This is a genomic window from Flavobacterium sp. (assembly GCF_029945805.1).
In the GTDB taxonomy this organism is placed as follows: domain Bacteria; phylum Bacteroidota; class Bacteroidia; order Flavobacteriales; family Flavobacteriaceae; genus Flavobacterium.
Genome location: NZ_JAQSDH010000044.1, coordinates 57,672 through 114,944, shown reverse-complemented (window position 1 = coordinate 114,944; position 57,273 = coordinate 57,672). Strand labels below are relative to the sequence as shown.

At 34.2% G+C, this 57,273-nt stretch carries 59 protein-coding genes and 1 other RNA gene (2 of these 60 running past the window's edge); 26 read left to right on the top strand and 34 right to left on the bottom strand.

Annotated elements, in window-relative coordinates:
* Nucleotides 1–650, bottom strand: partial view of an NAD(P)/FAD-dependent oxidoreductase gene (locus PSU83_RS12195; RefSeq protein WP_300589763.1) — the 5' portion only. Its footprint begins 595 nt before the window's first position; 650 of the gene's 1,245 nt are visible here — the first part of the coding sequence; the start codon lies at nt 648–650; its stop codon lies beyond the left edge, outside the window.
* A 357-nt stretch (nt 651–1,007) separates the two neighbouring features.
* Between PSU83_RS12195 and dnaK the strand changes: the two genes are divergently transcribed.
* Nucleotides 1,008–2,894 carry a molecular chaperone DnaK gene (dnaK, locus tag PSU83_RS12190; protein WP_300589762.1) on the top strand — a complete coding sequence of 629 codons (1,887 nt, stop codon included), beginning with the start codon at nt 1,008–1,010 and terminating at the stop codon, nt 2,892–2,894.
* 92 nt (nt 2,895–2,986) lie between these two features.
* On the opposite strand, the gene PSU83_RS12185 is transcribed toward dnaK, so the two are convergent.
* Nucleotides 2,987–3,877 carry a Brp/Blh family beta-carotene 15,15'-dioxygenase gene (locus PSU83_RS12185; RefSeq protein WP_300589760.1) on the bottom strand — a complete coding sequence of 297 codons (891 nt, stop codon included), beginning with the start codon at nt 3,875–3,877 and terminating at the stop codon, nt 2,987–2,989.
* A gap of 132 nt (nt 3,878–4,009) precedes the next feature.
* Here PSU83_RS12185 and PSU83_RS12180 point away from each other — a divergent pair, with 132 nt between their 5' ends.
* Both PSU83_RS12180 and PSU83_RS12175 read left to right on the top strand, forming a co-directional pair.
* Complete coding sequence (locus PSU83_RS12180; protein WP_300589759.1) at nt 4,010–4,738, top strand: bacteriorhodopsin-like; 729 nt, start codon at nt 4,010–4,012, stop codon at nt 4,736–4,738.
* Nucleotides 4,739–4,860: 122 nt separating this feature from the next.
* The gene (locus PSU83_RS12175) at nt 4,861–5,442 is read left to right on the top strand and encodes a hypothetical protein (protein WP_300589757.1); all 582 of its coding nucleotides are present in this window, start codon (nt 4,861–4,863) and stop codon (nt 5,440–5,442) included.
* Between the two features lie 57 nt (nt 5,443–5,499).
* Here the strand turns inward: PSU83_RS12175 and PSU83_RS12170 are convergent, their stop codons facing one another.
* Nucleotides 5,500–6,549, bottom strand: a complete 1,050-nt coding sequence (locus PSU83_RS12170; RefSeq protein WP_300589756.1) for a glutaminyl-peptide cyclotransferase — start codon at nt 6,547–6,549, stop codon at nt 5,500–5,502.
* Nucleotides 6,550–6,634: 85 nt separating this feature from the next.
* Here PSU83_RS12170 and ffs point away from each other — a divergent pair.
* From ffs to fsa, 4 genes are all read left to right on the top strand, one after another.
* Nucleotides 6,635–6,732, top strand: an RNA gene (gene ffs / locus PSU83_RS12165) — signal recognition particle sRNA small type.
* Between the two features lie 50 nt (nt 6,733–6,782).
* On the top strand, nt 6,783–7,781 hold the full coding sequence (locus PSU83_RS12160) for an enolase C-terminal domain-like protein (protein WP_300589755.1): 999 nt from the start codon (nt 6,783–6,785) through the stop codon (nt 7,779–7,781).
* 100 nt (nt 7,782–7,881) lie between these two features.
* On the top strand, nt 7,882–8,685 hold the full coding sequence (locus PSU83_RS12155) for an SDR family oxidoreductase (protein ID WP_300589754.1): 804 nt from the start codon (nt 7,882–7,884) through the stop codon (nt 8,683–8,685).
* 302 nt (nt 8,686–8,987) lie between these two features.
* A complete protein-coding gene (gene fsa, locus PSU83_RS12150) occupies nt 8,988–9,644 on the top strand; it encodes a fructose-6-phosphate aldolase (RefSeq protein ID WP_300589753.1) in 657 nt (218 codons plus the stop codon).
* A 129-nt stretch (nt 9,645–9,773) separates the two neighbouring features.
* Here fsa and PSU83_RS12145 read toward each other — a convergent pair whose 3' ends face one another.
* Nucleotides 9,774–11,183 (bottom strand): thioredoxin-like domain-containing protein, encoded by a 1,410-nt coding sequence (locus tag PSU83_RS12145; RefSeq protein ID WP_300589751.1) that lies wholly within the window; start codon nt 11,181–11,183, stop codon nt 9,774–9,776.
* A gap of 148 nt (nt 11,184–11,331) precedes the next feature.
* Between PSU83_RS12145 and PSU83_RS12140 the strand changes: the two genes are divergently transcribed.
* Nucleotides 11,332–12,951 carry an ATP-binding cassette domain-containing protein gene (locus PSU83_RS12140; protein ID WP_300589823.1) on the top strand — a complete coding sequence of 540 codons (1,620 nt, stop codon included), beginning with the start codon at nt 11,332–11,334 and terminating at the stop codon, nt 12,949–12,951.
* A 33-nt stretch (nt 12,952–12,984) separates the two neighbouring features.
* Here PSU83_RS12140 and PSU83_RS12135 read toward each other — a convergent pair whose 3' ends face one another.
* From PSU83_RS12135 to PSU83_RS12110, 6 genes are all read right to left on the bottom strand, one after another.
* Nucleotides 12,985–14,358 (bottom strand): ATP-binding protein, encoded by a 1,374-nt coding sequence (locus tag PSU83_RS12135; protein ID WP_300589750.1) that lies wholly within the window; start codon nt 14,356–14,358, stop codon nt 12,985–12,987.
* Between the two features lie 95 nt (nt 14,359–14,453).
* Nucleotides 14,454–15,086 (bottom strand): class I SAM-dependent methyltransferase, encoded by a 633-nt coding sequence (locus tag PSU83_RS12130; RefSeq protein ID WP_300589749.1) that lies wholly within the window; start codon nt 15,084–15,086, stop codon nt 14,454–14,456.
* Nucleotides 15,087–15,159: 73 nt separating this feature from the next.
* Nucleotides 15,160–16,128, bottom strand: a complete 969-nt coding sequence (locus tag PSU83_RS12125; RefSeq protein WP_300589748.1) for a DUF2268 domain-containing putative Zn-dependent protease — start codon at nt 16,126–16,128, stop codon at nt 15,160–15,162.
* A 173-nt stretch (nt 16,129–16,301) separates the two neighbouring features.
* Nucleotides 16,302–16,649: a two-component regulator propeller domain-containing protein gene (locus tag PSU83_RS12120; protein WP_300589747.1), complete on the bottom strand. Its 348-nt coding sequence runs from the start codon at nt 16,647–16,649 to the stop codon at nt 16,302–16,304.
* Between the two features lie 126 nt (nt 16,650–16,775).
* Nucleotides 16,776–17,384, bottom strand: a complete 609-nt coding sequence (locus PSU83_RS12115) for a two-component regulator propeller domain-containing protein (RefSeq protein ID WP_300589746.1) — start codon at nt 17,382–17,384, stop codon at nt 16,776–16,778.
* A gap of 243 nt (nt 17,385–17,627) precedes the next feature.
* Nucleotides 17,628–19,046, bottom strand: coding sequence for a hypothetical protein (locus PSU83_RS12110; RefSeq protein WP_300589745.1), 1,419 nt, complete (start codon nt 19,044–19,046; stop codon nt 17,628–17,630).
* A gap of 131 nt (nt 19,047–19,177) precedes the next feature.
* On the opposite strand from PSU83_RS12110, the gene PSU83_RS12105 reads away from it, so the two are divergent.
* From PSU83_RS12105 to PSU83_RS12095, 3 genes are all read left to right on the top strand, one after another.
* Nucleotides 19,178–19,714 (top strand): helix-turn-helix transcriptional regulator, encoded by a 537-nt coding sequence (locus tag PSU83_RS12105; RefSeq protein ID WP_300589744.1) that lies wholly within the window; start codon nt 19,178–19,180, stop codon nt 19,712–19,714.
* A gap of 95 nt (nt 19,715–19,809) precedes the next feature.
* Nucleotides 19,810–20,343: a bifunctional pyr operon transcriptional regulator/uracil phosphoribosyltransferase PyrR gene (gene pyrR, locus PSU83_RS12100; protein WP_300589743.1), complete on the top strand. Its 534-nt coding sequence runs from the start codon at nt 19,810–19,812 to the stop codon at nt 20,341–20,343.
* A gap of 52 nt (nt 20,344–20,395) precedes the next feature.
* Nucleotides 20,396–21,322, top strand: a complete 927-nt coding sequence (locus PSU83_RS12095) for an aspartate carbamoyltransferase catalytic subunit (protein ID WP_300589742.1) — start codon at nt 20,396–20,398, stop codon at nt 21,320–21,322.
* A 36-nt stretch (nt 21,323–21,358) separates the two neighbouring features.
* Here PSU83_RS12095 and PSU83_RS12090 read toward each other — a convergent pair whose 3' ends face one another.
* The 5 genes from PSU83_RS12090 to PSU83_RS12070 all read right to left on the bottom strand — a co-directional run bounded on the left by PSU83_RS12090 (nt 21,359) and on the right by PSU83_RS12070 (nt 29,574).
* On the bottom strand, nt 21,359–23,623 hold the full coding sequence (locus PSU83_RS12090) for a DUF349 domain-containing protein (protein WP_300589741.1): 2,265 nt from the start codon (nt 23,621–23,623) through the stop codon (nt 21,359–21,361).
* 180 nt (nt 23,624–23,803) lie between these two features.
* On the bottom strand, nt 23,804–24,904 hold the full coding sequence (locus tag PSU83_RS12085) for an endonuclease (protein WP_300589739.1): 1,101 nt from the start codon (nt 24,902–24,904) through the stop codon (nt 23,804–23,806).
* 1 nt (nt 24,905) lies between these two features.
* Nucleotides 24,906–26,126, bottom strand: a complete 1,221-nt coding sequence (locus PSU83_RS12080) for a methyltransferase domain-containing protein (protein ID WP_300589738.1) — start codon at nt 26,124–26,126, stop codon at nt 24,906–24,908.
* Between the two features lie 149 nt (nt 26,127–26,275).
* On the bottom strand, nt 26,276–28,240 hold the full coding sequence (locus PSU83_RS12075; protein ID WP_300589737.1) for a KUP/HAK/KT family potassium transporter: 1,965 nt from the start codon (nt 28,238–28,240) through the stop codon (nt 26,276–26,278).
* 149 nt (nt 28,241–28,389) lie between these two features.
* Nucleotides 28,390–29,574 (bottom strand): hypothetical protein, encoded by a 1,185-nt coding sequence (locus PSU83_RS12070; RefSeq protein WP_300589736.1) that lies wholly within the window; start codon nt 29,572–29,574, stop codon nt 28,390–28,392.
* 137 nt (nt 29,575–29,711) lie between these two features.
* Here PSU83_RS12070 and PSU83_RS12065 point away from each other — a divergent pair, with 137 nt between their 5' ends.
* The gene (locus PSU83_RS12065; protein ID WP_300589734.1) at nt 29,712–30,764 is read left to right on the top strand and encodes an oxidoreductase; all 1,053 of its coding nucleotides are present in this window, start codon (nt 29,712–29,714) and stop codon (nt 30,762–30,764) included.
* 23 nt (nt 30,765–30,787) lie between these two features.
* Here PSU83_RS12065 and PSU83_RS12060 read toward each other — a convergent pair whose 3' ends face one another.
* Genes PSU83_RS12060 through PSU83_RS12045 form a run of 4 tightly spaced genes read right to left on the bottom strand, consistent with a single transcriptional unit; the run spans nt 30,788 to nt 33,411 of the window.
* A complete protein-coding gene (locus tag PSU83_RS12060) occupies nt 30,788–31,249 on the bottom strand; it encodes a sensor of ECF-type sigma factor (RefSeq protein ID WP_300589733.1) in 462 nt (153 codons plus the stop codon).
* Between the two features lie 4 nt (nt 31,250–31,253).
* The gene (locus PSU83_RS12055; RefSeq protein ID WP_300589732.1) at nt 31,254–31,673 is read right to left on the bottom strand and encodes a hypothetical protein; all 420 of its coding nucleotides are present in this window, start codon (nt 31,671–31,673) and stop codon (nt 31,254–31,256) included.
* Nucleotides 31,674–31,698: 25 nt separating this feature from the next.
* Entirely contained in the window at nt 31,699–32,241 is a 543-nt protein-coding gene (locus tag PSU83_RS12050; RefSeq protein WP_300589731.1) for a sigma-70 family RNA polymerase sigma factor, read from the bottom strand.
* Between the two features lie 57 nt (nt 32,242–32,298).
* A complete protein-coding gene (locus PSU83_RS12045) occupies nt 32,299–33,411 on the bottom strand; it encodes an SRPBCC family protein (RefSeq protein ID WP_300589730.1) in 1,113 nt (370 codons plus the stop codon).
* A gap of 84 nt (nt 33,412–33,495) precedes the next feature.
* On the opposite strand from PSU83_RS12045, the gene PSU83_RS12040 reads away from it, so the two are divergent.
* On the top strand, nt 33,496–35,103 hold the full coding sequence (locus PSU83_RS12040; RefSeq protein ID WP_300589729.1) for a class I SAM-dependent methyltransferase: 1,608 nt from the start codon (nt 33,496–33,498) through the stop codon (nt 35,101–35,103).
* Between the two features lie 65 nt (nt 35,104–35,168).
* Here the strand turns inward: PSU83_RS12040 and PSU83_RS12035 are convergent, their stop codons facing one another.
* Nucleotides 35,169–35,357, bottom strand: a complete 189-nt coding sequence (locus tag PSU83_RS12035; RefSeq protein ID WP_300589728.1) for a hypothetical protein — start codon at nt 35,355–35,357, stop codon at nt 35,169–35,171.
* A 78-nt stretch (nt 35,358–35,435) separates the two neighbouring features.
* On the opposite strand from PSU83_RS12035, the gene PSU83_RS12030 reads away from it, so the two are divergent.
* A complete protein-coding gene (locus PSU83_RS12030) occupies nt 35,436–35,819 on the top strand; it encodes a nucleoside triphosphate pyrophosphohydrolase family protein (protein ID WP_300589727.1) in 384 nt (127 codons plus the stop codon).
* A gap of 124 nt (nt 35,820–35,943) precedes the next feature.
* Here the strand turns inward: PSU83_RS12030 and PSU83_RS12025 are convergent, their stop codons facing one another.
* The 4 genes from PSU83_RS12025 to PSU83_RS12010 form a co-directional block, all read right to left on the bottom strand.
* A complete protein-coding gene (locus tag PSU83_RS12025; RefSeq protein WP_300589726.1) occupies nt 35,944–36,102 on the bottom strand; it encodes a hypothetical protein in 159 nt (52 codons plus the stop codon).
* A gap of 115 nt (nt 36,103–36,217) precedes the next feature.
* Nucleotides 36,218–36,886: a DUF3667 domain-containing protein gene (locus PSU83_RS12020; RefSeq protein WP_300589725.1), complete on the bottom strand. Its 669-nt coding sequence runs from the start codon at nt 36,884–36,886 to the stop codon at nt 36,218–36,220.
* A gap of 250 nt (nt 36,887–37,136) precedes the next feature.
* A complete protein-coding gene (locus PSU83_RS12015; protein ID WP_300589723.1) occupies nt 37,137–38,021 on the bottom strand; it encodes a clan AA aspartic protease in 885 nt (294 codons plus the stop codon).
* A gap of 169 nt (nt 38,022–38,190) precedes the next feature.
* Nucleotides 38,191–38,754: a hypothetical protein gene (locus tag PSU83_RS12010; RefSeq protein ID WP_300589722.1), complete on the bottom strand. Its 564-nt coding sequence runs from the start codon at nt 38,752–38,754 to the stop codon at nt 38,191–38,193.
* A gap of 596 nt (nt 38,755–39,350) precedes the next feature.
* Here PSU83_RS12010 and PSU83_RS12005 point away from each other — a divergent pair.
* Entirely contained in the window at nt 39,351–39,506 is a 156-nt protein-coding gene (locus PSU83_RS12005; RefSeq protein ID WP_300589720.1) for a hypothetical protein, read from the top strand.
* A gap of 242 nt (nt 39,507–39,748) precedes the next feature.
* On the opposite strand, the gene PSU83_RS12000 is transcribed toward PSU83_RS12005, so the two are convergent.
* Complete coding sequence (locus PSU83_RS12000) at nt 39,749–40,816, bottom strand: branched-chain amino acid aminotransferase (RefSeq protein WP_300589718.1); 1,068 nt, start codon at nt 40,814–40,816, stop codon at nt 39,749–39,751.
* 279 nt (nt 40,817–41,095) lie between these two features.
* On the opposite strand from PSU83_RS12000, the gene PSU83_RS11995 reads away from it, so the two are divergent.
* The 6 genes from PSU83_RS11995 to PSU83_RS11970 all read left to right on the top strand — a co-directional run bounded on the left by PSU83_RS11995 (nt 41,096) and on the right by PSU83_RS11970 (nt 43,711).
* Nucleotides 41,096–41,587, top strand: a complete 492-nt coding sequence (locus PSU83_RS11995; protein WP_300589717.1) for a DUF4920 domain-containing protein — start codon at nt 41,096–41,098, stop codon at nt 41,585–41,587.
* 3 nt (nt 41,588–41,590) lie between these two features.
* Nucleotides 41,591–42,061, top strand: coding sequence for a hypothetical protein (locus tag PSU83_RS11990; RefSeq protein ID WP_300589716.1), 471 nt, complete (start codon nt 41,591–41,593; stop codon nt 42,059–42,061).
* A 2-nt stretch (nt 42,062–42,063) separates the two neighbouring features.
* Entirely contained in the window at nt 42,064–42,726 is a 663-nt protein-coding gene (gene mnmD / locus PSU83_RS11985; RefSeq protein ID WP_300589714.1) for a tRNA (5-methylaminomethyl-2-thiouridine)(34)-methyltransferase MnmD, read from the top strand.
* Between the two features lie 121 nt (nt 42,727–42,847).
* The gene (locus tag PSU83_RS11980; RefSeq protein ID WP_300589713.1) at nt 42,848–43,045 is read left to right on the top strand and encodes a hypothetical protein; all 198 of its coding nucleotides are present in this window, start codon (nt 42,848–42,850) and stop codon (nt 43,043–43,045) included.
* A gap of 106 nt (nt 43,046–43,151) precedes the next feature.
* Nucleotides 43,152–43,367: a hypothetical protein gene (locus tag PSU83_RS11975; RefSeq protein ID WP_300589712.1), complete on the top strand. Its 216-nt coding sequence runs from the start codon at nt 43,152–43,154 to the stop codon at nt 43,365–43,367.
* Between the two features lie 149 nt (nt 43,368–43,516).
* Nucleotides 43,517–43,711, top strand: a complete 195-nt coding sequence (locus PSU83_RS11970; RefSeq protein ID WP_300589710.1) for a hypothetical protein — start codon at nt 43,517–43,519, stop codon at nt 43,709–43,711.
* A gap of 36 nt (nt 43,712–43,747) precedes the next feature.
* Here the strand turns inward: PSU83_RS11970 and PSU83_RS11965 are convergent, their stop codons facing one another.
* The gene (locus tag PSU83_RS11965; protein ID WP_300589709.1) at nt 43,748–44,692 is read right to left on the bottom strand and encodes a LysR substrate-binding domain-containing protein; all 945 of its coding nucleotides are present in this window, start codon (nt 44,690–44,692) and stop codon (nt 43,748–43,750) included.
* Between the two features lie 186 nt (nt 44,693–44,878).
* Between PSU83_RS11965 and PSU83_RS11960 the strand changes: the two genes are divergently transcribed.
* From PSU83_RS11960 to can, 3 genes are all read left to right on the top strand, one after another.
* Nucleotides 44,879–45,166: a hypothetical protein gene (locus PSU83_RS11960; protein ID WP_300589708.1), complete on the top strand. Its 288-nt coding sequence runs from the start codon at nt 44,879–44,881 to the stop codon at nt 45,164–45,166.
* A gap of 72 nt (nt 45,167–45,238) precedes the next feature.
* Nucleotides 45,239–46,894: a SulP family inorganic anion transporter gene (locus PSU83_RS11955; protein ID WP_300589707.1), complete on the top strand. Its 1,656-nt coding sequence runs from the start codon at nt 45,239–45,241 to the stop codon at nt 46,892–46,894.
* Between the two features lie 68 nt (nt 46,895–46,962).
* Complete coding sequence (gene can / locus PSU83_RS11950) at nt 46,963–47,598, top strand: carbonate dehydratase (protein ID WP_300589706.1); 636 nt, start codon at nt 46,963–46,965, stop codon at nt 47,596–47,598.
* Between the two features lie 33 nt (nt 47,599–47,631).
* Here the strand turns inward: can and PSU83_RS11945 are convergent, their stop codons facing one another.
* The 8 genes from PSU83_RS11945 to PSU83_RS11910 form a co-directional block, all read right to left on the bottom strand.
* Entirely contained in the window at nt 47,632–48,840 is a 1,209-nt protein-coding gene (locus PSU83_RS11945; protein ID WP_300589704.1) for an LETM1-related biofilm-associated protein, read from the bottom strand.
* Nucleotides 48,841–49,041: 201 nt separating this feature from the next.
* The gene (locus PSU83_RS11940; RefSeq protein WP_300589703.1) at nt 49,042–49,575 is read right to left on the bottom strand and encodes a superoxide dismutase family protein; all 534 of its coding nucleotides are present in this window, start codon (nt 49,573–49,575) and stop codon (nt 49,042–49,044) included.
* Nucleotides 49,576–49,745: 170 nt separating this feature from the next.
* Nucleotides 49,746–50,270 carry a hypothetical protein gene (locus tag PSU83_RS11935; protein WP_300589701.1) on the bottom strand — a complete coding sequence of 175 codons (525 nt, stop codon included), beginning with the start codon at nt 50,268–50,270 and terminating at the stop codon, nt 49,746–49,748.
* A 349-nt stretch (nt 50,271–50,619) separates the two neighbouring features.
* Nucleotides 50,620–53,223: an ATP-dependent chaperone ClpB gene (gene clpB / locus PSU83_RS11930; protein WP_300589700.1), complete on the bottom strand. Its 2,604-nt coding sequence runs from the start codon at nt 53,221–53,223 to the stop codon at nt 50,620–50,622.
* Nucleotides 53,224–53,522: 299 nt separating this feature from the next.
* Nucleotides 53,523–53,978 carry a hypothetical protein gene (locus PSU83_RS11925; protein WP_300589699.1) on the bottom strand — a complete coding sequence of 152 codons (456 nt, stop codon included), beginning with the start codon at nt 53,976–53,978 and terminating at the stop codon, nt 53,523–53,525.
* A gap of 14 nt (nt 53,979–53,992) precedes the next feature.
* Complete coding sequence (locus PSU83_RS11920) at nt 53,993–54,448, bottom strand: META domain-containing protein (protein WP_300589698.1); 456 nt, start codon at nt 54,446–54,448, stop codon at nt 53,993–53,995.
* An 11-nt stretch (nt 54,449–54,459) separates the two neighbouring features.
* On the bottom strand, nt 54,460–55,422 hold the full coding sequence (locus PSU83_RS11915) for a YitT family protein (RefSeq protein ID WP_300589697.1): 963 nt from the start codon (nt 55,420–55,422) through the stop codon (nt 54,460–54,462).
* 2 nt (nt 55,423–55,424) lie between these two features.
* Nucleotides 55,425–55,901 carry a hypothetical protein gene (locus PSU83_RS11910; protein ID WP_300589696.1) on the bottom strand — a complete coding sequence of 159 codons (477 nt, stop codon included), beginning with the start codon at nt 55,899–55,901 and terminating at the stop codon, nt 55,425–55,427.
* 208 nt (nt 55,902–56,109) lie between these two features.
* Here PSU83_RS11910 and yaaA point away from each other — a divergent pair, with 208 nt between their 5' ends.
* A complete protein-coding gene (gene yaaA, locus PSU83_RS11905) occupies nt 56,110–56,868 on the top strand; it encodes a peroxide stress protein YaaA (RefSeq protein WP_300589695.1) in 759 nt (252 codons plus the stop codon).
* A gap of 147 nt (nt 56,869–57,015) precedes the next feature.
* Nucleotides 57,016–57,273, top strand: the 5' portion of a protein-coding gene (locus tag PSU83_RS11900) for a hypothetical protein (RefSeq protein WP_300589693.1). Its footprint extends 216 nt past the window's final position; only the first 258 of its 474 coding nucleotides appear in the window; it begins with the start codon at nt 57,016–57,018; the stop codon falls past the right edge of the window.

Below are 57,273 nucleotides of genomic sequence, written 5' to 3'. Positions count from 1 at the left end.
ATAGAATTTTCTGGAAGCATTGCTACCAATTGTTTCGGAATTTCTTCCATTCCTAATTCGGGTAGCGCTGCATCGCCTTCGGAAAACATTTTCATGACAAAATCAAACATATTGCTTGAAGTTTTCAACTCATTTTCTAGAAATATTCCGGAAAAGAAGGGTTTGTAGAAACGGTCAATCATTTTTGTACTGAAGCCGTATTTTTTGAGTTGCAAAATCGTCTCGGTTTCTGTTTGTTTGAAGATATTTGAAACAGTAATTTTGACTAATTTATTTTTTAAGAAAAAGGTATTCATCTTATCTTTTAGCGTTCCAACGGGTGCAAATACTGTCGAAAATAAAGCAGATGGTCGTCTGAAAGGATCTGCAATTTCAAATTGTCCGTTTTCATAAAGTACGGTTGCGCCAGGTAAAAATCGCTTTAAATTTAGTTTCTCATAATCCAATACTGCTTTTGCTTCGGGATATTCGGTTAACAAAACCTGGAACCCTTTGTCTAATCTAAATCCGTCAATCAGATCCGTTTTGATGCGACCACCGGCACGATCAGAGGCTTCTAAAATTTGAACTTTAAATCCTTTTTTGTGGAGATAAACGGCGGCAGTAAGACCTGAAATTCCTGCGCCTATTATTGTGATGGTTGGTTTCATGAGATTTATTTAAAACAAAATTACATCTTTTATTTTGTTGTAACGACTATTTTTAAAAGGTCCAAAGTAGTATAGTATGTGACTGCTTAAGAAAACCCTAGCCCAGATTGCAGCGGAAATCCTTTTTTTTTCGTTTTTTGGAACGAGACAAAAAGATTGGAGTGTAAAGCTGGAAACAGCTCCTAAAAAAATAATTAGTACTTTCTACTTAGAATTTTGCACTTAAAATGTCATCTTGTCATATTTATTTGCTCAAAACTGACAATTTATTCTTCTTGGCCGCTTGGCACAATAGTTGACTTTGGACAAGCAAGTTTGAAAAATAAACACACAAATAAAAATATAAATTAAACAAAAATGGGAAAAATAATTGGAATTGACTTAGGTACAACCAACTCATGTGTATCCGTAATGGAAGGACAAGAAGCTGTAGTAATACCTAACTCAGAAGGGAAAAGAACAACACCATCTATCATTGCTTTCGTTGAAGGTGGTGAGATTAAAGTGGGTGATCCTGCAAAAAGACAAGCGGTAACGAATCCAACAAAAACGGTTGGTTCTATCAAGCGTTTTATGGGACACACTTTTGCTGAAACTACTGGTGAAGCAAAAAAAATGCCTTACAGTGTTGTAAAAGGTGATAACAATACGCCACGTGTGGATATTGATGGTCGTTTATACACTCCACAAGAATTGTCAGCTATGACACTTCAAAAAATGAAAAAAACGGCTGAAGACTATTTAGGTCAAACCGTTACAGAAGCAGTTATCACTGTTCCTGCTTATTTTAACGATGCACAACGTCAAGCTACAAAAGAAGCTGGAGAAATTGCTGGTTTGAAAGTAATGAGAATTATCAATGAGCCAACTGCTGCTGCATTAGCTTATGGATTAGATAAAAAAGGTGTTGACCAAAAAATTGCTGTTTATGATTTAGGTGGTGGTACTTTTGATATCTCTATCCTTGAATTAGGAGATGGAGTTTTTGAAGTATTGTCTACAAATGGAGATACGCACTTAGGTGGAGATGACTTTGACCAAACCATTATTGATTGGTTGGCAGACGAATTCAAATCGGAAGAAGGAATTGACTTGAGATTAGATCCAATGTCATTACAAAGAATTAAAGAAGCTGCTGAAAAAGCGAAAATCGAATTGTCCTCTTCTGCTGAAACAGAAATCAATTTGCCTTACGTTACTGCTACCGCTTCTGGACCAAAACACTTAGTTAAAAAATTAACTAGAGCTAAATTTGAGCAATTATCTGATTCTTTAGTAAAACGTTCAATGGAACCAGTTGCTAAAGCGTTGAAAGATGCTGGTTTATCTACATCGGATATTGATGAAGTTATTTTAGTTGGTGGTTCTACAAGAATGCCAAGAATTGCTGACGAAGTTGAAAAGTTCTTTGGTAAAAAAGCATCAAAAGGAGTTAATCCTGATGAGGTTGTAGCTATCGGAGCTGCTATTCAAGGTGGAGTTTTATCTGGAGATGTGAAAGATGTATTGTTACTAGACGTTACACCTTTATCTTTAGGTATCGAAACTATGGGTAACGTTATGACTAAATTAATCGAGTCTAACACAACTATTCCAACTAAGAAATCTCAAGTATTCTCTACAGCTGCAGACAACCAACCAAGTGTTGAAATTCACGTATTGCAAGGAGAAAGAACGATGTCTGCAGATAATAAAACTATCGGACGTTTTCACTTAGAAGGTCTTCCACCAGCACCAAGAGGAGTTCCACAAATTGAAGTAACTTTTGATATTGATGCTAATGGTATCATCAAAGTTTCTGCAACTGATAAAGGAACCGGTAAATCTCATGATATTCGTATTGAAGCTTCATCTGGTTTAACAGCAGAAGAAATCGAAAGAATGAAAAAAGATGCTGAAATGAATGCTGACGCTGATAAAGTAGCAAGAGAAAGAGCTGAGAAATTAAACGAGGCTGACAGTACAATTTTCCAAACTGAAACTCAATTGAAAGAGTTGGGAGATAAATTAGCTGATGATCACAAAGCAAAAATCGAAATGAGTTTGACTGAATTAAGAATGGCACACCAATCACAAGATTTAGATGCAATTCAAAAAGGTCTTGACAATGTAAATGCAGCTTGGAAAACAGCTACAGAAGCAATGTATGCTCAAGGAGAAGCTGGTCAAGCACAAGATGCTGCGCCACAAGCTGAAAATTCTGGAGATAATACGCAAGATGTTGAATTCGAAGAAGTAAAATAAGCAGAGAACCAATTTTATATAATAAAATTACATGAATCGCTTATTCCGATGCAAATCGGAAAAAATTAAATAAGAACAAACCGGGTAAGCAATTATCCGGTTTTTTTAGTAAACATTTTTAAAATAACCCAAGCATGGGGAAAAGTTATTGCCGCCAGAAAAGAAAAGAACAAAGCGTCAAAAATGGTTTCATCCTTTACTATTAAGTACAAGATAACAATTCCGAGAAGAGATGTTATCCAATATATAAAAGCAGATTTGAAATATAATTTAAAATTCTGGAAACTATACTTTCCGTACAAGAATTTTATTTGATCTTGTAACGATGGAATACTATGCCAAAAGATAAAGTAGAGTGCAAATCCCCAGATTAAACTTCCTACCTTAAAAAGAATTGTAAAAACTACTAGATAAAGTAATTCTTCAATCATACTGTTTTTAAATTTTACAGATTTAAAAATGAAGTAAACAAAGAACATAATTAAAGTACAACCAAAAAAAAGTACTAAATAAGCGATTTTTATAAAATCAATATTTATACGTATGATCGAGAAAACTATTTCCTCTACTTCTTTTATGTGAAATACAAATAGCAACAATAAAATGAAAATGCCATAATTAAATTGAAAAAGGGGTTTAATCCATTTTACTGTATCATTTTCTAATTCTTGCCAATGTTGTTCGCCAAAATGATAACCACTAACTAAAATAAATAAAAGTAAGGCCAACCACGGAATTATGATAAAAAGTAGTGCGGAGGCACTAACAACAACAATATATGATGTTATCAATTTTTTGAATGAAATTGACCTTTTGGATACATCTATTTTTTTTAAAAGTACTAAATCGTTTGCGCCATGCAGTATTCCAAAGGAGAAAATTAGTATAAAACCTAGAATAATTTGAAAATTTTGTGCAAAAAACGAGGTTATCCAAAGGCCTGAAAAGCTTGCTACTATTGATAAATTGGAATTTTTAGACATTTACTTTAAGTTTTGTTTAAAAATACTGAAAAAAAAATAAAGAAATTGTTTTTTATTTTGTTCAATCTTTTCTATATTTGATTAAACAAAAATAGTTTTTAACTCAATTTTTTATAACCAACACTTTTAATTATGACAAATTTTATGTTTATTTCTGCTTCAGTTTCCAAAATGCTACCAGATGATTACACTGGGTTCACCTTTTTTGTAGGATGTATGGCTATGATGGCCGCATCAGCATTTTTCTTTTTATCATTAAACCAATTTGATAAAAAATGGCGCACATCAGTTTTAGTTTCAGGGCTAATCACGTTCATTGCTGCAGTCCACTATTTCTACATGAAAGAATACTGGGGCGAGTTTCAAGAATCGCCAACGTTTTTTAGATATGTAGATTGGATTTTAACAGTGCCATTAATGTGTTTAGAATTTTATTTAATCTTAAAAGTTGCAGGTGCAAAAACTGGATTACTGTGGAAAATGATTTTTTATTCTGTGGTAATGCTAGTAACAGGTTATTTAGGAGAAACTGTTTACAAAGACCAAGCTCAAATTTGGGGTCTTATTTCTGGAATTGCGTATTTTGCAATTGCATATGAAATTTGGTTAGGAAGTGCGGCAAAATTAGCTAAAGCAGCTGGTGGTCCTGTTTTAGAAGCGCACAAAATTTTATGTTGGTTTGTATTAGTAGGATGGGCAATTTATCCTTTAGGATACATGCTCGGAACTGATGGTTGGTATACTTCTATGCTAGGAAAAGGAAGCGTAGACGTTGCTTACAACATTGCAGATGCGATTAACAAAATCGGTTTTGGTCTTGTAATTTATAATTTAGCAGTGAAATCACAAGTTAAAGAGTAGTGCACTTGTATCAATGATTTAATAAGTAAACCGGGTAAGCAATTATCCGGTTTTTTTTATTTAATGAGTTTGGAAAATAATATTTTGTACATTGGTAACCTAATTAAAAAAGATAATCTGCTATGAATAAAATAATTTTGTCAGTTTGTGTTGCTTTGTTAAGTTTCAATGGCTACAGCCAAAAAAAGAAATCTTCACCGCAAAAAGCGAGCACAACTATTTCAGCATTTCCTAAATTAGACAATCTTACTACCGAAGTGAAAAATGGAAACTTCCAAATTTCGATCAGTGAAAAAGGGAAAACCAATGACATTTTGGTCGTAAAAGCGGTTGATGCTTCATTCAAACCGACCGATTGCAAGTTGAGTTCCTTTATGGCCAATGGAGTTAAATTGTACTTACTGACTTGGACCGATCTTACGAAAGTCGTTACGGGGAAAAAATCGGAAGATAAAACAACAGTTTATACTGTTATTTATGAACTTACATCGAAAAAACAAGTGTTCTCAAATTACCAATTGACGAATCATATCATTGAGCAAGTAATGTTGGGTAATACCGCCGCTTCCGAAACGCAAGAGAAATACAGACGTGAAGGTTTTGAGTTCAAACTAAATCCCGATGGTTCTGTTACACAAAAGAACAAAACACAGCAAAACATTATGGTTTATGATGCAACCAAAATGGAATTCAAAAAGAAATAATGAAAAAAGCCTTTAATTTTAGTTGAGTGGCTTTTTTTATAATACTAATTTCAAAAATTACTCGGTAACTTTTATTTCAAAAGTTTTGTCCCAGTTTTTTCCCGTTACAAAAATGGTATTTGTCTTTTTGTTGTAAGCAATTCCGTTAAGAACATCAGCTTTTGGATTCTTAATTTGTGCTTTTAAAGCTGTCAAATCTAAAACAGCTTCAACGGCTCCAGTTTGTGGATTTATAACTGCAATAGCATCTTTTTGCCAGATATTACCATAAATTTTTCCGTTAATCCATTCGAGTTCGTTGATGCTTTGAATTTTACTGCTATTAGTATAGACATTGATGTAATTCGTCATTTTTTGTGTTTCGGGATCCATGGTCCAAATTTTCTCCGTTCCATCCGATTGATAAATGTTTTTTCCATCATTCGTCATTCCCCAACCTTCAATCTTTTTATCAAATTGAAACGTTTTTATCTTTTTCAAGGTATTGGCATCGTAAATAAAGCCAGTTGCATTTTGCCAGGTTAATTGGTAGATTTTATTGTTCAAAACGGTGATTCCTTCTCCAAAATATTGTTGGTCTAAATCCACTTTTTTATAGGCTTTACCTGTTTTGTAATCAATTTTGGCGAAATATGATTTTCCATTTTGTCCCGTGCTTTCCATCAACGTGTCGCGATAGAACTCAAAACCTTCGGTAAAGGCATTGATATCGTGATTGTACGTATTTACAATAGTATATTTTAAGGGCTTAATCGTAATTCCTGAAGCGACTTCGATTCGGGTTCTAGTAGAAATAGTATCACTTTCAAAATAAACTAATGCCTTTAGGTTTTGGTATCCTAATTTTTTTCCATTTAAATCTAAAGTGAATTTTCCATTTCCCTTTACAGAGGAAACTCTTTTGTCATCTACAAAATAAGCAACGCTGTCAATCGTTTTATTTTTTGTATTAACTAGTGTAAAATCTACTTTATCTGTTGCTTGATATAATGATTTTAACGCATTGTTATCAAAGCTGAAATAGTTTTCTTTTTCTCTTTGACTGTCGCCACAACTAGCGATAATTAAGGCTAATAAAATGGTAATTAACGGATTATAAACTTTCATTTTTTGGAATTAAAATTTCTACCACAAATATATTTATATTGCTCTAAAATCCTTGCAAAAAAACAAAAAGATTGTATATTTGCACCGGCAAGTCCTACACGACCAGCTCCTGCAAAATCCTCCAGGATGGGAACATAGCAAAGGTATGTGGTTGAGCGGTGCGATGTAGGTCGCTTGCCATTTTTTTCAAAAAAAGCGTCCCGAAATTCTCGGGATTTTTTATTTTTACACCAATGGTTTTAGCATGGCAAATAGTACGATTTCAACTCAAAGAAACCTTTGCCATCGCTTATGGAAATTACACACACAGAGAAGCCTTAGTAGTATCGCTTGAAAAGAATGGAAGCAAAGGTTACGGCGAATGTACAGCTATAGATTATTACAATATAAGTCTTACTGATTTTGAAGTTATTTTAACCAAAATAAAATCTAAAATTGAAAGTCAGAACATACTTTATCCGACTGATTTTTACGATTTCCTTTTGCAATTTGATTTACCAAGTTTCCTGCGTTCAGCTTTAGATTGCGCATATTGGGATCTATTTGGCAAAATCGAAAAGAAAAGTTTTTTGCAACTAAATGCCATCGATTATGCTAAACTTCCGGATTCTTCTATTACAATAAGTGTTGATATCGTTGAAAGTCAAATAAAGAAAATTCAAAAATCGAATTGGTCCAAATTTAAAGTGAAATGCAATCATTTTGATGAAAAAGCTATTACAAGATTATTAGAATTAGAGGTAACTTTGGCTTTAGATTCTAACGGAAGTTTCACTAAAGAGCATTGCCTTTGGCTCGAAAATAATGAAGCGATTTCTAAATTTTCGTATATTGAACAACCCATGAAACCAGATGCTACCAATTATGAAATCTTACATGCTACAAAATTTGCAAATTGGATGGCAGATGAAGATTGTCAGGATAGTTCAGTACTAAACGATTTACAACACCATTACAGAAGTATCAACATAAAACTTGTAAAATGTGGGGGATTGACTCCTGCTTTAGCAATGATTTCCGCTGCCAAAGCACTAAATTATAAAATTATGATTGGCTGTATGACCGAATCGTCCATCGGAATTTCCGCTGCTGCAGTTTTGGCTCCGTATTGCGATTACGCCGATTTAGATGGTGCAAATCTTATTGCAAATGATATTGCTAAAGGGAGCGAAATCGTATTTGGTAAAATTTGTCTGAGCGAAAAACCGGGTTTAGGAATACAATTAAACTAAGTATCTTTAACCCAAAATAAACTGATAGATAATAGACGAATAGATGATAGATATTTTATCGGATATTAAGTATTGTCTATCCTCTTTTATCTAAAAAAAAATGAGCAAAGTAGTAGTAATTACAGGCGGTTCATCCGGAATTGGGAAAGCCATCGGAGAGTTTTTATTCCACAAAGGTTTTACGGTTTACGGAACCAGTCGAAATCCTGAAAAAATCACCAATTCTGTATTTCCATTAATCGCTTTGGATGTTCGAAATGCAGAAAGTATTCAACTTGCGGTTGCCAAAGTAATATCAATTTCTAGTCGAATTGATGTTGTGATTAATAATGCAGGTGTTGGAATTACGGGACCCATTGAAGAAATTCCAACCAGCGAAATGCGCAATAATTTCGAGACTAATTTCTTTGGACCTATTGAAGTGATTAAGGCCGTTTTGCCTCAAATGCGAGAACAAAAATCGGGTTTGATTATCAATATTACTTCTATCGCAGGTTATATGGGATTGCCGTATCGTGGAATTTATTCTGCGTCTAAAGGTGCGTTGGAACTTATAACCGAGGCCATAAGTATGGAAGTGAAAAGTTTTGGAATCAATATTACAAATGTCGCTCCAGGTGATTTTGCTACCAACATTGCTTCCGGAAGATTTCATGCTCCGTTGATTGTGGGTTCAGCTTATGAAATCCCATACGGAAATACGTTGAGTCAAATGGATGAACATGTCGATAGTGGAAACAATCCAGACGAAATGGCACTAGCAATTTATGAGATTATCAACAGTAAAAGTCCAAAACTACACTATAAAGTGGGTGCGTTTATGCAGAAATTTTCTATTGTTTTAAAACGAATTTTACCAGACAGAATCTACGAAAAGATGCTGATGAATCATTATAAACTGTAAATGTCAATGACAATTACAATGTCAATGAAAATATTCAATATATCAGTTTAATTTTTCCATTGGTATTGACTTTTGAAATAGCTATTGATTTTTGAAATTGACATTGCTATTGATTTTTGACATTGCTATTGCTATTGATTTTTGACATTGCTATTGATTTTTGAAATTGCTATTGATTTTTGAAATTGAATATGTAACTTTGTACACGATTGCGTTAAGGATAGGAGCAAGTGCCATGCACTGCGGATAGCCTGACCCGTTAGGGGAACGCCCACAACAGAAACAACACTTAATTATATATTATGAAATTTTTTATTGACACTGCCAATCTAAAAGAAATCAAAGAAGCTCAGGAATTAGGCGTTCTTGATGGCGTTACTACAAACCCTTCGTTGATGGCAAAAGAAGGAATTACAGGAAAAAACAACATCCTGAAACATTATGTTGACATTTGCAACATAGTAGATGGCGATGTCAGTGCTGAAGTAAACGCTGTTGATTATGATGGAATGATAAAGGAAGGCGAGGAGTTGGCTGATTTACATGAACAAATCGTGGTAAAATTACCAATGACAAAAGAAGGAATCAGAGCTTGTAAATATTTTTCAGATAAAGGCGTTAAAACAAATGTTACTTTAGTATTCTCTGCGGGTCAAGCTTTATTGGCGGCAAAAGCGGGTGCAACTTATGTTTCTCCATTTTTAGGAAGATTAGACGATTGTTCTACGGATGGCTTGGGATTGATTCAAGAAATTCGCGAGATTTATGATAATTATGCTTTTGAAACTCAAATCTTAGCCGCTTCTATACGTCACACTATGCACGTGGTGAACTGTGCCAAAATTGGTGCTGATGTGATGACGGGTCCGTTATCATCAATATTAGGTTTACTGAAACATCCATTAACAGACATTGGTTTGGCTCAATTTATAGCTGATTACGAAAAAGGAAATAAGTAAAATAGTATTCAGCGATTAGTCTCGAAGTTTCGGGATTAGTGAACAGTTTAATAATAAATACAAAAAATCCCGATACTTAAATAGCATCGGGATTTTTTATATCTAAGAAGTCTAAAAAGTCTAAGAAGTCTACTTCAAGTTATCCTCAAATTGTGAATCGAAAATATTGGCAAAAGCATTTTTAATCAAGCCTTTGTGATCCATAATTATAGTTCGATGAATTTTATTAATTGCCCATTTGTTTTTAATGTTTTCAAAATCGGAACAGTGTAGTTCTGTTATGCCATCGAACTTATAAGATGATAAAACTTTTTTCCAATCTTCTGCACTGTCATTGATATTTACAGCCACAAAATTATATTGCGGAAACTTTGTTTTTAATGCCATAACTTTTCTGTGAACCGATTCGAAATGCGCCTTAGCATTTACAGTCCAAAAGAAAAAAACCGTATTGGGTTTGCATACACTTGAAGATGTGATTTTAGTACCACTTATATCGTTCAAAATTACTTCTGGTAAAGGCTGGCCAACTTCGAGCATCTTTATCGCATTGCAAATCGTCGTGATCTCGTTCTTTTTACTTTTGTCTGTAGAAAGTTTATTATAGGTTTCTAAGAATTTATTGTTGTTTGCCATATTCTGATCTTCAAGCAAGTATGTAAAAGCAATATTATTCAAAATGTTGTTTTTTAACTTATCATTTTTGATCAGCGTATCCGCAATATTCATTTTATTAATGTTGGTTTTCAAGGCCAAATCTTTTTCAGTAAAGTGATTGTGATAATTTATCGTCCCCATATTGTTGAGCATGTTAGACAAATACATCACATAAGGCGCATAATTTGAAAGTTCAGCATTATTAAAATTGATGTTCTTTCTATAATCATAGTAGTCTCCGGGTAACTTTTCTATCAAATCTACTCCAGTTCTGATTTTATGAACCAACGGATATAATTCTTTTTTCGAATAGTAATTGAAATCTAATGATGCCTTGGCAAAAACATCAAAGTCATCGCTCCATTTAATTTCTCCTTTTTTACGATTATAAAATGCAGTTGATTTTGAATAAGTAGAATCGATTTCCTTCGAAAAATCTTCAAAATTGTCATCAAAAAACTCAAACATTTTGTTTCGATCCTTTTCGTTTTTTAAATACAATTCCATCAGGAAATTATTTTTTTCATCGCCACGACCACAATAAAATACTGAACCATCAAAATCTTTTGAGTTGACACGCACCATAATACTGTCGTTTTTATCAAAATAAATATATTGATATTCGGGTTCATGTCTAAAACTGTAAAGTCCTGGTGTTAAGGAATCAAACTGTACGAAAAAACGATTATTCTTGTCTAGTTTTAAAGTATCTAGCACCTCATTTTCTTTACAGAAAAGAACATAACGGGTATTTGGATTTACCACTTCACCACCAAAATAGGCGACATATTCATAACCTTTAAATTCATTTTTACATGAACTAAAAAGCGCGAGCATCGGAATTAGTAGACTTAAAATTTTTATAGTGGTAATCTTGTGCATAATTTGAGACTAATAAACAAAAATAGCCTGATACTTTTGATTTCTCTGTTAATCATTAGTTAAATATCAATGTAAAAAAGGGACGATTATCACCTAAACAATGAACACTTTTGACTACTTTTGCACCAAATTTAATAATTCGGAATACATGTTAACTGTAAATAATTTATCGGTTCAGTTTGGTAAAAGAATCTTGTTTGATGAAGTAAATACAAGCTTTACACAAGGCAATTGCTATGGTATTATTGGTGCGAATGGAGCAGGAAAATCGACTTTTCTTAAAATTCTTGCCGGAGATATTGACCCAACATCGGGAAGAGTTTTTCTTGAACCTGGCAAACGCATGTCGGTTTTAAGTCAGGATCACAACAAGTTTGACGAACATACGGTTCTAGAAACAGTTATGATGGGGAACAAAGTTTTGTTTGCCGTTAAAACGGAAATGGATGCATTATATGCAGACTATAAAGACGAAAATGCCAATAGAATAGGAGAATTACAAGTTGAGTTTGAAGAAATGAACGGTTGGAATGCGGAATCGGATGCGGGTTCGATGTTATCCAACTTGGGAATTGGTGCTGACATGCATTATACCTTAATGGCCGACGTAGAAGGAAAACTTAAAGTTCGTGTACTTTTGGCACAAGCGCTTTTCGGAAATCCGGATGTTTTGGTTATGGATGAGCCTACGAATGATCTGGATTTTGAAACCATCTCTTGGTTAGAAAACTTCTTGGCTAATTATGAAAATACTGTAATTGTAGTATCACATGACCGTCACTTTTTAGATTCAGTGTGTACCCATATTTCAGATATCGATTTCTCTAAAATTAATCATTATTCCGGAAACTATACTTTTTGGTACGAGTCTAGTCAATTAGCAGCCCGTCAAAAAGCACAACAAAATAAAAAAGCTGAAGAAAAGAAAGCGGAGTTAGAAGAATTTATTCGTCGTTTTAGTGCCAACGTAGCCAAATCTAAACAAGCTACTTCGCGAAAAAAAATGATTGAGAAATTAAACTTAGACGAAATCAGACCTTCAAGCAGAAGATATCCTGCGATTATATTCGATACAGAAAGAGAAGCTGGAGACCAGATTCTTCACGTGGAAGGATTAGCTGCTTCTGTAGATGGTGAAATATTGTTTAAGAATGTCGATTTAAACATGGCGAAAGGCGATAAAGTAGTGATTTTTTCTAAAGATTCGCGAGCTACAACCGCTTTCTACGAAATACTAAACGGTAATCAAAAAGCGGATGCTGGAACATTTGATTGGGGAATTACTACCAATCAATCGTATTTGCCCAATGACAACAGCCAATTTTTTACTGATGGCGATTTGAACCTTGTGGATTGGTTGCGTCAGTGGGTAAAAACTGAAGAAGAACGTGATGAAGTATACGTTCGTGGTTTCCTTGGAAAAATGATTTTCTCTGGCGAAGAAGCTTTGAAAAAATGTACGGTATTATCGGGTGGTGAAAAAGTGCGTTGCATGTTATCTCGAATGATGATGATTCGTGCCAACGTTTTAATGCTTGACGAACCAACCAACCACTTAGATTTGGAGTCGATTACTGCTTTTAATAATTCATTAAAAAACTTTAAAGGTTCGGTATTGTTTACGACACATGACCACGAATTTGCACAAACTGTGGCTAACAGAGTTTTAGAAATAACACCAAACGGCGTAATTGATCGCTACATGACTTTTGATGAATACCTTGATGACGAAAAAGTTCAGGAATTACGAAAGAAAATGTATATCTAATATAAACTCCCAAGTGAACCCTTGGGAGTTTTTTTATATTGATTGTTGAGCGGGAATGTAAATATCAAAAACAGCGCCTTCATTTGGTTTGCAATTTGCTGTGATGATTCCGTTATGATTATTCACTATCTTTTTTACAATGGTTAAACCAATGCCGGTTCCTTCATAATGGCTCTTTTGATGTAAGCGTTGGAATATTTCAAAAATTTTATCCTTGAACTGTGGATCAAATCCAATTCCATTATCGCTAAAACGGATGTGATGATGGTCTGATTTTAAGAGTGATTTTTTTGCATCAACAGTAGTATGCTTTACAAAATTGCTTTCAATTTTAATATGAGGTTTAACATTTTGATCACAAAACTTCAAAGAATTACCAATAAGATTTTGAATTAATTGCTTGAACTGAAAGGGTATAATAGATACATTTGAATTAACATTCACTTCAACAACAGCCTGTTTTTCCTCAATCTCTTCCTTGAGAGATGCTATCGATTCCATTACAATTTTATGCAAATTTTTGTTCTCGAAGTTCCTCTTGTTGGGTGTGGTTCTAGAGTAGGCAAGTAAGTCATTAATAAGAGTTTGCATGTGTTGTGCTGAAACATTGGTGCGTTCCACATAATATTTTCCTTTTTCAGAAAGATTATCATATTCAGTACTGAGAATTCTACTTGTAAAGGATTGTATTTTACGCAAAGGTTCCTGCAAATCATGACTGGAAATGAAGTTAAAAGACTCGAGTTCTTTGTTTAAAATAAGTAATTCTGCCGCACGATTTTCTTTTTCGTGATTTTGATAAGCCAATTCTTTATTAGCGATTACTAATTCGGCTGCGCGATTTTCTTTTTCAATGACCTGAAATGCCAACTCTTTGTTAGCAATTATCAATTCGGCTGCACGATTTTCTTTTTCATTATTTTGATAAGCCAATTCTTTATTGGCAATGACCAATTCGGCTGCACGTTGCTCTTTCTCATTATTTTGATAAGCCAATTCTTTATTAGCAATAATGAGTTCGGCTGCGCGTTTTTCTTTTTCGTTATTTTGATACGCCAGTTCTTTGTTGGCAATAATCAGTTCTGCTGCTCTATTTTCTTTTTCTTGATTTTGAAAAGCAAGTTCTGTATTGGCGACAACTAATTCTGCCGCTCTTTTCTCTTTTTCAGTGAGTTGAAGCGCTAATTCTTTATTGGCAATGACCAACTCGGCAGCTCGCTTTTCTTTTTCCTCATTTTGATAGGCAAGTTCAATATTGGCTATAACGAGTTCAGCAGCCCGTTTTTCTCGTTCAACTACTTGAAGGGCAAGTTCTTTATTGGCAAGAAGTAATTCGGATGCATTATTAATTTTGTCTTCTATAAGAAGACCAATGTTTTTTTTTGCCGAAATTATTTTTTTTATCATTTGTTTTAAAAACCTAACCAAAGATACTCTAACTATTTTATTTTCAATTGTTTTAAATTAAATGTTTTAAAGTAAATTATAGCTACTTTATGAGACTATTTACACGCGATAAAAATTAAATGGGTATCGAAAATAGCATTCGGTTTTGGATAAGTAACACGTAGTAAATGCAGTATTTCAAAACCAGATTCTTCCAAAGCTGCTTGTAAATAGTCTGCTTGATGGTAATATACAAACATGCTGTGCTGTCCATCACTACTCGTTTGTGTTTCCGATTTTTCGTAATCATTTTCAATTACGCTGAAGTAGCATATACCACCATTATTTAAAAATGTGTAGCTGTCTTTAATAAGTTGAATCGATTCTTCCTTAGATAAATACGGCATACAAAAACCGCAAAATATACCATCATATTTCTGTTTAATCTGATGAACTGCTGTGGCATCTATAACTTGAAATTGAGCAGTTGGCGCATTTATTTTGCACAATTCAATCATACTCGGAGCTACATCAGTTGCTAAAATTTTATAGTTTGGATGTTTATCCAATAAGTATTTGGTACCATTTCCAGGGCCGCAGCCAATTTCTAAAACGGACGCATTTTCATTGGCTACAGCCGCACAAAACAGATCATAGGAGTCATCATAAATGCGAATATCCATAAATTTATCTTGGTACTTTTGTGCCAACTTATTCCAAGTTTGTATCGTATTTTGTTTGTGGTTCATGATTATTACGTACTTATTTCTTTAAGTTTTAAATTATCGAAAATAAAATATGCTGCATGCATAAACGCCTTTTTTATTTATTCCATTTTTCAGGATATTTGGATTGAACTAAAAAATTAGCTACACTTTCCGGCGTGTACTCCAATTCAATTATTTCCTTAAGTGCCTTTTTTTTATCTTTTGCATTTTCATAATAGGATTTGCAAATTTTGTAGCCCATAAAATAGCCTAAATCGGCGTTACCGTTAGGTGCTTCATCTCCACTATACAACCAATTTTCAGTTTCTTGACCAAACATTTCAACTTCAAATAGTTTCCAAAGCTCTTTTTCATGGGCACTTCCGTAGATCATGTAAGGCGACTTTATCGGTTTCTTTACAAGTAATTCGGCGATAAAATCGCAAGAACCTTCGCCAATACAATAGCCTAATAAATTTGATTTACCGTCGTTTTCACTATCGCCATTGACTTGCTGTGTGTGTCCAACTTCGTGTGCGACCATAGTAACAATAGTAATTCTATGTGCAAATACTTCTCGAAGCCAAGCGCTAACTTCAGACGCTTCAACGTTTTTATTTGCACACGCAATTTCTGAACCTATTAGAATTTTATCTTTCGTTGTTGTCCCGCCAGAATTTAAGCAACCAATCATAAAATAAACATCGGGTTGTTTAAAGCTAGGATACAATTTTTTAAATCGAGACATTAATTTATTAATCTCTTTCTTGTGCGTTTCAATTTCAATAGTATGAGGTCGTATAGAAATCCAAAATTTAGGATATTTCAAAATATTATCTAAATGTCTTTTGGCCGAATGTTCTCGAGCAATCATAAAATCTTGCAACCCTTCGGAAGCTTTGTCTAGATATAATTCTTGAATGAATTTTAATTGTTTAGTGCGATCAGTAGTTTTTTGAACACTGTCATAAGCAACCCAAAAATTTGTTACATCAATAGTTGAAACTATAGAATTTTTAGTCTGAGAAAACAAGCAAGAGTTAATCGTAAAACTTAGAGCTAAAATTAAAAATTGTTTATTCATAAAATTAAATTAATAGATAGTATACTCCTTCATTTGAAGACGAACTTATTACTTGCCAAAGAGTAAGGTGAATTTACTACATATTTCGCCATCTCACAAAACGATTGTTAGCGGTTCATTACTTTTGTTTATTTGTGTTTCTTGTTACAATTTTTTTATTAGTTGGTTTTAAGCTATTTTTTATATTCCGAATAAGTAATAAATTGTTTTCCATTGAAAAGGTAGAGGCCTGTTTCTCTGGTACCTACCCAAAGATTTCCAGTTTTATCTTCCAAAATTGTCCAAATCCAAGAATTGATTAATCCATTTTTAAAACATTGAAATGATTTTCCATCGTAACGAGAAAGACCACCATCGCCGCCAAACCAAAGGTTGCCGTTTTTGTCCTCTATAATCTTTGCAACTAAGCCGTTAGAACCTGCCAAACCATCACTTTTTGTAAAACTTGTAAATGTTTTGCCATCATAACGGTAGGCTCCAGCCCAATTGCTAAACCAGATAGTGCCGTCTTTATCTTGCAATTGAGGCCATGCCCAACTATGACTGACTTGACGTGAATCGAATTGAAGCGTAAGTTCTTGTAGTTTAAAATGAATTATAGATTTCCCATCGTATCTAAAAACACCTTCATTGGTTCGTCCACCAAATCAAATATTACCTTTTTTGTCTTCTAAAATGCGTTCAACCTTATCGTTACTGCTCAAAAAACCATTTGCAGCTTCATCAATTAAAAACAGAGTAAAGGATTTACCATCGTAGATGTAAAGACCGTCTATGGTTGCAAACCAAAGTTTCCCTGTTTTGTCTTCCATAATATCATGTACAATATGCGTTTGATGGAACTTGTTTTTGTTCGGCGGTAGGTTTTTTGGTAAAGGAATCTGGATTTTAGCGAATGTTTTACCATCGTAAAGACAAACTCCATCTTTAGTGCCAACCCAAATCTTACCCACTTTATCTTCCAAGATGTCGTTGATCGCATTACTGTTTAATCCATCGGCCACCAAAAATTGACGAAATGCTTTTCCATCGTATTTAAATAGCCCATTTTCTGTAGTGCCAAACCAAAGATTGCCTTCTTTATCCAGTAGGCTACAAGTAACATTGCCATATTTGGGGTTCCCTATAGTTTTTATAAGTTTTGGATGGTCATTTTCTTTTGGCAGATCTTTTTTAGCGGGTCCGTTGCAGGCAGTACCACAAAGTACTAGTGTCAGGAAAGTAAAACCTTGGATTTGTGAGAAAATTTTTTTCATTTTTCAAACTGTGTTGGAAATTTTGATATCTATTTGTTGATTTCTACTTTGTCTCGCGATAATGCACGCTAACTAAATGATTCATAAAATTTAAAAATAGTAATGAAGCACTATATTTAGCTAAGTATATTTAGTAGAAATAAAATTTTTTGTGAAAGAAAAACGTGATTTTCAAATTTTATACGCACTTTATTGAAACCGTTGATAAAAGCCGTTTTCTTTCTATATTATTCCCTTTGTTAGTTAACTAAAAATGTTGTAAAATCTCCAATAAACAAAAAGTCCAATGAGAACGATGTAAACAAGGTTGTTAAAAGTAAATAGTCCTTTTGCAAAAACACTCCAGCTTTTTTCTTTAAAAAGTTTAACGTTAATTACACAAAAAGGAATAATCATAAACAACAATAAAAAGGGTATGTATGAGGTTAGGCTAACAAAAACATTTGTCAGGTCTTTGTATGGTGCAGGAAAGTAGAAAACGTTAATCCTACCGCTTAACACAACCATATAATAAAATAAGATTAGTCCAAGTGGGAAAAGCAATAATTGAATGTAAGGATATTTTTTATTTTCTTTTCTTCTGAAATACTGAATTAGAAAGAATATTGAAGTAAATAAAAACAAACCAGCGGAAGCAACGATAAATACGCCAATTAAATTACTGTTTTTCGGGGTTTTATAAGTGCGTAATTTTTCAAATTCAGCGTTATGAGGAAATAATGTTTGTATGGCAATAATGTGGTCGCCTTTTTCCAATTCTTCTTTTAAATTGAACTGAACCGCAGTTTTGTAGTCGTGATAAAAATACAAGTTAACTGTTCCAGTGTTTAAATCCCAAATAGAAGTCAGCAGCGTTCCGTCACCAATTTTTTTTCTGCATACGTGCATTGCGTCTGATAAAGCAGTGCAAAATTCAAGAGTAGTGTCCCTACCGTTTTTCAAAAATGAAACTCCGTTTCGGTATCTTTCAAGTTTGTTGGCATTTTGTTCAGAAGTTATGGAAGGACAAAAGTTCGATATAAGATACGTTGGCTCGTTTCCAATTGTTACTGTATAAGGCTCTACGATAAGATATTTACCTGATTTGTCCACATAAATAAAAATATCTTCGATAAAATAGCTGTGGTCGTATTTGCTGATAAACTCCTGAACTTCTTCTACTGTTTTGCAAGTGTGTAAAATGTCTTTCAGATATTTGGTTGGGTTGGATATGGTTTTTCTGTTAGCAAAGCTTTTTTGTGTTGGATGGTATGAAACCAGTCTTTCAAAGGCTAAACCCATTTCATTCATTCCTGATTGTGGTGCGTATCCGTTTTCGCCGTCATATCTTGAACCTGTAAAAGCCGCTCCAAATTGGGCGTTTTTTATTCCGTTTTCAAACCAAATATGTGGAGTTACCCTCCAGGCATCTTCGTTGCTGGCAAATATAGTCTTGTTGCCAATAGTAATTTTATAACCACTGCAAGCAATACTGTCTTGTGTAACAGCAAGAGTTAAAAAAGTCAATAAGATAAATTTAACCCATCGTATTTTTTTCATTCCGTCACTCATAGTTTGTCTAAAGTCTATTTCGCTTTTTACTTTCCAAATATAAGAATTTACTCTTACGAATGTTTGAAGTGGTTTTAGTATTTCCGTGATAAAGCAGAGTGAAACATTCATTCTGTTTCAAAATTAGTTCAACATTTAAATTTGAAACACATCTTGTTTCAAAATTGGCATTATAATTGAAATTGAAACAAAAAAATAGGTTGGGCATTTTTATAGCCATTATACATCAAGCAAAAAACATCATGGGAAAAAGAAAAACAATTCGAACACAAATTGGACTTACTCAGGAAGAGATGGCGATTGTGCTAAACATAAGTCGGGCGCAATGGTCTATGTATGAATCTAATAGAAGAAGCTTGCCTTCAGCTGCCTTTATACTTTATTCTAAAATGGATATCCATTTGCAATCTACAGCAGCAATTGCCTCTAAAAATCAAATTTTAGATTCCGTACAACTAAGCGTGACTAAGGAAGTTTATGACAAATTGCGACTAGAAAACGAATATCAGCTGCAAAAAGCACTACTAAAACTAGATGTCTTAACGGCAGAAAATGAGGCGTATGCAAAAGCGATACAATTGGAATCATTTGTAAACGAATTAAAATTTGAGCATTCTCAGGAAATGCTGAAATCAATAGTAAGTCGGGCTCAAGCGGGTAGTAAAAAAAACACGTGGGTTGATTTATTTGCTTTACAGTCGCGTGTACAACAGTTCCAACTAGAAAAAGAAGTACTGCACGCCGAGTTTAAAAAATGGATGCCCCATACTAAGGACTGAGTTTATGATTCTAGAGAAAGCCGAAGCACAAATTTCCGGCATCAGTTGACACACTCAATAAAAAATACTACTTTTACAACCCAAACAACACTACTATGAGTCAGAAAATATTGCTCACTTCCAAAGAAGTCAATATCATACTCCATCGTTTGGCTTGTCAGTTAATCGAAAATCACCTTGACTTTTCAAACTCAGTCCTTATCGGAATTCAGCCCCGTGGTGTTTCATTGGCTGAACGACTTAAGACGATTTTAGAAACCGATTACAACATCAAAAACATACCGTTAGGATTCTTAGATATTACGTTTTTCCGTGATGATTTCCGTCGTGGCGAAAAGCAATTGGAAGCTAACAAAACCCATATAGATTTTCTAGTAGAAGATAAAAAAGTAGTCTTTATTGACGACGTTCTTTTTACCGGCCGAAGCATTCGCTCAGCCTTAAGCGCCATCCAATCTTTCGGAAGACCGGCAGAAATAGAATTATTGGTTTTAATCGACCGAAGATTCAGCCGTCATTTGCCAATCCAGCCCGATTATCGCGGTCGTCAAGTAGATGTTATTAATGATGAAAAGGTTAAAGTCTGCTGGAAAGAGAAGGATGGAGAAGACGCAGTATATCTGATTTAATACTAATGATTAAGAATTTAAAATTTATAATTCAAAATTTAAAATAAAAAGTTTGGAACTATCAGTCAACCATTTATTAGGCATAAAGTATCTAAAAAAAGAAGATATCGATTTGATATTCGAAACCGCTGACCATTTCAAAGAAGTCATCAATCGACCTATTAAGAAAGTGCCCTCACTGCGCGACATTACGATTGCCAACATTTTTTTCGAGAACAGTACCAGAACAAAACTTTCCTTCGAACTGGCCCAAAAGAGACTTTCTGCCGATGTGATTAGTTTTTCAGCAGCACAATCATCGGTTAAAAAAGGAGAAACTCTAATTGATACCGTCAACAACATTCTTTCAATGAAAGTGGACATGGTGGTGATGCGTCATGCCAATCCTGGCGCGGCTTACTTTTTATCACAGAACGTAAAAGCAAGCATCATAAACGCCGGAGATGGAGCACACGAACATCCAACGCAAGCCTTATTAGACAGTTATTCTATAAAAGAACGATTGGGCGAAGTAGGAGGGAAGAAGGTCGTGATTGTGGGTGATATTCTGCATTCAAGAGTTGCCTTATCGAATATTTATGCACTGCAAATGCAAGGTGCTGAAGTAAAAGTATGCGGGCCAAAAACGCTGATTCCAAAACACATTGAAAGTCTTGGCGTAACGGTTGAATCGAACTTGAGAAAAGCGCTCGAATGGTGTGATGTAGCAAATATGCTTCGCGTACAAAACGAACGAATGGATGTGAATTATTTTCCGTCAACCAGAGAATACGCACAACAATATGGTGTTGATAAAGCGCTTTTAGATTCCTTATCCAAGAAAATCGTAATCATGCACCCAGGACCTATAAACCGCGGTGTAGAAATTACTTCCGATGTCGCCGATTCCCAACAATCGGTAATCTTAGACCAAGTCGAAAACGGAGTCGCGATAAGAATGGCCGTTATTTATCTCTTAGCTTCTAAAATACAACTATAAAAAAAGCCTCTCATTTAAAATTGAGAGGCTTTTTGCTTATTCTTCGGTTTTGATACTTCTAAGTTGTTTTAGCTTTTCTTTCCACGTAGCCAATTCTTCTTTTTGTTTCTCAATGTTATTCATTACTTCTTTCACCATTGGATTATCTGCTTTGGCTCTTCCAAAAAACTGAATGTTATTCTCTAATTGGAATAAATTGCTCTGCACTTCATCGATTTTACGCATGATGAATACTTTCTCATTATCTAATCTTCGGGTGTTATCTGAGCCTGAAAGAGTATCGATTCGGTTCGCATAACGCGCCATTTCGTTGTCTTTCTTGCTAGAACTCAATTTTTCAAATAAAGTGTCAAGTATTTTATTGAATTTACCTTCAATGTGTCTTCGGGAAAAAGGAACTTTTCCAAAGCCTTTCCATTGTTCGATATGCAATTTAATCGCATCCAAATCCGTTTTGTGATCTCCAACCAATTCAAAACTTTTGATCGTTTCTAGGTAGCCTTTTTTATTTTCAAAAGCTTCCAACTCTTCAGCGTTCACTTCCGTTTTCTGCTCTTTTAGCTTCTCAAAATATTCGTTACAAGCTGCTCTAAATTCAGTCCAAAGTTTATCAGAAAACTTTCTAGGTACGTGACCAATCGTTTTCCACTCTTCTTGAATCTGTTTGAATAATGGTGTTGTAGCTGCGTAATCGGTACTTTCTTTTAACTCATTGGCTTTAGCAACCAAGGCTTGTTTTTTGGAAAGGTTGTCGTTCTGATCTTTTTTGATGTCTTTATAGAACGAGTTTTTTAATACGTTGAAACTTCTCACCGCATTTTTGAATTCGGTCCAAGTTTGGTCAGTTACTTCAGCTGGCACTTTACCTGCACTAAAGAATTGGTTACGCAACGCTTCCACCTTTTCGATTTGGGTAAGCCAAGCCGAATGCGAATTTACTTTTTCTTGTGCCAATACTTCAATCTGAGCGATAAGTTCTTTCTTTTTCGCTAGATTTTCACTTTCGCCTTCACGAAGTTTTTCGAATAAACTTTCGCGTTTGTCGTGCATTTGTTTAGTCAATTCACTGAATCTATTCCAGATTTCCTCACGGCTATCTCTTGAAACTGGACCAATATCTTCTTTCCAGATTCGGTGTAAATCCTGCAATTCACGGAACGCTTTATTGATATCTTCTTCATTTACCAATTCTTCAACACGCTCAATGATTTTAAGCTTTTGAACCAAATTGTGTTTGAAATCCAAATCTCGAATTTCTCTGTCCAAATGCAATACATCATAGAAATTTTCTAAGTGAAAATGATAGTTATTCCAAACGTGGTTGTATTTGTCTTTTGGGATTGGGCCAGCCACTTTCCAACGATCCCTGATGTCATTGAATTTCTTCAAGGTTACCGGAATGCTTTCTTGACTATGTATTAGGTTTTTCAATTCTTCTACAATGGCCAATCTGTTTTCTAAATTCGATTTTAGATTGTTTTGTAAACTTTGGAAATGATTATTTTTCTTGTCTCTGTAAGCAGAGTATAATTGGTCAAATTTTGTTTTTAAAGGGAAATGGTAATGGAATTCCTCAGTAGTTTCCGGATTCTCAGCATGGAATTCTTCCTTCTTTTCATCAATAAAATGATAGTATTTTGATAAAAATGCTTTTTTTACTTCTTCAACATGGTCTTTAACAGACATCAGTTTTTCAACGGCAACTAAAGTTTCTAGTTCCTCAATCAATTGTTCCATTGATAATGTGTCGTAGTCCAGCATTGGAATGTCGTGACGATCTTTTAAAGTTTCGTCTTCACTCTCCTCGGCGTTTACATCTTCAATGGCACTGATTACAGCATCGTTGTTTTCAATAACAAGAGAGTCATCAGCGACTTGTTCGTCAGTTAATTCAATGGTGTTTTCTTCGACTTCACCAGCAGTTTCCACAACTTCTTCTTCTGCAACGGGTAGCGTTTCTTCAACTTCAATTGGAGTTTCAACAGTTTCCTCAACAAGCGCTTCTGTTTCAGCAGCAACTTCAATTTGGTCTTCTGTAAGTTCTTCTGTTAAAACAGCAACTTCTGGTTCAGCTTCCAAAACTTCTTCAGCAACGTCTGTTTCTGGAATAGCTTCAATAGCTTCTTCAGCAACGTCTGTTTCTGGAATAGCTTCAATAGCTTCTTCAGTTTCTATAACTGATTCATTTTCCTCTTGAACTTCAACAGGAATTTCTTGATTTTCAACAGCAATTGTTTCTTGCGATTCATTGCTTACGTTTCCATCTGCATCTTGCAGGTTATCATTCTTTTCTTCTAACATTTTGAAAATGTTTTAAGGGTTACACATTTTGAGGGCGAAAGATACTAAAGAAGCACTAAAGTTCAAAGAAAATGAATGTTTTCTGTACCCTATTTATCGTAGTTTGACTCCTTTTTCGATTAAAAACAAAAAACGCGGTTGAATTTCAACCGCGTTTTAATTTATTGATAAAGAACGTAGTTAGTTAATAAGCACTTTTTTGGTTACAGAATTAGAGTTAGAATAAATTTTAACGAAATAAAATCCTTTTGGTAAATTACTTATTGTATAGTTATTGTTGCTCATAACTGGTTTTTTAATCTGTTGCAAAACCTGACCGTTTATAGTAATAATATCAATTTCATCAAGAGCAATTTCAGTAGAAATAGTAACAATATCGGAAGAAGGATTTGGGTAAACAGTGATAGCACTTGCTAAATCAAATGTTGGTGCATCCAGAAAAATAGCTGGCCATCTGTTTTGCGCTATTGGGCCTCCCCAAATTACTGTAGCCAAATAAGGATTATCTATAAAAGGATTTCGGTTTCCTTGACCGTACGTGTTTGAAGCATTTCCAAGGTAAGTGTTTCTGTTGTCTTCAAACTGAGAAACAGGATCATCAGCATTCCATTGTAAAAATAAATCAATCATATTTGCATCCGAGGCAACTGGAGTTCCAACTCCAACAGCTGTCGGAAGACATTGGCTACCGTATCGTAAATACATAAACATCATCATTCGAGCAATATCGCCCTTCCATTCGTCACCTGGATACCAATTTGTTCCTGTTTCAAATGAGTTTCCTGAGCCATTAAAAAATTTGTCGTTATCCCTATCTGCATTTCTTTTTTTGTCAGCAGCTCTTAAATGATGTAAATCCGCACCTGGACCAGAAGTCCCTAAATCAGGATTTCCTAATGCCTTTGGGAACGTATGTTCTCTGTTGTATAGACAAGCAGAAGCAGTACCGTCGTCTTGGAAACTCGAATCTCTTCTTCTGTGATCTTTGTCGTCGGTTGAAGACGTTGGGCATAAGTTACTACTGAATCCATAAATCAATAGTACATTTGTTTGTGTAGCATCAGATGGATCACGATCTAAAATAGCTAGTGCTTCATCTGTTTGGGAATAGCTTAAGAAATTAGTTTGTGTATTTGTAATTTTTGTTGCCAACGCATCTTTTAGGTTGCTTCCTGTCAACGTCCAATTTGAACCATTGTAATAAGGAGAAGCCGGTGCACCATTTTGTGAAAAAGAAAAAACAACACTAAATAATAAGATAACGGACGTAATTTTTTTCATTTTATAATTCTTTTTTTCGTTCTAATAAGGCCATGTAAAACCCGTCAAAGCCAGTTTCCTGAGCAAGGATTTTTGTTTCTTTAACAAAAGTAAATGATTTACCAGTTTCGGTAGTTAAGAAATGCTTAATTTGTTCTTGATTCTCAGATGGTAAGATTGAACAGGTTGCGTAAACTAATTTGCCTCCTGGCTTAACAATTTTAGAATAATTCTCTAAAACTTCAGCTTGTACTTTCTTGATATTATCAATAAATTCAGGTTTAAGTTTCCACTTTGCATCCGGATTTCTTTTCAATACGCCCAATCCGCTACATGGTGCGTCAATCAAGACTCTATCTGCTTTTTCGTGCAGTTTTTTGATCACTTTGGTAGTGTCAATTATTCTATATTCTATATTGAAAGCGCCATTTCTTTTGGCTCTTAACTTCAATTGTTTTAATTTGCTTTCATACAAATCCATGGCAATTAATTGTCCTTTATTTTCCATTAAAGATGCCATGTGTAATGTTTTTCCGCCTGCTCCGGCACAAGTATCAACTACTCTCATTCCGGGTTGAACGTCTAAGAAAGCGGCTACCAATTGGGATGAAGCATCTTGTACTTCGAAAAAACCTTCTTTAAATGCATCGGTTAAAAAAACATTTGCTCTTTCTTTCAATACTAAGGCGTCTGGCTGGTCTTTCAGAAATTCAGTTTCGATGTTCAAATCCATCAAAATAGAATGCAGTTTTTCTTTAGTAGTTTTCAAAGTATTTACACGAAGAATAACTTTTGCAGGTTGGTTTTGTGCAGCAATTTCTTTGGTCCACAGTTCTTCGCCTAGTTCAGTTACGCCCAATTCATCCATCCAGTCCGGAATAGATTCGCGCATCTTTCTGATTTTCGAAAGTTCGTCAAATCTTCCTTTAATTTTTCTTTCCGGAGTTCCCTCCAGTTGTCGCCAATCTGGAATTGGATAACCACGCAAAACGGCCCAAACCGAAAACATTCGCCACAAATCTTCTCTATTGAAAGGTTCTTTTACCTCTGCAATTTCAGAGTATAATCGCTTCCAACGAACAATTTCATAAATGGTTTCGGCTACAAATTTTCTGTCGGAACTTCCCCAACGTTTGTCTTTTTTCAAGGCTCGAGCAACAACTTTATCGGCATATTCACTTTCGTTGAAAATGGCATTTAAAGAGTCGATGGTAGTGTAAACTAAGTTTCGGTGTAATCGCATGGTGTAAAAAAAATCAGCCTGCAAAGATATTGCTTTTTTATTATCCTATTTGTTATTTTTTCAGTTTAAAAAAACAAACACTAGAATAGTAGTACCCCAATGGATTTAATACGGCAGAAGTTAACTGTTTTTATATAGTTGATGGTTTTTTATCGGATGCGGAACATTTCAAATTTCTCTGGCGCATGAAGTACCATCGGAAATTGTTCCACTTTTACGGAACTACTATCTAAGCCAAATCCTTTTTCTTCGGATAAGCTTAGTTTTTTTAATAAGAAATAGCTGTTCATTACGATCTTTTCAAAGAAAGTCAAATCACTATCGTTTGATAGAAATTTCTCAGAGAGTACAAATTTGAAATCTCCGATAATATTGTTCTTATTCAATGATTCGTAGCGACTTGTGACGTCAACTTCACCATTTTGAACCATATCTCTAATTACTTCTTTAAACATCAAGTTGATTTTGGTAGGTTCTCTAAATCCTAAATTGAAATCCACTCGATACAAATCATCCTTGATCACTTCCGTTACTCGGTATTCTCTTTTGTATGGCTCGCTCAAGACATTTACGTGAACAAACCAATACATATCCGCTCGTTTTGGTCGTTTCTGCAAGATTGAATACATTACCTTTTCTTCAATCTCATCCGCTCGGTTTGAGTTGGTCATGTATATCAAATGTGTAGCATATTTTGGTATGGATAAATCTACGCTTAGTTCGGCAAGTACTTTTTTATACTTGTCAATCTTCACTATTTTAGTATATGTCTTGCTGATTTTTTTAGCTAAGAACCATACTGTCATTATGGAAATTAAGATACAAGCAATGATTAAAGTTACGTAACCACCGTGAGAAAATTTATCTATATTAGCTATTAAGAAGCTTATTTCAATGCTTAAATAGAGCGTAATTATGGGTATTATTACAAAAATGGAAAATCGTTTCATTATTAGATAAAAATTCAATAAAATGGTGGTCATAATCATACAAAGTATAATTGCTAAACCATAAGCGGCTTCCATATTTCCAGATTCTTCGAAGTGGAGTACAATACCGACACAACCTATAAACAATAACCAGTTGATAGATGGAATGTATAATTGACCTTTTAAATCAGTAGGATATTTAATTTTAACTTTAGGCCAAAAATTCAAACGCATGGCTTCATTTATCAATGTAAACGATCCGCTGATTAAGGCTTGAGATGCTATTACTGCTGCCATTGTAGCAATTACAATTCCGATAGGCTGAAACCAACTTTCCATTATTAAATAGAATGGATTGGCATTTTTTCCTCCCAAATTCATTAAGGTATCACCTTGATGTTTTATCAAGTAAGCTCCTTGTCCAAAATAGTTTAAGACTAATGCTGTTTTAACAAAAATCCAACTTATTCTGATATTCTTTCTTCCACAGTGACCCATATCTGAATATAAAGCTTCGGCACCAGTTGTACATAAGAATACAAAACCTAAAACATAAAATCCGTCAGGATGAATTTTTAATAAATGATAGGCATAATAAGGATTAAGTGCGTGGAATACCTCAAGATTGGAAACAATTTGGATTATTCCTAGAACGCCAAGCATTGTAAACCAAATAATCATCATAGGGGCAAAAAACTTTCCTACTAATTTTGATCCGAATTGCTGTATGGTAAACAGAACAAACAATATTCCAATAACGATTGGTACCGTATTGATACTTGGATAAAATGTTCTAATACCTTCTATCGCTGATGAAACGGATATTGGAGGAGTAATGATTCCATCCGCCAAAAGCGCACTTCCTCCAATAATTGCGGGAACGATAAGCCATTGGATTTTGGTGCGTTTTACTAGGGCATATAAAGCAAAAATACCGCCTTCACCATGATTGTCCGCACTAAGTGTAATGATAACATATTTTATAGTAGTTTGTAATGTCAGTGTCCAGAAAATACACGACAATCCACCCAGAATAATATCTTTGTTGATAACATGATTCAATCCGATTATGGCTTTCATCACATATAATGGAGAAGTTCCTATATCTCCATAAATAATTCCTAACGCGATAAGTAGTCCTGCAACACTAAGTTTGCTATGAAGTTGATTAGTATGAGCACTCATAAAAAATTGTTAAAACGGTCACAAATGTAGTATATTTTTAAATCAAATAGTTTTTTACGTTGATAATTTTGGTGAATGGAATAAAAAAAGCACTACATAAATGCAGTGCTTCTTCTCAACAATCTAAACTATAAATTTTCCCCTCTTAACTATCTTCTTCCTCCATTTGAAATTCCCTCGCTTCTTGAAGAACTTGCACTTGGTTGAGGCTCTTGATAAGAACTCGAACTTCTTTGTGTTTGTGCTCTCGGACTTTCATAAGCTCTTTGACTTTCATTTGATCTCGTATTTACATGTGTTCTTGGAGTGCTTTGCGATCTAGGCGTTTCAACGTTTCTCGGTGTCGCAACATTTCTGGGGGTACTTTGCGCTCTAGGAGTTTCAACGTTTCTAGGTGTCGCAACATTTCTGGGGGTGGACTGAGACATATTATCTCTTGAACCATTTTGAACCGATACACTTCTTGGAGTTGAACTAGTTTGCGTTCTTGATCCATTTTGTGTTGTTATTGCACGTGTCGAACTTGTCGCACTAGAAGCGCTTCCACCTCTAGTAGTAATACCTTGATTTCTTGAATTTATTCTTGTAGTTCTGCTGTTAGTCAATTCTTGTCTGTTGGTATAACCCTGATTTCTTTGAGTAAATGTGCGATTCGGATATTGTCTTTCATAACTATTTTGTCGTCTACTAGCGTAATAATTATTATAAACTACTGTATTTCTTCTGCTATTCACATAGTTATAATGATGATGTGAATTTATGTGTACATGAATGTGATTATGATATGTATATATTGGATATGGAGCCCAAAATGAGTAGTAAGCTGGATAATAACCCCAATACCAAGAAGAAGAATAAGGACGATAATTACCTACCCAAAAAGAAGTGTAGATTGGCGGTGCATAAGAATATACCGGCTCATATATATAATTAGTACCATACATATAAACATCGCCTACAACCTGAACCTGAACTTGGTTATTCCTGTCTCTTTCCACCTCGATAGTTGCAATATCCTGAAAATTTTCTCGACCTAAAACGGATTGAATTATGATCAAATGCGCATTACCTTCAACACTTTCAATTACTCTCAAATAATCTACTTGATTATCACCGTTCAAATCTAAATTAGAAATTTGGGCTTTTGGGTCATTTAACCTCTGTTCAAAATCGTTTAAGTCTTGTGAATCTCCAAAGATTGATGCAACAGCACGCAAATCTAAATTATCGCTGATGTCTGAATTTGTTGCTGTTACCGTAGTTCTGTCTTGAGCGAAAACACCTGTAACACTCCATAATGCAACTATTGCAAGGGTAAAAATTTTAGTTTTCATAAGTATAGTTTTTAATAATGGAACTTCTTTTTTTCAAGACTAACCAATTACTGTGCCACAACTTTTTTTAAATAGGTCTTAACCAAATCTTAACTCGACTGAAATTCGTATCTTCGCTATCAATCTAACTATTTCCCATGAAAAATATAGTTTTGAGTCTCGCTGTTTTTGTTCTTTGTATCGGATGTAAATCAACTTCATCTAGTTCATCAGATGTTTTTAAATCGGTTGCTGTTGACACCCTCTTAAATGATAAAATCAGTATCAGAGCCATTTTGGTTGATGAGGATAAAATTTGGTACGCTGGCGATAGGAGTAGAATTGGATATTATGATTTAAAGACGCTCACGAATCTGCAAAAAACAATCTATCCATCAGATGATAAAATCGAATTTAGATCGATTGGACAGAATTCGAAATCCCTATTCGTCGCTAATATTGGAAATCCTGCCTATATTTTTAAAGTCAACAAATCATCCATTGCCTTTGAAAAAGTATACACCGAAAACAATGAAAAAGCTTTTTATGACAGCATGAACTTCTGGAACGAGAAAGAAGGAATTGCTCTTGGAGATCCAACGCAAGACTGTTTTTCAATTTTAATAACGCGCGATGCTGGAAAAACATGGAATAAAACAGCTTGTGATAATTTGCCAAGATTTGTTGATGGTGAAACAGCATTTGCCGCAAGTAATACTAATATCTGTATTAAAGGAAACAAAACATGGTTCGTTTCAGGCGGAAAGAAATCTAGAGTTTTCTATTCGGCAGACAAAGGTACTACGTGGCAAGTTTTTGACACACCAATTATCAATGGACAGGCTATGACTGGAATCTTTACAGTCGATTTTTACAATGAGCAAATCGGAGTGATAGCGGGCGGGAATTATGATGTTCCAAACCAAAATTCTAAAAATAAAGCTATTACCTATGATGGTGGAAAAACATGGAAACTTATTGCTGATAACGCCGCCTTTGGTTACACTTCTTGTATTCAATTTGTGCCAAAATCAGGTGGAAAACAATTAGTTTCGGTTGGAGCTTCGGGATTATATTACTCAGCTAACGGCGGAAATTCATGGAAACAATTGCATACCGATGCAACCCTTTATACTATTCGCTTCCTTAATCAGAATACCGCGATTGCTGCCGGAAAAGATAAAATGGTCAAAATTGAATTCAAAAAATAAGAGCGCTAGTTGCTCTCTTAAAATTATCTATTTTTCGTTTTATCTCGATATTGTTGCAATAACTTTTTATTAAAATTTTCCTCGGTTTTTTTGAGTTTAAGGATCTTTATTGGAGAAATAACACTTGTGAGACTTGTAACAAATTTTTTTCGAGCCAAATATAATTCTTCTTCATTAGTTTCCATTTGGGTTAGCAGTACGGTTGCTTCTTTTTCGGATAATTTGTCAAACGAATCATTATCCATGCGATTCATATACCCTTTAATCTTATCTTTTTTAATTTCCTTTTGCTTGGCTTCATAAGCATTGTATAAAGGCCAGAATTTGCTTGCTTCGTCTGGTGTAAATTGTAATTCACTGGTAATAAATGCGACTTTTAAAGACTTAATTTGCTCTCTTTTTTTTCTTATTAACGAACCATCTTGGGCAATAGCGTTCACAGAAATAAAAAGAATAAGTAACGGAAGTAATTGTTTGATTTTCATGTTTTTAGTTTATTATGTATTCTTCTAAATTTGAATTTGATTTTAATGCATCTTCAAGGGTAGCATCATCGAGAGTAATTTCTATCGCCAATTTATCTATATCATCTTGATCTAATAAATCTAAAATTAGGTCTTCAGAAATCGAATGATAAGCAAGATAATTGTCTAAAGCTGCGGACTCAATACTAGTTGTATTTGTTGCCAATCTAGTGTATATTGGAATTGATAATAACATAATAACAACTGCTGCTATAGCATAATACGAACGTTTTCTTGATTTTAAAAGTGACATAACTTTCACTTCTTTATCAGAAGTTATTCGTGCTAAAACTTGTTCTGATAACAAATCAAAGTAGCCATCTGGACTAGTAAATCCTGAAGTGATTTTGGGTTCGTTTTCTAATTTAAATTCTTTCATGTTCATTTTGACGTCTTAATTTTAGAAAGGTTTAATTCCTTTTCATATAATCTTCAATTTTTTTCACAGCATGATGGTACGATGCTTTAAGCGCACCTACAGATGTTCCTAAAATCTCCGACATATCTTCGTATTTTATTTCTTCGTAATACCTCATTTTAAAAACCAATTGCTGTTTTTCGGGAAGTAGTACAACTGCTTTTTGTAATTTAATATGAATTTCGCTTCCATCAAAATAGTCATCTGCTTTTAAATTTTCCACAATTTTGGTCTGCATCGCTTCACTCGTTGTTCCATTTCTTTTAGATTTCTGATTAATGAATGTGATGGCTTCATTGGTTGCGATACGGTACATCCAGGAAAATAATTTACTGTCACCTTTGAAATTTTTTAGATGCTTAAACACTTTGACAAACGTATTTTGCAACACATCATCGGCATCATCATGATTTAAAACGATATTTCGAATTTGATTGTACAACGGACGCTGATAATCTCGCAGGAGTTTTTGAAACGCAACATTCTGCGTCTTCGTATCTAATAACTCCCGAATGAAATCCTTTTCGTCTTGCAAAGTGAAAATTTTACTATTGGAATAAAGATACAGTAAAAGGTTTAAAGGATGCTCAACTTAGGGCTCATCTGTTGGAGTGGTAACGGCAGATTTTGGAGTTTGAGTTGCGGCTGTCGAAACTGCTGTAGGAAAAGGTTTTGGCAATGCAATAACTTTTGGAAAAACGGGAATATAAATTTCAGTAATCCACTGAGAAGGTTGCTTTACATCGTCAATTGTCTTCACATATACTTCGCTATAGCTTCCGGCAAAATTCTGTTTAAAACCATTATCAACAATATACTTCTCCGCTTTTGCCCAAGCTTCTTTACTATGTGAATAATCTCCGGTCAAAGTGGTTTTCAAACAAGTAAAACCAATAATCTCATCTGACGAAACATCACTTCCGACGGAAATATTAATTTGTTGTGCAACCGAAATACAAACCGAAATTGTAGCAATATCATTTGCAACATCATATCGATCATACATTACAAATGGTTTTCCGGCCATAGCTATTTTGTTTTTATTGAAAAAATGAACCATTCTCGGCATTATAATTTTAACATTCTTCGAAACACTCTTGATAGGACAAGTAACCGTTTGCTTCAGACAAAATTCTGATGGTCTTTGCACAATTCCATTCACCTTAATGGAGTAGTTCGTTATTTCGTATTTGAGTGTTTTATTGAGATTACGTAAGCTTTTTTCATAAACATCACCCACAATGGAAGTGATACCACCTTTGAAAAACGAAGTAATTTTTGTCATCAAATCCATTTTACCTTTGCTAAATACTGTGACTTTAGTTCCACCAACGGTATCTTTAAAACTCCAAGAAATAGTGGCAGAACTTCCGCTGTAGTTTACTCTTTGCGCAATGCTGTCGTTTTCTTTTACAAAAACAGTATTAATAGCTCCAGCCTCTGAGTTGTTTGTCCAAGACAATCTTGCTCCAGCGCCCATCGTTTTAGAGGGGTAATTAAATTTAACACCGCTGTCTTTTTGCATCCAAGAACCAAAAGTTTCCCAGTTTTTATAATCATTGACATATTCAAAAACAGTACTTCTAGTAGTGTTAATAATACCACTTTTTTGAATTTCAAAATCACCTCTTTGAGTAGCTACATAGACTGTAATACCGACAAAAGCAAGTATAAGAAGCAGGATAATATATTTTAAAATTCTCATTGAGGCAGTATTTAAGTTGTCACAAAGTTATGAATTTAAGCATAGTAAATTTGATTATATTTGTAAGTAATCAAATTTTAATTGATGAAGACAAAAAGTGAACTTCGCGGTATTTTATTCAGGCATTTAGACGGAATTGTAACGGTTCCAGCAGCCTATTCGTTGCATAAAACTGGTGTTTTAGATTATATACTGCAACACAAGAACGCATCTCTAAAAGAACTTACGGAAAAATTTAAGGCCAATGAAGGGTATCTAAACGTAGCGCTTAGAGTTCTTTGTTCACAAGGTTGGCTTCTGCAAAATAGTGACAATTGCAACGATGAAATATTTTTTTCAGTAACCGATAAAAGTGAAACCGCTTTTTTATTGATTGCACTTTATGAAGATGTTTACAGCCTTATGCAATTGTCAGAGCATTATCATCCAAGAAAATTTGAAGTAGAACCTTTCGAAATCCTGAACAAATTGTTCTCCAAATACAAATCAAATTTCGGAATTCAATTTTCAGATGATGAGAAAATCAGAACGATTCAGGAACAAGTTTTATACCATATTGAAGGTGTTTTGGTTGGACCAACTGTTGTAATGTTGGGAATGACTGGAATGTTTCATAAATACTTTATGGAAACGTCGTTTCGTCCGGAAGAATTTCACAAACAGCCAGAATGTTTTAAGGCTATACTAGATTTTCTTACCCATCTGAATTGGTTTACAAAGAAAAATGATAACTTTCAATTCACCGAAACAGGTTTGTTTTATGCTAAAAGAGCCGCTGCTTATGGAGTTACGGTTTCGTATATTCCTACACTTAGAAAAATGGATGATTTGCTTTTTGGCAACGCTTCTATATTGAGAAATATTGGAGAACACGAAGAAGAGCAACACGTTGATCGAGAAATGAATGTTTGGGGTAGTGGCGGAGCGCATGCCGAATATTTTAAGATTGTAGACCAAATCATAATAGAATTGTTCAGTCGTCCAATAGCGGAACAGCCCATCGGAATATTGGATATGGGTTGTGGAAATGGCGCTTTTTTAGAACATATTTTTGATGTGATTGAAAGGCAAACCATCCGAGGCAAAATGCTTGATGAACATCCGTTGTTTTTGGTAGGTGTCGATTATAATGAAGCTGCTATCAAAGTCACTCGTGCCAATTTAATCAAGGCAGACATTTGGGCAAAAGTTATTTGGGGCGATATTGGACGACCGCAATTATTAGCTGAAACTCTTCGGGAAGATTATAATATCGATTTAAAGGAATTGTTGAATGTTCGAACCTTTCTGGATCATAATAGAATTTGGGAAACACCAACTAAAAGAACACCCAACAGAATTAGCACGTCCTCTGGCGCATTTGCCCATCGCGGACAAAGAATCAATACGGCTGAAGTAGAAGACAATTTATTGGAACATCTTAATAAATGGGCGCCATTCGTAGAGAAATTTGGATTGTTATTAATCGAACTTCACACCATCGCACCCGAATTAACTGCCGCTAATATTGGACGAACAGCAGCCACCGCCTATGATGCCACACACGGTTTTTCCGATCAGTATATTGTAGAGATTGACGTTTTACACAAAATAGCTGCAGAAGCTGGATTATTTTCGGATGACAAAGTATTCACCAAATTCCCAAATTCCGATTTGGCTACCGTTAGTGTAAATCTTTTAAAAGGAAAGTAATCAGGGATCAGGGATAAGAAAAAAAGTAGTAGTAAACAAGGAACTTATTCTGACCGCCTATTGAACTAATGTTTCATCGTAATCTTAATTACAAACAGTAAAACAATAAAAAGTATAAATCCTAGTAAGATTTTATAACTTCCTTTATAAACCTTTTGGTGAAGCGCCTTGTCTTTTCCGTAGGCAAAGTAAGTAGCGATAACGAATGCCACAAAAAAGAGTGCAGCAAAAATCCATTGACCAGTTGTGAACATTTATTTCAAAATTTTCAACAAATTTACTCAAATGTATTGGAAAGTTGTAATTTGCATCAACAATAAATTTTAGAAACTATGCAAAAGCAAATTATCTCAGTTAAAGAATTTCACACCGCTTTTGGTCTTGGTGTTAGCCCTGAAATGAAAGGGGATTTAGGCGAACAAAAAAATATGCTTCGTTACAATTTAATGAAAGAGGAAAATGAAGAATATTTAGAAGCAGTTCAAAATGATGACCTGATTGAAATAGCTGATGCGCTTGGCGATATGTTATATATTTTGTGTGGAACTATTTTAGAACACGGCTTACAACACAAAATAGAAGAAGTATTTGACGAAATACAACGCTCTAACATGAGCAAACTCGACCACGATGGAAAACCAATTTACCGCGAAGATGGTAAAGTATTAAAAGGCCCAAATTACTTCAAACCCAGTTTTGACGAAATTCTAAGATAAAAGATAAGCGTACTTACAGGTGCGCTTTTTTTTATCTTAAATTTTTTTTAGGAAACACAATTACTCTAACAAAATCCAATTAGAATTGCATTGTCACACTGAGCCTGTCGAAGTGCTTTTCAACTTATTCCTCAGCATCTTCAAATTCATTCTTTAATCTAGAGTTATATTCCCTACCTGAATTAGCGTTAAACTCTTTTTTATACGCTAAATGCTCTTTAACAATCAGTACCAATAAAATGATTGCCATTACTATCAAAATACTATAAATAGCTAAATTCATTTCCATTAATTTTTTAAGTTGTGTAAAATTACACCACATCAAAAACATAGGAGTTTTGAAAAGGTTATCAAAAGATTAAAAGTAATGCACGGAAAAGTAAGCGCTACAAAGGATTCTAAGAAATAACTCCAAATTTCCAATGTGTGATAAATCTGATACGGATAAATAGCATAATGGCTATTTCTGGGCAAATCAACGCCAAAAACAACCCGATTCTGTAGCTGATTCCCAATTTAGAATAATCAGCATTAAACGCATTATAATAGCCATGTAAAATTTGGATAAAGATTAGAACCACTATAAGCAGACTTATTATATCGTTGAAAGCATCGCTAAAGACAACAAGTATATCAAAGTAAAAAAAGAGGTTTCCAAATAATGAAATCAATAATACACTTAATAATACCATTCCGGCTATTATAGAATGTTCCGTCAGGTTTAACTTTTTTCTTCTGAAAAAAATAAAGCTGTTTAAGGCAAACAACGGCACCAAGAGGAAAATTATAATCTTGCTTTTCTCAGAAAATAGCTCAGCGTATCTTTTACTCGCTTCATTGATATACGTTCTCTCCGGAATTGGTTCTGTAGCTATAGAATTGGACAATTCATTATAAAAATGACGAAAAAAAACGATTAGACCAAAGGTGATTAAAATCAAATAAAACACATTGTAATACCGCTTTCTTTTTCCATAAATATAATCGAGTGCGGCTTTTCCAGGGCGAAGTAAGGCTTCTTTTGAAGTGAATAGTATTCTTTTTTCTATATGGAATAAGCCGTGCAAAACATCGTGAGAAATAAAGTTTTTAAAAGTAATAGGGTGCTTATCCGCTTTTTGTCAGCAGGCCGAACAAAAGGTATCTACTAATTTTTTATCGCAGTTGATGCAATGTGTAGTTGTCATTGAATGGTATACTGTTTTTGATTTGAAAATACTATCGTCTTTGTAAAGACCTATTTTCCAATAAGGTAAAGTTGCTTGCGAAAGAAAAATGTGAATTTAGCACATTTCTCGCCACTTCATGACACCGCTGTTAGGTGCCGTTTTTCCTTTCATCTATATATTTTTCGTTGTAAAATTTACTCGGTTTCATATAAACGATATTATTTTTAAAATCCAAAAAAACAGTAAACTTCTTTAAAATTTCGTTTCCTAAAATATGTACATTTTTATCTTTTAATGGTTTTTGTGTAGTTGTTATTTGAACAGGAATAGTTTTTAAAATATATTTTCCAATTTGCAATTTTTGTAAATTTGCTGTAATAACAGGAATTTCATTTCCCTTTGCACCTTTCATTATTACTTTTTTAATTATTTTCATTTTTTCAGTTGGAAATTGTCCTTCTTTTAATAGGTCATTATCTAACATTGCAGTTCTTTGAAAGCCAGTATCAAAAAGAAATAGATTATTATTTATAATACCATTTTCTTTAATTTCACATTTAATAAAAAATAAGTCTTTCCACATTTCTATTTTAAGTTTTGTAAACTTCTTATCAAATTTTACGTATTGTGGTAATTCTGAATGAATAATTAAATATCCTTTGTCATAATTAATCTCAACTATATTTTCTTTAAAAAAGTCCCAGCCAAATCTTCCATCTGTACCTTGACCAGATAATTCCGCATTATAAACTTTACTTTTATATTGAATGTTTCCAATCTGCAAATTGTATAATTTGTTATAAAGTTCGGTTTTAGATTTTAGCTTATTATTTAAAACATCATTTGTCAGTATCAATTCAGTTGTTCCGGTATCAAAATTTAATTTTAAAGTATCTTTTTCATTGAAAATAGCATTTACAAACATTGTATTATGTTTATTAATATGCATTTCAATTGTGTCACTCAATTTAATTGTTTGTGAAAAGGTATTTATAGTTGACAACAAAAAAATAATTGATATCCTTTTTTTCATTTTTACGTTTTTTTTTTATAATAGCATACATCGTTTCCACGCATTGCATCAGTTGCGAACTTATGAACGAATTATTTTATGTTAAAGATTAAAATTCCTGCAAAACGTGAACATGAACTTTCCACAAAATTTGCAATTGTGCGAAACAGCTTTTAGACGTTTGGTTTTTTTAAAATCTATATCCAATTCTCAAGTGTAAATTAAGAGCCGCTTCGCTTTCGTTTTCTATATAACCTGCTTGCTTAGCAAAAATATATCGGTAACCAATTCCAATTCCGGTTTCATAGTTGAAATGTTTTCCAATATTTCTTCTAATTCCCCAAGTTGGTACAATTGAAATATCACTAATAATATTAATATTATCATAATTTGAAATTACAAACCAATCTGGGTGATAACTTATTTTAAGTGAAATAAAATTTCCGCTATTTCCATCAATTCTTTTCGATTTTCTTACTCTTTTATTCAGATTATAATACCATTTTGGTTCAGCAGTTATCACTGGAGTCATTAAAAATCCCGTTTTGTCGCAAAAATCTCCGCCCCAAATTCCACTATCAAATCCAATTTCACTTCGTAACGCAATTTGATTAGTCAGTTTCGTTTCATTGTGTGCCCAAATACCAAATAAACCTGTTTGAATACCAAATACAGATTTTTCAACACTGGCATTTTGAGATTTTACAGTTATTGTTAAACTGATTAGAGCTAAAGTCAGAATTGTCTTCTTCATAAAATGTTTGATTTTGTTTATTCTTGATTTTCGGTTTCGATTTCGTTCTGACAAATTGACGGCTAACTTTATATATCTGCTACAAACCTACATTCATAAGATTAATATAACTCCAGTCCCAGTTTACATCTCAAATATATAAAACATTTCCTATTACTAACTAAATAGGATTACAAACTTGAAATAGTCATTTTTGAAACTCCTACACTCATTGTTGGAAATTTCAAACCCATTATTGAACGTTCTAAAATTGTTTTTGAATGTGCTATACTCATTTATGCAACGTCCCAACACAGTATTGAATACTCCAACATCTTTCCTGAAACTCTGGCATTGGATACCGTTTCGGCAGCTGCAGCACCAGGCATCGTTTTCAGATTTACGACTATGGTCAACCATATAAAAGTACATCAAAGTTATACGACCGCCATTGGACAAAACTTAGGAATTGAATTTTCGCCTCGTTAAAACTAGATTTAGACACAGCGAAACCGATATTGAAAGCAATATCAAGAGGAGGAAAGGTTAACCTGGACTGGAAGAAAGGAAAATTTTAGGGTATTATTATCGGAAAATTAAGCGGCAAAGGATTTATAGTGTTAGACAAAGACTTGCATCCGTACTTTATAAATAAATCAGAGTTACCTCCAGCAGAAGAAAGCGCCGTTTGGAAATACAGAGCACTGTATTTGTACAATTACGATCAGGTAGGTTTGTGGAGTGATATTGTAACCATATCCGTAGTGGCTTAATCAGTAATGATTATGTAAAGTGAGACGCCTTTCTAAAATGGGTATCCGTTTTTTTTTGTTATAGTGTGAGATGGCAATCGTACAACTATCAAAACCAAACCTATAAAGAGAATATGCCATTATTCGCAACTTTGTAAAGTACAAAATGATAGACCGATGCCATACAATTCAGCACTACAAACAAAAAAACTCCAAGTTTCCCCAAAGTTTTTTGATTTATCGTTATCCTTTTCCTCTTTCCCTTAAATCTTAACCATCCAACCAAATGTATCTTCGGCAAGGTTATACTGAATTTTAGTCAGTTTGTCTTTTAATTCTAATGCGATTGAGTTTTCTAATTTTGGGAGTTCATAATAATGCTCTTGGTATTGAAATCCTACAATTGGACTCACGACAGCGGCAGTTCCGGCTCCGAAGATTTCTTTTAGACTTCCGTTTTTCGCGCCTTCAACTAATTCAGAAACCAATACGGAACGTTCTTCTACTTTTATGCCGTCACGTTTTGCTATAGCAATTAAACTTTTTCGGGTTACACCGTCCAATATTCTTTCACTGGCTGGCGCTGTGCAAATGGTATCATTAAATCTGAAAAATACATTCATGGTTCCTGCTTCTTCTAATTTGGTATGAGTAGCATCATCCGTCCAGATGATTTGTTGGAATCCTTTTTCTTGCGCTAGTTTTTGTGGATAGAATTGCGAAGAATAATTTCCTGCCGCTTTAGCAGCACCAATTCCACCATTTGCTGCGCGGCTGTAGTGTTCGGCAATAATCACCTTAACTTCACCCGAGTAATATGCGCGAGCAGGAGAAAGGATAATCATGAAACGGTATTGTGTAGACGGCTGAGCAATAACACCCGATCCAATGGCAATCATAAACGGTCGGATGTACAGGGTATTACCCAAACCTTTCTTAACCCAGTCTTTATCTAATTCAACGATGGCTTTTAATCCATCAATAAAAATATCTTCAGTAATCTCAGGCATTGCCATTCTAACAGCCGATTTATTGAAACGCTCTAAGTTTTGGTCGGGTCTGAATAACCATACTTGATCATTGTCATCACGATACGCTTTCATACCTTCAAAAATAGCCTGCCCATAATGGAAGACTTTAGCTGAAGGATCAATCATAAAAGGTTCGTAAGGTTTGATACTAGGTTTTTCCCATGCGCCATCTTTAAAATCACAAACCAGCATGTGGTCTGTAAAGATATTTCCAAAGGCGATATTTTCAAAATCGACTTCTTTTATTTTAGAGGTTTTTGCTTTAACTATATCGATTTCGGAAGTAATTTTTAATGTCATCTAGTTCTATTTTTAAACTCGGAAAATACAACAACTAATTGACAACTAGTGATTTGTAATTTATTTTCTGAATGATTAGGCTTGTGTGTTTATTTTTTGTAAAACTAATAAAAATATTTCTGTTTTTTGCATAACAGAAAAAAAATGGTTTTTTTTGGAAATCCTGATTTTAAACTAATTTATAGCATTAATTTCATCTTAAAACCCAAAAATAATTGTCATTTTAGCATTGATATTTACTATTCTTTTTACATTTGCAAATCATTAAAAAACACACACATGAAAAAAATGCACCTTATCCTAGTTATGTTATTGTTTATCGGAACAACAATGATGGCTCAAAAAAATGCAGTAGCTTTCAATGCTAAAGATTATGCTTCATTTGGAGAAAAATTCAAAGTGACTAAAGTATTAACGAAAGATCAAATGCTTAAAAAATATAAAAACCTTAAAAAAGGAGATACCATCACTGTACAATTTGCCTCTAAAATCAAGTCGGTTTGTAAAAAGAAAGGCTGTTGGATGAACATGGAATTAGCTGGTGATGATAAATCATTTGTAAAATTCAAGGATTATGGATTCTTCGTTCCTTTAAATGCGGATAATAGTGATGCTATTGTAAATGGAAAAGCTTTTGTAGATGTAGAAACAGTGGAATCGTTAAGGCACTATGCGAAAGACGCGGGAAAATCTAAAGAAGAAATTGCTAAAATTACAAAGCCAGAAACTACTTTTGCTTTTACAGCAGATGGCGTTTATATCAAAAAATAATACATGAAAAAGAGAATCACGTTTGCTGTAGTTTTGAGTTTCTTGTTCTTTGGAAGTTCTGCTATTTTGGTTTCTTGCCAGAAAAAAGAAGTAAAAAAGGAAGAACCTTGTCCTGCTGAAAAAAGTGAAAAAAAACTAGAAATGTACCAAATGTCAGAAATGGCAGCTTTGATGGAGCAAATGTATGTCGACAATCAACGCGTTAAAGCGAATATCAAAAAAGGAGAAGCGATAGGTAAATTTCCAGAGCATTATCAAAAGATTTTCAGTTCAAAATTCACGGATGAATCCGATAATGATGAATTCTTTAAGGAAAAAGCTGCAGACTATATTGCAGCTCAAAAATTGCTTTACACTGATCCTAACAATCAAAGAAAGAATTTTAATGCAGCCGTAGATGCTTGTATTGCCTGCCATATGGAAAAATGTGGCGGACCCATTCCGAAAATCAAGAAACTTTATTTAAAAGAATAACTTTGAAACGCGAAATTATTCAAACCAATGATGGTTCGACAACGATTCATCTTCCGGAATGGGACGAAAGTTACCACTCGAAACACGGAGCCATTCAGGAAGCCTATCACGTATTTATAAAAAATGGGCTTGATCTTTTTGGAGACAAGCCCATTTCTATTTTAGAAATTGGTTTTGGAACTGGACTCAATAGTTTCATTACGTATTTGGAAGCTAAAAAGAGAAATCAACCTATTAATTACATCGGAATAGAGGCTTATCCTATTTCAATTGAAGAAGCGTTGCAGATGAATTATTCAGATGAAATCGACTCTACTGAAAAGATCCTTTTTAATGAGATGCACGAAAGCCAATGGGAACAAAAGAATGCACTTTCAGCTACTTTTACTTTAACCAAACGCAAGCAATTCTTTCAGGATATTCAAGATGAAAATGCTTTTGATTTGATTTATTTTGATGCGTTCGGTTTTCGTGTTCAACCCGAACTTTGGTCAGAAGAAGTTTTTGCTTCTATGTTCAAGGCAATGAAGACAAACGGAGTATTGGTTACCTATGCCTGCAGAACATCCATTAAAACAGCAATGCTTTCAGCAGGATTTTCTGTAGAAAAGCTACCTGGTGCGCCGGGCAAAAGGGAAATGTTACGCGCCACTAAAGCACTTTAAATAATTTAACTTTTAATGTAGTTATATTTAACTAGCAATTCTGTCAATGAATGAAAAATAGTTTTACTTTTGGATAACAGTAACGTTCTTATTTATACCTAACCAACTAAATTAATCTTTCATGTCTAAATCAATGTTAGACTACACAAAGTCTGTTTTGAAAAGAGTAAGTTTTGATGTCGATCTGTTTTGTAAAGAACTTCAAAAAGCATATAAAGTTTTATTGCCTTTTGAACTAGAAGAATTAACATCTTGGCTTTTAAAATTTATAAAAGAAAAACCAGAATTGCAGCATGCAGTATTGCTAATCAAATCATAATAAAACTAAAAGGAACTTAAATGGTTCCTTTTTTTATTTTATTCAGTTAGGGAAACTTTAGAGTTAATTGTTTCGTACATAAAGTTAGTTATAAAACTTTACAACTATGGGACAGATTATATACGATTTAGCAAAATCTTCGATTATGAAGACTGGTAACAACAAGGAACTTTTTATAAAAGAAGTAATCAAGGCCTCAAAAACTTTATTGCCACATGAAAAGGATAATCTTACTAATTGGTTATTTTTTTTCACAGCTGATAAACCAGAAAGGCAAAAGTGGCTTTATGAGCTTTTAGATAAAAATATTTTAGTAAGTTAAAACCTTAAAATACTGTTAATAAATGTATTTTAACGACTAAAAATGTATTTAAACGATTATTTTTAATCAAATCATTAGGTAGCTAAGAACTTTTAGTATACTTTTACTAAACGTTCTTACAATAAGATAACCCCAAATCTTAATTAACCATGCCTAGAATGATTTATGATTACACAAAATCTGTACTCGAAAGAGTAAGCTTCGATCCAATACTTTTTGCCAAAGAATTGAAAAAGGCAATTAGAAACCTGTTGCCATACGAAGTAGAACAATTAAAAAAATGGTTGCAATTCTTTACGAGTGAGCATCCCGAATTAAAGCAATGTTTATCTGTTGTTAGTTAACAGAAATTAAATAAGGAGTTTTGTGCAAAAAGCTCCTTATTTTTTTTGTGGTAATGGACTTATAATTTCTACATTCTGAAACACGATTGCACCTTTCACGACTCCAGCAATTGTAGTACGTAACGCATCAATAATATGTATTTTTAATTCGTTTTTCGGAAAAACTAAGCTAACTTCTCGTGCCGGCTTTGGTTCCTTAAAATGGCGTAATTTTAGTTTGTCTTTTTCTTTTAAATCCAAAGTATGCAAATAGGGAAGAAGTGTAGTTCCTAAACCTTCGTCTGCTAGTTTTATTAGTGTTTCAAAACTGCCGCTTTCTATTTGAAAATGTGCTTTTTCATTGATATCTGTATTTTTACACAAATTCAAAATACCATCCCTGAAACAATGTCCGTCCTGCAGCAGTAATATTTCATCCAAATTTAAATCGTTAATTTCGATTTCTTGTTTTTGAAAAGAACTGTGTCCTTCTGGGATGTACGCTACAAAAGGTTCGTAGTATAACACAACTTCTTTTATTTTTTCTTCTTGTAATGGCGTAGCCGAAATCGCCGCGTCTAAATGGCCATTATTCAAACGCTTAATAATCTCGTCAGTGTTTAATTCTTCAATGATCAATTTTACTTTTGGATATTTTTTGATAAAATTGTTTAGAAACATAGGCAACAATGTTGGCATAATGGTTGGAATGATTCCCAGTCGGAATTCACCGCCAATAAATCCTTTTTGTTGGTCAACAATATCTTGAATTCTATCAGCTTCATTAACTATATTCTTGGATTGATTTACAATTTTTTGTCCAATTTCTGTTAGTTGTATTGGCTTTTTTGTTCGGTCAAAAATCTGAATTCCTAGTTCTTCTTCTATCTTTTGGATTTGCATGCTCAATGTGGGTTGCGTAACAAAACATTTTTCGGCAGCCAGCGTAAAATTCTTATGTTCCGCAACAGCTAAGACATATTTTAATTGTGTAATGGTCATGGTATAGTAATTTCTGATACAAATATAAAAACTATAAGAATATCTTATGATGATTTAATATTTTATTTTATAAATACTATATAGAAATCTTTACAACGTACAGTTTTTAAGGATTTAATGTAAATCTATAATGTTAAAATTTGTGTAAAATTATTTAAAAGTCTGAAGATTTTCTATTTTTACATCATGAAAATTGCAGTTCAATTAGTATTATTTATATTTATCTCCTTTCTTTCGGTGCCAACAATAGTCACAATGATTGAAAAGAATACTGATGTTTCTGTATTTTACAATTTTGCTGAGGAAGAGATTACTAAGCATTTTAAAGAAGTAAAAGCTCAATTCAAGTTTTCTCATAATGAAGAATCATTCGCTTTTATTGGTGCTACAAAAAATGGAATTATTTCTGAAAAATTATCCAAACACGATAAAGTTTTAGAAAAAATATTTTCACCTCCACCCAAATTTATTTAATACAATTCTCCATTTTTTTTAATACTTACACAGCTGTGAGTGTTTAATCTTTTTGTATTAAATTTTCAGAACATGACAAAAAAAGTCAATCTTTTTGCTAACCTAAAGTCAGATTTTGCTTCAGGTTTAGTAGTTTTCTTAGTAGCACTTCCTTTATGTCTTGGAATTGCTTTGGCATCCGGAGCTCCTTTATTTGCCGGAATTATTTCAGGTGTTGTGGGTGGGCTTGTAGTAGGATATTTGAGCCAATCCCATCTTAGTGTTTCTGGACCAGCTGCGGGTTTGACAGCCATAGTTTTAACAGCAATCAGTGATTTAGGAACTTTCAATGCCTTTTTATTGGCCGGTTTGATTGCTGGTGTAATTCAATTGGTTTTAGGGTTTATAAAAGCGGGAAGTATTTCTAATTATTTTCCAACAAATGTTATTGAGGGAATGCTTGCTGGTATTGGAGTTATTATCTTCCTGAAACAAATCCCACATGCTTTTGGTTATGATCCGGACTACGAAGGCGATTTAGGGTTTTCTCAGCCCGATGGAGAAAATACTTTTTCGGAGTTATTTGAGATAATTAATCACATTCAAATAGGCTCGATTATCATTACCTTAGTTTCACTAGCAATTTTAATAAGTTGGACAAAATTTGAATTCCTAAAAAAATTAAAATTGGTTCCAGCGGCCTTGATTGCCGTTGTTGTTGGAATCGTTCTCAACGAGATTTTTATCCAAACAGGAAGCAGTTTAGCTATTAGTAGCGCTCATTTAGTTGCTTTACCGGTTCCCACATCTTTTGAAGAATTCACTAATATTTTTATGATTCCCGATTTTTCTGCAATAAGTAATAGTAAAGTTTGGATTGTTGGAATCACCATTGCTGTGGTAGCTTCTATAGAAACACTTTTATGTATCGAAGCTGCAGATAGAATGGATGAGCAAAAAAGGTATACAAACACTAATGTAGAATTGAAAGCACAAGGAATTGGAAACATCATCAGTTCAATGTTGGGTGGTTTACCAATGACCTCTGTTGTTGTGAGAACTTCGGCAAATAATAACGCAGGAGCAAAATCAAAGATGTCTGCTATTATTCACGGCGTATTACTTTTAGGAAGTGTATTAGCAATTCCAACAATTTTAAATAAAATTCCTTTAGCAACATTGGCGGCCATTTTATTATTGGTTGGATACAAATTGGCTAATCCAAAAATAATCAAACATTTTTGGCAAAAAGGGAAATACCAATTTGTTCCATTTATCGCCACTTTCATTGGAGTTGTCTTCACTGATTTATTGAAAGGCGTAGCATTGGGAATTGTGATCAGTATTATTTTTGTGCTAAAAGGAAACCTGAAACGCGCTTACAATTTTAGAAAAGAAGAATATGTTGATGGTGATGTCATTCACATTGATTTGGCACAAGAAGTTTCTTTTTTAAATAAAGCAGCTATTAAAACAACATTAAGTGAAATTCCACAGAATTCTAAAGTTATTATTAATGCCCATGATACGGTTTATATTGCTCATGATATTCTAGATTTAATAAAAGAATTTAAAGCTACTCGTGCTTCAGATGAAAATATTAAAGTGAAACTCAAAGGATTTAAAAAAGCATATCGTCTTGAAAACACTTTAGAAACTACCAATAAAGTTACTGTGGAGCATTACTATGATGCAATGAAAAGAAAAACGGTGAAAAAAGAAATCCAATCGGAAGATTTTAATAGCTAAAAAATTAATAAACCTAAATTGTAATTACTACTTTTATATCTGTTTTATAATTAAAACATAAATACACAATGAGCGATTTTTATAAAAAAATATTAGACAACAATAAAGAATGGGTTGAAAAAACGTTAGAAAAAGACCCAAATTATTTCAAAGATTTAGCCAAAGGACAAACCCCACCATTATTATGGATTGGTTGTTCTGACAGTCGTGTTCCAGCGAATGAAATTATTGGTGCGAAACCAGGAGAAGTTTTTGTACACAGAAATATTGCCAATATGGTTGTTCATTCTGACATGAATATGTTAAGTGTTTTGGATTATGCAGTAAATGTATTGAAAGTTAAACACGTTATTGTATGCGGACATTATGGTTGTGGTGGAATAAAAGCTGCGATGGGAAATGATTCTATAGGTATAATAGACAACTGGATTCGTCATATAAAAGATGTTTATCGTTTGCACAATACTTATCTAGATTCCATTATAAATGAAGATGACCGTTTTAATGCTTTTGTCGAATTAAATGCTAAAGAACAGGTTTTCGATTTAGCAAAAACATCTATTGTTCAAGGAGCATGGAGAAATGGTCAGGATTTAACTTTGCACGGATGGGTTTACGGTCTAAATTCAGGCTATGTAACCGATCTAAAAGTAAATATAAGTTCTAATAAAGATTTGGATGAAGTCTACCAATTAAAATTCTAAACCAAAAAAATCGCTTTCGAGCGATTTTTTTTTTTATAAGCCCAAGTCTCGTTCTTCGTTCTCATTAAAAGCGGATGGTAATAACTGTGGAATGAATTTTATCAAGATTGGCAATAATAGACTTCCACCAGGCAAAAGAAAAATAGTAAGCGACGGAACCGTTTTGCAAATGTCTAGCAGTTGTGATTTTATTTTTTTCTTTTCCTCTTTATCTAAATCCTTATGTGTTGATTTTGCTAGAAGATACATCAATTCTTTGCTTTGCGATACTTCTTTAACCAATCTTTTTTTGTTTCGATTAATCAAAACCACAACATTTTCTGTGGTGTGATCGTAGAAGTTTTTTACCGGATTGGAATTGTTGAAATACGGAATTTCTTTTTTATAATTTACGATAAAATTATTAATAAAGTGGATGCTTTCAAGAGTAAAACTTTCAGGAATATTCAATTTATTTCCAAGTTTGAATAAGAAATAGCGCTCTTCATTTTCTACTTTTTCATCGCTCCATAAACTGATTCCTGCCAAATCAATCATGTAAAATTTCTCCAAATCAGTACTCAAATAACTTAAATATAAATCCTCAATTGTTTGGATGTTTTTATCAGAAAATCTATTGTAGCGAACAGACGATTCGAATAACTTTTGCAATAAATCATCATGAATAGAAATGCCTGTTTTAGATTTCAGCGAAAGCGAAACAATGCTGACAACGATGTCTTCAATACGGTTTGAGTATTTTTCGGGCAGCGAACCTTTTTCCAAGTACTTTTTGAAAGCCAAAACATCAACAAAAAGTAGTGCGTTAGTAATTACGTGCGAAAAGTTTTTGCTAAATAAATCTTCATTAGTTTGTACGCGATCATGAATGATTTTTTCCAGTTTTACAGCATCAGAATTTGTAGGGAGTATTTTTTTTAATGGATTAAAACCTTTTGGGGTCAGTACGTTGTAAAAAGAAATAGCTTCAGAAATAAAACGGTTTTGGTCACTATCCTTTCTGGTCAAACAGTACATTTTATACAATGTATTGAGCATTCCTATTTTTGATATTTCTTGGGGAAGGGTATCGAAAATCGGAATTGGTTTGTCCGTATCAAAGTTGATAATATGCCCAAAAATAAAACCTGTGCTGCGTGTTTTTAGATAAAATTCTTCTTCAGTCAGTTCAATACGCTGCTGTGAAGTCTTTTGCTCGTTAAAAAACTTGTCAATCCAACCTAGTGCTGAAGGGTTAATCATTTGAAATACGAATAAAGTACAAAACTAAACCATTTTTATAACTAAAATAGCAAAATCAATGTTATCTGAATTTTAATTTTTGGTCATACTATTTTATGATTTCAATTTGTGCAGAATTCCTAGTGTTTGCTTTTAACGAATAGTTGTTTGTATAAAAAAAAAGAACTTTCTGTTTGTGAAAGTTCTTTTTGTAAGACTGAATTATTTAATAATCGCTGTACAAGCAACTCTTGGACCAGCGTCTCCGGTAGGTTGGGTTACGTAATCATCTGGTTTTTCGTGAACGATTAAGCCCTTTCCTAAGATATCTTTTGTTTGATCGCCGCATCCAATGCACCATTCATCTGTTTTGAAAAGTACAGTTGCTTCTCCATTAACATTGGCTGTGAAATTCCCGATATCGCCTTTATGACATTCGGTTTCGCCCCATTTCCCATGTTTTTTGAAGGTTGGATTCCAGTGTCCGCCAGCAGAAGACGCATCTGCAGACGAGCAATCTGCTTTTTCGTGAATGTGGATGGCATGAACACCGGGTTTTAGTCCGGTTAATTTAGCTTCTAAACTTACGACTCCATTTTTTTCAATGAAAACGGCGGTTCCTTCAACTTTGCTTCCGCTTTTGGCTTCGAAACGGATTCCAACTTTTTTGGAATCATCTGTAGTGCTTGATGTAGAACTTTTGCAACTGTAGATAAATAATCCAAGTGCAGCCATTCCAAGTAGTATTTTTTTCATGGTATTGTTTATTTTGTAGTGAGCATAAAAGTACAAAATTTAAAAGCGCCATCTCTTAAAGAAAGTTTAAAGTTCCAGAATTAAAAAATCGAACTAAGTGTTGTAATTTCTCGACCACAGATTCACAGAGTAAAATCCTTTAAAAAAGAGTACATGACAGGCAAAATACTTTATTTGGTCTTTTCGCCAACAAAGTGATCACTTTGCAATTTGAAAAGTACATTGAAGGTGGTCAAACTACCATAAATACGAGTGATGTATTGTTGCAATTCTATCTTTTCAATTTCTTCAAGATTGCTGGCATTTATTTTTTGTTCCATTACACGTAATCTATCGCGAAGCATAACGATTTTATGGAAGAACGTATCAATAGGAATGTCTTTGTGCGCCAAACCAGCTTGTCCTGGCTCTAATCGCATGTTGCCGCCTTTCCATTTGTCACCAATAGCAACAGGTTCACCAAGACCATTCCATTTTTTTAGGATAGAAAGTAGGCTTTTCTCCACATCAAAAAAGCTTATTGTATCGACTTCGTTTTCTGCGGCTTCGATTACTTCGAATTCGCTGTCGATTGAGATAGTCTCTAGGCCGCCATCAATAAAAGTTACCCAATAATCTTTGGACGATACGTTTGTTACAACGCCTTTACCGTATTCGGCGTGGTTTATTCGGGAGCCAATTCCTAATAGTTTCATAAGTATTAAATTTAGGAGACCAAAATATGAATTTTATTTAGAAACAGAAAACAGAAAACAGAAAACAGAAAACAGAAAATAGAAAGAAGAAAGCAGAAAGCCAGAAGAAAGCAGAATGATGAAAGAAGAAATATGGGAGAAGGAGAAGGGAGAAGCATTGGGTTTGTTGATTACGATACATGTTCTCTTTAGCCCTGATGGAAACGGCATCCTTTTTCTTTTTTAGAAAAAGATATAGTGAACAGCGGGAGTGAAGGTCCTGAATAATGAAATCGTTGTGCTCCTAAAAAGCCCAAGCCCTGAACGCATTTTCACACGATCAGGGCTTGGGAAAAATAAACTAAAACTATTATTTTACTAGTTCACTTTGGTTTCTGAAGACCAATTGGCCATCGAAACTATCGAGCAATATGATGCTGTCAGTTGTGATTTTATTTGCCAAAATCTCTTTTGAAAGCTGGTTTAAAACCTCTCTCTGAATTACTCTTTTTACCGGACGCGCGCCAAATTGCGGGTCATATCCTTTTTGGGCCAAATAATTTATGGCTTCCGGGGTGGCATCTAGTGTGATGTTTTGCTTCGCTAGCATTTTGACAACGCTTTTCAATTGCAACCCGACAATTTTGGTAATATCAGCATTGGATAAGGGTGTGAAAAGTACGATTTCGTCGATACGGTTGATGAATTCGGGGCGAACGGTTTGTTTCAGCAAGTTGAGAACTTCCACTTTTGCACTTTCTATTGCGGCATCCACACTGCCTTTAAGATTATCAAATTTCTCTTGTATAATGGAGCTTCCCATGTTGGATGTCATGATGATAATCGTGTTTTTGAAATCGGCTAAGCGCCCTTTGTTGTCCGTCAATCGTCCTTCATCTAATACTTGTAATAAAATATTGAAGGTGTCGGGATGCGCTTTTTCAATCTCGTCTAAAAGGATTACGGAATACGGTTTTCTACGAACGGCTTCCGTTAATTGGCCGCCTTCGTCATAGCCCACATATCCCGGAGGCGCGCCCACTAGTCGGCTGACGCTGTGTCTTTCCTGATATTCACTCATATCGATACGCGTTAGTGCATTTTCATCATCGAACAAGTATTCGGCTAGCGCTTTGGCTAATTCGGTTTTACCAACACCAGTCGTTCCGAGGAATAAGAAGGTTCCGATAGGTTTTTTCATATCTTGTAAACCCGCACGGCTTCTACGAACTGCATCGCTAATGGCTTCAATGGCTTCTTCTTGACCGACAACTCTGTTGTGTAATTCTCCTTCTAGGTTCAATAATTTTTCTCTTTCCCCTTGCAGCATTTTCATCACGGGAACTCCAGTCCATTTTGCTACAACTTCCGCAATATCTTCTCGCGTTACTTCTTCTTTAATAAGAGAAGATTCGGCTTGATTTTCTTGTAATTCGATTTGCAATTGGTCTAAACGTTCCTGCGCTTCTTTAATTTTTCCGTAACGGATTTCGGCAACTTTTCCGTAATCGCCATCGCGTTCGGCACGTTCCGCTTCGTATTTAAAATCTTCAATTTCTTGTTTGACAGCTTGGATGTTATCAACCACATCTTTCTCTGATTTCCATTTGGTAAAGATTTCGTTTCGCTCTTCTTTGAGATTTGCCAAATCCATACTCAAAATTTTCACTTTGCTTTCGTCATTCTCGCGTTTGATGGCTTCAATTTCAATTTCAAGTTGCATAATTTTTCGATCGAGAACATCTAATTCTTCGGGTTTGGAATTGATTTCCATTCGGAGTTTAGAAGCTGCTTCGTCAATTAAGTCAATGGCTTTATCGGGAAGAAAACGATTGGTAATATAGCGTTGTGATAATTCGACAGCCGCAATAATAGCGTCATCTTTGATTTGAACTTTATGATGTGTTTCGTATTTTTCTTTGATACCACGCAAGATGGAAATCGCACTTTCGGTATCGGGTTCATCTATCATAATCTTTTGAAAACGACGTTCCAGTGCTTTGTCTTTCTCGAAATATTTTTGGTATTCATCAAGAGTTGTTGCACCAATAGCTCGCAATTCGCCTCGAGCCAAAGCCGGTTTCAAAATATTTGCAGCATCCATAGCACCTTCACCGCCGCCAGCACCAACAAGGGTATGGATTTCATCAATAAAAAGTACGATATCTCCATCGGAAGATGTTACTTCTTTAACTACGGCTTTCAATCGCTCTTCAAATTCTCCTTTGTATTTGGCACCCGCAATCAGTGAACCCATATCTAGAGAGAAAATCACTTTATCTTTTAGATTATCAGGAACGTCACCGTCTACTATTCGGTGTGCTAATCCTTCGGCAATGGCTGTTTTACCCACACCAGGTTCGCCCACAAGCATCGGATTGTTTTTGGTACGGCGCGTTAGAATTTGCAAAACTCTACGAATTTCTTCATCACGTCCGATAACAGGATCGAGTTTGCCTTCTTTGGCTAATTCGTTAAGGTTTTTAGCGTATTTATTTAAGGCATTGTACGTTTCTTCAGCAGAAGCGGATGTTACTCTTTCGCCTTTTCGTATTTCGTCGATGGCTGCTTGTAAGGCTTTTTCGGTAGCGCCTTGATCTTTTAAAATTTGGGCAACCTTACTTTTTGATTTGAAGATGGCTAAGATTAAATGCTCAATAGAAACGAATTCATCGTTCATTTTTTTAGCTATAATACTGGCTTCGTTGAGCATGGTGTTGACATCGCGGGAAAACATAAGTTCTCCGCCAGAAACTTTAGGAAAGCTTTGAATGGTGCTGTCCAATATTTTTTTGAATAGTTCGACATTCACATTGAGTTTTTTCAATATGAATGGTGTTACGTTTTCGTCAACTTCGAGAATACCTTTAAAGATGTGTTCGTTTTCTATTTGTTGTTGACCAAAACCTTGTGCAATTTGTTGTGCTTGTTGCAAAGCTTCCTGCGATTTAATGGTTAAATTATTTAGATTCATAAGTTGTTGTAGTGTTGATTAGTTTTTCTCATTTCGGCAATATGTATTCCAATGTAAAATTACAGCCAAAATGTCGTTATTTATATGATATTTATCATTATAATACGACAAAATGACTTGAAATCAGACATTTATAGAGTTTTCGAAGTGCTTTTTGGAGTTGATGTGTCAATTAGGAAGGAAAAGGTTGGAATCAAAGTTTATTTGTCCGATTCTTTTCATTTTCTTATTTGCTTCTGATATTATTTGGCTCGAAATTTTGAAAGAGTATTTTGAGTTGATTAGCTATTATTTACTGTTTATTCTGTGCAATCAATTTTAATTAATGGCATTTTCGAATTAAAATTCAGTTTGGTTACATCCTTGAATTGTGTACCTTCTTTGGTCATTTCGCCATAACCTTCCATTAATTTATTTTCGGCAAATTGAAATGCAACTTGTCGTGTACTTTCAGTTCCTTCAGAATAAAAAGTATAATCAGCAATAAGAATGTTATTTTCAACTTTACCTTTAATAGTTCCATGATTACTATCTTTTTCTGCCAAAGAATAATTTAATGTTCCCGTTACCTCGTTTCCGTTGAACTGAAGTTGTATAGAAACTGCGCTTCCATTCGCATCAGACGTAAAACATTCTATTCTAGGCGGAGCAATTTTATTTTCGTTAGTACCGGAATTTTCTGTAGAAGGAACTTCTTTTTTACAGCCCAACAGCAGGAATACAAAAGCGAATGAAAATAAGACTTGTTTAGTCATAATAACTGATTTATTTATTGTTTGTTTTTAGTAACATTTTTAAAACGCATCATGGTGATATCATTCATTTGTAATAGTAGTTTACCCTCATTATCAATGGCAAATTTGTTTACTTTTCCGAGCATATTCATAAAGGTTTCTTCTCCGCCACCTTCGCAAAATCGCATCGTTTTTATAGTATCTCCAAACTCGATAGTATTTTCTTTTTTGGTAAATTTTCCGTTGTATACATTGCAACTGTTGTTACCTCCAAAGGTCTTTTCCGTTTCGTTAAAAGTGATGGTGGGTTTGTCTTCTGGATATAATCCTTCAAAAGTAATACGCGGTCCTGTGATGTATTCTAACTCCCAAACACTATCATAAATAGAGGCGTTACTCGCAGATTTTTTCGTTTCTGTTGTCTTTGTGGAATTGCATCCCGAAACAATAACAGATAATATGATTACTGCTAAAAGCAAGGTGCTTTTCATAATTTTTATTTTTAGTGTTTTAAAGCTCTTTTTTTAATCATTCCCCCTTTGGTATCTTTTACGCTATTCATTACTACAAAAGCTGTAGGTTCTATTTTTTCGATTTCACTGTTGAGTTTGTTAAGTTCTAAGCGCGTGATAACGGTGTAAATAATATCTACTTCTTTAGTCTCCCCACTTTTACCATAACCCCCTTTTCCGTTATAGATAGTTACGCCTCGGCCCATTTTTTCTATAATCATTTCCCTCATTTTATCACTTCGAGAGGAGACAATAGTTACGCCAATATATTCGTCAATACCTTCAACAACAAAGTCAAGTGTTCTTGATGCTGCAAGATAAGTTAGCATTGAATAGAGCGCCACTTCAATACCAAGGAAATAGGCTGCAGCGGAGAAAATCATAATATTTATTAGAATAATGATGTCACCAATGGTTGTTCCCAACTTCCGACTCAAATAAATAGCCAAAACTTCTGTGCCATCAATTACCGCTCCACCACGTATTGAAAGTCCGATACCCGCACCCAAAAAGAAACCGCCAAATATAGCCACCAAAAGATTATCAGATGTTACATCGGGGATGCTAATATAGGCCAAACATAATGCAAGGCCGCTTATAGCCAAGGCTGTTTTGACAGCAAAAACCTTTCCCATGGTGTGATATCCCAAAATCACGAAGGGAAGATTCACGCCTATAATCAAAACATATAATGGAATTCCGGTTAGTGCCGACACTAGTAAGGAAATTCCGGTTGCGCCACCATCTATAAAATGATTGGTCAATAAAAAACCTTTGAAACCAAATGTGGCGGAAAAAACACCAATTGTAATTAGAATAAAATCTTTAGCATACCGCTTGGCCATCACTATAAATAGGAGGTATCCTTTTGCTAGAGCATAACTGGAAAAAGTTTCCTTATGTTGCTCTCGTAATGTGGTCATTATTACTACTCTCTTCCAAAATGAATTCATACTTACAAGGGTTTTGCTGGCACTTCTTTGGTTGAGATTGCAGATACTTTGTTTTCAGGATTTACGGTTACGAATAGTTCTCGCTTAAAGAGTTTTTTTTCGTAATTTATGTTATATCGAAAAAGTAATTCGTCCGTTTTTTTGTTGCGGGTAATGTCGATGAGGTTAATGTTGATGAATCTTCCATTGCGTTGGTTGATCTTTTTGCAGATGGCTGATATTTTTTCGCGGGTAGCATTCTGACGTACTTTATCGGTAGCTTCTGCAGAACTGAAATTCTTGAATTTAGAGGTATTACACGATTCCAACAAACGTATTCCAACATCATATGCTCTATCTTTTTTTATGGCCTCTACTTCTTCTGGTTTAACCAAATTAGTTGCCTTCTCCGGAACTTTAACAGCACTTGTACTGCTGTTTTTTTTACTCTTGCAGGAAAAGAGCAAGACAAGACATAAAAGGAGGATTATTTTTCGCATCGCTATATTTTTGTTTAAAGTGTTTGAATTGCAATTTACAATTTTTAACATTTTCACACAAGAGATTAACTTTTTAAATAGCATTATTATTACTAGTAGAATCAAAATATTTTTATTTTGAGGTGCATCATTATAGGTATTGAATTTGTATTTTTGACTCGACTCACTTTAAGGGTGAACAAACGAAGTAAACTAAATAGAGCTCAAAATGAAAATTGTTATATCCCCAGCCAAGTCATTAGATTTTGAAAAAGAAGTACAAACAACAAAGTGTACTGAACCACATTTTTTAAAAGAAGCAGCAAGTATTCAACGTATTTTAAAAAAACAAAAGCCAAAAGATTTATTGCATCTCATGAACATTTCAGACAAGCTCGCAGAACTGAATTGGCAGCGCAATCAAGATTGGAATGTACCTTTTACAAATGATAATGCAAGGCAGGCAATTTATGCTTTTAATGGCGACGTGTATCAAGGCTTGGATATTTACAGTTTGCCTTTAGATAAAATTGATGATTTACAAGACAAACTCCGAATACTTTCTGGCTTATATGGTTTGCTGAGACCGTTAGATTTAATGCAAGCGTATCGATTAGAAATGGGAACAGCATTACCCATTGGTAAAAGCAAAAACTTGTATGAGTTTTGGAAACAGACCATTACCAAGGAATTGAACAGTGAACTTAAGAAAGGTGATTTGTTTATCAATCTAGCCAGTAATGAATACTTCAATGCTGTAGATGTTAAAGTCTTAAAAGTTCCCGTTATAACTCCCGAGTTCAAGGATTATAAAGATGGTAAACTAAAAATCATCAGTTTCTTTGCTAAGAAGGCTAGGGGCATGATGGTGCGTTACATCATTGAAACTAACGCCAAAACCATTGATGACTTAAAAGGATTCAATTACGAAGGATATGGTTTTGATGCGAATTTAAGTACTGAGCATACGTTGGTGTTTACCCGATAAGAGTACAGAATGGTACTGTAGGAACACTAATATCAATGTTTAACCTTTTTTACTAGATAATTACAAGAAGCTATTTATGTAACTCTCAATATTTTTCGTATCTTGTGAATGGCTCTTGCCGATAGTACTAACTAAATACTAATCATTATGAAAAATCTAGGCTTTGCTTGTTTGCTTCTGAGTTGTATTGTATTCCAAAATTGTAAAAAGGATACAAAGGAGAAAGTGGTTGTAATTGAAAAACCAATAAGTGTTCAATGCTATACCGCGGTTTATGAAAAAGATACTTTAGACTTGAAAATTAACACGCTAAAAGAGGGCAAAATAACCGGCACTATGGAGATGGCACTGTTCAATTTCCCTAAAAAGGTTGGAGAACTTACGGGTGAAGTTCGTGGCGATACC

What these genes read in the sequence shown, in the direction of transcription:
- pyrR (WP_300589743.1), top strand. Translation starts at nt 19,810, where the DNA reads ATGAGTCAGAAAATATTGCTCACTTCCAAAGAAGTCAATATCATACTC.
- PSU83_RS12125 (WP_300589748.1), bottom strand. Translation starts at nt 16,128, where the DNA reads ATGAATAAACAATTTTTAATTTTAGCTCTAAGTTTTACGATTAACTCT.
- PSU83_RS12040 (WP_300589729.1), top strand. Translation starts at nt 33,496, where the DNA reads ATGAAGACAAAAAGTGAACTTCGCGGTATTTTATTCAGGCATTTAGAC.
- PSU83_RS12085 (WP_300589739.1), bottom strand. Translation starts at nt 24,904, where the DNA reads ATGAAAAAAATTACGTCCGTTATCTTATTATTTAGTGTTGTTTTTTCT.
- PSU83_RS12015 (WP_300589723.1), bottom strand. Translation starts at nt 38,021, where the DNA reads ATGAAAAAAAGGATATCAATTATTTTTTTGTTGTCAACTATAAATACC.
- PSU83_RS12185 (WP_300589760.1), bottom strand. Translation starts at nt 3,877, where the DNA reads ATGTCTAAAAATTCCAATTTATCAATAGTAGCAAGCTTTTCAGGCCTT.
- yaaA (WP_300589695.1), top strand. Translation starts at nt 56,110, where the DNA reads ATGAAAATTGTTATATCCCCAGCCAAGTCATTAGATTTTGAAAAAGAA.
- PSU83_RS11960 (WP_300589708.1), top strand. Translation starts at nt 44,879, where the DNA reads ATGAAAATTGCAGTTCAATTAGTATTATTTATATTTATCTCCTTTCTT.
- PSU83_RS12025 (WP_300589726.1), bottom strand. Translation starts at nt 36,102, where the DNA reads ATGAATTTAGCTATTTATAGTATTTTGATAGTAATGGCAATCATTTTA.
- PSU83_RS11970 (WP_300589710.1), top strand. Translation starts at nt 43,517, where the DNA reads ATGCCTAGAATGATTTATGATTACACAAAATCTGTACTCGAAAGAGTA.
- PSU83_RS11935 (WP_300589701.1), bottom strand. Translation starts at nt 50,270, where the DNA reads ATGAAACTATTAGGAATTGGCTCCCGAATAAACCACGCCGAATACGGT.
- PSU83_RS12105 (WP_300589744.1), top strand. Translation starts at nt 19,178, where the DNA reads ATGGGAAAAAGAAAAACAATTCGAACACAAATTGGACTTACTCAGGAA.
- PSU83_RS11975 (WP_300589712.1), top strand. Translation starts at nt 43,152, where the DNA reads ATGGGACAGATTATATACGATTTAGCAAAATCTTCGATTATGAAGACT.
- PSU83_RS11915 (WP_300589697.1), bottom strand. Translation starts at nt 55,422, where the DNA reads ATGAATTCATTTTGGAAGAGAGTAGTAATAATGACCACATTACGAGAG.
- PSU83_RS12155 (WP_300589754.1), top strand. Translation starts at nt 7,882, where the DNA reads ATGAGCAAAGTAGTAGTAATTACAGGCGGTTCATCCGGAATTGGGAAA.
- PSU83_RS12045 (WP_300589730.1), bottom strand. Translation starts at nt 33,411, where the DNA reads ATGAGAATTTTAAAATATATTATCCTGCTTCTTATACTTGCTTTTGTC.
- PSU83_RS12135 (WP_300589750.1), bottom strand. Translation starts at nt 14,358, where the DNA reads ATGATAAAAAAAATAATTTCGGCAAAAAAAAACATTGGTCTTCTTATA.
- can (WP_300589706.1), top strand. Translation starts at nt 46,963, where the DNA reads ATGAGCGATTTTTATAAAAAAATATTAGACAACAATAAAGAATGGGTT.
- PSU83_RS12160 (WP_300589755.1), top strand. Translation starts at nt 6,783, where the DNA reads ATGGTTTTAGCATGGCAAATAGTACGATTTCAACTCAAAGAAACCTTT.
- PSU83_RS12090 (WP_300589741.1), bottom strand. Translation starts at nt 23,623, where the DNA reads ATGTTAGAAGAAAAGAATGATAACCTGCAAGATGCAGATGGAAACGTA.
- PSU83_RS12145 (WP_300589751.1), bottom strand. Translation starts at nt 11,183, where the DNA reads ATGCACAAGATTACCACTATAAAAATTTTAAGTCTACTAATTCCGATG.
- PSU83_RS11955 (WP_300589707.1), top strand. Translation starts at nt 45,239, where the DNA reads ATGACAAAAAAAGTCAATCTTTTTGCTAACCTAAAGTCAGATTTTGCT.
- PSU83_RS12035 (WP_300589728.1), bottom strand. Translation starts at nt 35,357, where the DNA reads ATGTTCACAACTGGTCAATGGATTTTTGCTGCACTCTTTTTTGTGGCA.
- PSU83_RS12110 (WP_300589745.1), bottom strand. Translation starts at nt 19,046, where the DNA reads ATGAATGTTTCACTCTGCTTTATCACGGAAATACTAAAACCACTTCAA.
- dnaK (WP_300589762.1), top strand. Translation starts at nt 1,008, where the DNA reads ATGGGAAAAATAATTGGAATTGACTTAGGTACAACCAACTCATGTGTA.
- PSU83_RS12055 (WP_300589732.1), bottom strand. Translation starts at nt 31,673, where the DNA reads ATGAACATGAAAGAATTTAAATTAGAAAACGAACCCAAAATCACTTCA.
- PSU83_RS12130 (WP_300589749.1), bottom strand. Translation starts at nt 15,086, where the DNA reads ATGAACCACAAACAAAATACGATACAAACTTGGAATAAGTTGGCACAA.
- PSU83_RS12175 (WP_300589757.1), top strand. Translation starts at nt 4,861, where the DNA reads ATGAATAAAATAATTTTGTCAGTTTGTGTTGCTTTGTTAAGTTTCAAT.
- PSU83_RS12075 (WP_300589737.1), bottom strand. Translation starts at nt 28,240, where the DNA reads ATGAGTGCTCATACTAATCAACTTCATAGCAAACTTAGTGTTGCAGGA.
- PSU83_RS12065 (WP_300589734.1), top strand. Translation starts at nt 29,712, where the DNA reads ATGAAAAATATAGTTTTGAGTCTCGCTGTTTTTGTTCTTTGTATCGGA.
- PSU83_RS11945 (WP_300589704.1), bottom strand. Translation starts at nt 48,840, where the DNA reads ATGATTAACCCTTCAGCACTAGGTTGGATTGACAAGTTTTTTAACGAG.
- PSU83_RS11920 (WP_300589698.1), bottom strand. Translation starts at nt 54,448, where the DNA reads ATGAAAAGCACCTTGCTTTTAGCAGTAATCATATTATCTGTTATTGTT.
- PSU83_RS12180 (WP_300589759.1), top strand. Translation starts at nt 4,010, where the DNA reads ATGACAAATTTTATGTTTATTTCTGCTTCAGTTTCCAAAATGCTACCA.
- clpB (WP_300589700.1), bottom strand. Translation starts at nt 53,223, where the DNA reads ATGAATCTAAATAATTTAACCATTAAATCGCAGGAAGCTTTGCAACAA.
- PSU83_RS11980 (WP_300589713.1), top strand. Translation starts at nt 42,848, where the DNA reads ATGTCTAAATCAATGTTAGACTACACAAAGTCTGTTTTGAAAAGAGTA.
- PSU83_RS12030 (WP_300589727.1), top strand. Translation starts at nt 35,436, where the DNA reads ATGCAAAAGCAAATTATCTCAGTTAAAGAATTTCACACCGCTTTTGGT.
- fsa (WP_300589753.1), top strand. Translation starts at nt 8,988, where the DNA reads ATGAAATTTTTTATTGACACTGCCAATCTAAAAGAAATCAAAGAAGCT.
- PSU83_RS12170 (WP_300589756.1), bottom strand. Translation starts at nt 6,549, where the DNA reads ATGAAAGTTTATAATCCGTTAATTACCATTTTATTAGCCTTAATTATC.
- PSU83_RS12000 (WP_300589718.1), bottom strand. Translation starts at nt 40,816, where the DNA reads ATGACATTAAAAATTACTTCCGAAATCGATATAGTTAAAGCAAAAACC.
- PSU83_RS11990 (WP_300589716.1), top strand. Translation starts at nt 41,591, where the DNA reads ATGAAAAAGAGAATCACGTTTGCTGTAGTTTTGAGTTTCTTGTTCTTT.
- PSU83_RS11965 (WP_300589709.1), bottom strand. Translation starts at nt 44,692, where the DNA reads ATGACCATTACACAATTAAAATATGTCTTAGCTGTTGCGGAACATAAG.
- PSU83_RS11910 (WP_300589696.1), bottom strand. Translation starts at nt 55,901, where the DNA reads ATGCGAAAAATAATCCTCCTTTTATGTCTTGTCTTGCTCTTTTCCTGC.
- PSU83_RS12070 (WP_300589736.1), bottom strand. Translation starts at nt 29,574, where the DNA reads ATGAAAACTAAAATTTTTACCCTTGCAATAGTTGCATTATGGAGTGTT.
- PSU83_RS12080 (WP_300589738.1), bottom strand. Translation starts at nt 26,126, where the DNA reads ATGCGATTACACCGAAACTTAGTTTACACTACCATCGACTCTTTAAAT.
- PSU83_RS11925 (WP_300589699.1), bottom strand. Translation starts at nt 53,978, where the DNA reads ATGACTAAACAAGTCTTATTTTCATTCGCTTTTGTATTCCTGCTGTTG.
- PSU83_RS11940 (WP_300589703.1), bottom strand. Translation starts at nt 49,575, where the DNA reads ATGAAAAAAATACTACTTGGAATGGCTGCACTTGGATTATTTATCTAC.
- PSU83_RS12115 (WP_300589746.1), bottom strand. Translation starts at nt 17,384, where the DNA reads ATGAAAAAAATTTTCTCACAAATCCAAGGTTTTACTTTCCTGACACTA.
- PSU83_RS11995 (WP_300589717.1), top strand. Translation starts at nt 41,096, where the DNA reads ATGAAAAAAATGCACCTTATCCTAGTTATGTTATTGTTTATCGGAACA.
- PSU83_RS12140 (WP_300589823.1), top strand. Translation starts at nt 11,332, where the DNA reads ATGTTAACTGTAAATAATTTATCGGTTCAGTTTGGTAAAAGAATCTTG.
- PSU83_RS12060 (WP_300589733.1), bottom strand. Translation starts at nt 31,249, where the DNA reads ATGAAAATCAAACAATTACTTCCGTTACTTATTCTTTTTATTTCTGTG.
- PSU83_RS12010 (WP_300589722.1), bottom strand. Translation starts at nt 38,754, where the DNA reads ATGAAGAAGACAATTCTGACTTTAGCTCTAATCAGTTTAACAATAACT.